Annotated in this window: 56 protein-coding genes and 1 pseudogene (1 of these 57 cut by a window edge); 34 read left to right on the top strand and 23 right to left on the bottom strand. The window is 72.0% G+C overall.

Annotated elements, in window-relative coordinates; all coding sequences use genetic code 11:
* Both ACYVDA_RS12930 and ACYVDA_RS12925 read left to right on the top strand, forming a co-directional pair.
* Positions 1 to 474, top strand: partial view of a sensor histidine kinase gene (locus tag ACYVDA_RS12930; protein WP_460818785.1) — the end only. The gene continues 759 nt to the left of window position 1, outside the view; only the last 474 of its 1,233 coding nucleotides appear in the window; the start codon falls outside the window, past its left edge; the stop codon is at positions 472 to 474.
* A 28-nt stretch (positions 475 to 502) separates the two neighbouring features.
* Positions 503 to 1,600 (top strand): SDR family oxidoreductase, encoded by a 1,098-nt coding sequence (locus ACYVDA_RS12925; protein ID WP_460818784.1) that lies wholly within the window; start codon positions 503 to 505, stop codon positions 1,598 to 1,600.
* Positions 1,601 to 1,649: 49 nt separating this feature from the next.
* Here the strand turns inward: ACYVDA_RS12925 and ACYVDA_RS12920 are convergent, their stop codons facing one another.
* Positions 1,650 to 2,162 (bottom strand): MarR family winged helix-turn-helix transcriptional regulator, encoded by a 513-nt coding sequence (locus ACYVDA_RS12920; protein WP_460818783.1) that lies wholly within the window; start codon positions 2,160 to 2,162, stop codon positions 1,650 to 1,652.
* Between the two features lie 184 nt (positions 2,163 to 2,346).
* Between ACYVDA_RS12920 and ACYVDA_RS12915 the strand changes: the two genes are divergently transcribed.
* From ACYVDA_RS12915 to ACYVDA_RS12875, 9 genes are all read left to right on the top strand, one after another.
* Complete coding sequence (locus ACYVDA_RS12915; RefSeq protein WP_460818782.1) at positions 2,347 to 2,898, top strand: YceI family protein; 552 nt, start codon at positions 2,347 to 2,349, stop codon at positions 2,896 to 2,898.
* Between the two features lie 135 nt (positions 2,899 to 3,033).
* The gene (locus ACYVDA_RS12910) at positions 3,034 to 3,405 is read left to right on the top strand and encodes a YidH family protein (RefSeq protein WP_460818781.1); all 372 of its coding nucleotides are present in this window, start codon (positions 3,034 to 3,036) and stop codon (positions 3,403 to 3,405) included.
* A 3-nt stretch (positions 3,406 to 3,408) separates the two neighbouring features.
* Positions 3,409 to 3,720 carry a DUF202 domain-containing protein gene (locus tag ACYVDA_RS12905; RefSeq protein WP_460818780.1) on the top strand — a complete coding sequence of 104 codons (312 nt, stop codon included), beginning with the start codon at positions 3,409 to 3,411 and terminating at the stop codon, positions 3,718 to 3,720.
* A gap of 33 nt (positions 3,721 to 3,753) precedes the next feature.
* The gene (locus ACYVDA_RS12900) at positions 3,754 to 4,140 is read left to right on the top strand and encodes an antibiotic biosynthesis monooxygenase family protein (RefSeq protein WP_460818779.1); all 387 of its coding nucleotides are present in this window, start codon (positions 3,754 to 3,756) and stop codon (positions 4,138 to 4,140) included.
* A gap of 130 nt (positions 4,141 to 4,270) precedes the next feature.
* Positions 4,271 to 5,230, top strand: a complete 960-nt coding sequence (locus ACYVDA_RS12895; protein ID WP_460818778.1) for a DMT family transporter — start codon at positions 4,271 to 4,273, stop codon at positions 5,228 to 5,230.
* Between the two features lie 54 nt (positions 5,231 to 5,284).
* Positions 5,285 to 5,782, top strand: coding sequence for a thioesterase family protein (locus ACYVDA_RS12890; RefSeq protein ID WP_460818777.1), 498 nt, complete (start codon positions 5,285 to 5,287; stop codon positions 5,780 to 5,782).
* 98 nt (positions 5,783 to 5,880) lie between these two features.
* Positions 5,881 to 6,549 carry a class I SAM-dependent methyltransferase gene (locus tag ACYVDA_RS12885; protein WP_460818776.1) on the top strand — a complete coding sequence of 223 codons (669 nt, stop codon included), beginning with the start codon at positions 5,881 to 5,883 and terminating at the stop codon, positions 6,547 to 6,549.
* 114 nt (positions 6,550 to 6,663) lie between these two features.
* On the top strand, positions 6,664 to 7,458 hold the full coding sequence (locus tag ACYVDA_RS12880) for a DUF1295 domain-containing protein (RefSeq protein WP_460818775.1): 795 nt from the start codon (positions 6,664 to 6,666) through the stop codon (positions 7,456 to 7,458).
* Positions 7,459 to 7,523: 65 nt separating this feature from the next.
* Positions 7,524 to 9,212 carry a SulP family inorganic anion transporter gene (locus ACYVDA_RS12875; protein ID WP_460818774.1) on the top strand — a complete coding sequence of 563 codons (1,689 nt, stop codon included), beginning with the start codon at positions 7,524 to 7,526 and terminating at the stop codon, positions 9,210 to 9,212.
* Positions 9,213 to 9,221: 9 nt separating this feature from the next.
* On the opposite strand, the gene ACYVDA_RS12870 is transcribed toward ACYVDA_RS12875, so the two are convergent.
* Together ACYVDA_RS12870 and ACYVDA_RS12865 are read right to left on the bottom strand one after the other, a co-directional pair.
* A complete protein-coding gene (locus tag ACYVDA_RS12870) occupies positions 9,222 to 10,412 on the bottom strand; it encodes a cysteine--tRNA ligase (RefSeq protein ID WP_460818773.1) in 1,191 nt (396 codons plus the stop codon).
* 66 nt (positions 10,413 to 10,478) lie between these two features.
* On the bottom strand, positions 10,479 to 11,444 hold the full coding sequence (locus ACYVDA_RS12865; RefSeq protein ID WP_460818772.1) for a LysR family transcriptional regulator: 966 nt from the start codon (positions 11,442 to 11,444) through the stop codon (positions 10,479 to 10,481).
* Between the two features lie 34 nt (positions 11,445 to 11,478).
* Here ACYVDA_RS12865 and ACYVDA_RS12860 point away from each other — a divergent pair, with 34 nt between their 5' ends.
* Entirely contained in the window at positions 11,479 to 12,675 is a 1,197-nt protein-coding gene (locus ACYVDA_RS12860) for a TDT family transporter (RefSeq protein ID WP_460818771.1), read from the top strand.
* Between the two features lie 33 nt (positions 12,676 to 12,708).
* Here the strand turns inward: ACYVDA_RS12860 and ctlX are convergent, their stop codons facing one another.
* Positions 12,709 to 13,737, bottom strand: a complete 1,029-nt coding sequence (ctlX, locus tag ACYVDA_RS12855) for a citrulline utilization hydrolase CtlX (RefSeq protein ID WP_460818770.1) — start codon at positions 13,735 to 13,737, stop codon at positions 12,709 to 12,711.
* Between the two features lie 97 nt (positions 13,738 to 13,834).
* On the opposite strand from ctlX, the gene ACYVDA_RS12850 reads away from it, so the two are divergent.
* Positions 13,835 to 14,734 (top strand): alpha/beta fold hydrolase, encoded by a 900-nt coding sequence (locus ACYVDA_RS12850; RefSeq protein WP_460818769.1) that lies wholly within the window; start codon positions 13,835 to 13,837, stop codon positions 14,732 to 14,734.
* Positions 14,735 to 14,750: 16 nt separating this feature from the next.
* On the opposite strand, the gene ACYVDA_RS12845 is transcribed toward ACYVDA_RS12850, so the two are convergent.
* Positions 14,751 to 15,077 carry a hypothetical protein gene (locus tag ACYVDA_RS12845; RefSeq protein ID WP_460818768.1) on the bottom strand — a complete coding sequence of 109 codons (327 nt, stop codon included), beginning with the start codon at positions 15,075 to 15,077 and terminating at the stop codon, positions 14,751 to 14,753.
* Positions 15,078 to 15,089: 12 nt separating this feature from the next.
* Entirely contained in the window at positions 15,090 to 15,221 is a 132-nt protein-coding gene (locus ACYVDA_RS12840; protein ID WP_460818767.1) for a hypothetical protein, read from the bottom strand.
* Positions 15,222 to 15,445: 224 nt separating this feature from the next.
* On the opposite strand from ACYVDA_RS12840, the gene ACYVDA_RS12835 reads away from it, so the two are divergent.
* From ACYVDA_RS12835 to ACYVDA_RS12815, 5 genes are all read left to right on the top strand, one after another.
* Positions 15,446 to 17,536, top strand: a complete 2,091-nt coding sequence (locus tag ACYVDA_RS12835; RefSeq protein ID WP_460818766.1) for a hypothetical protein — start codon at positions 15,446 to 15,448, stop codon at positions 17,534 to 17,536.
* 127 nt (positions 17,537 to 17,663) lie between these two features.
* Entirely contained in the window at positions 17,664 to 18,686 is a 1,023-nt protein-coding gene (locus ACYVDA_RS12830) for an ABC transporter ATP-binding protein (protein ID WP_460818765.1), read from the top strand.
* Positions 18,683 to 20,131: an ABC transporter permease gene (locus ACYVDA_RS12825; RefSeq protein ID WP_460818764.1), complete on the top strand. Its 1,449-nt coding sequence runs from the start codon at positions 18,683 to 18,685 to the stop codon at positions 20,129 to 20,131. Before ACYVDA_RS12830 ends, ACYVDA_RS12825 begins: the two co-directional genes overlap by 4 nt.
* A 53-nt stretch (positions 20,132 to 20,184) precedes the next feature.
* On the top strand, positions 20,185 to 22,953 hold the full coding sequence (locus tag ACYVDA_RS12820; protein WP_460818762.1) for an alkaline phosphatase family protein: 2,769 nt from the start codon (positions 20,185 to 20,187) through the stop codon (positions 22,951 to 22,953).
* Positions 22,954 to 23,061: 108 nt separating this feature from the next.
* Positions 23,062 to 25,443, top strand: coding sequence for an ATP-binding cassette domain-containing protein (locus ACYVDA_RS12815; RefSeq protein WP_460818761.1), 2,382 nt, complete (start codon positions 23,062 to 23,064; stop codon positions 25,441 to 25,443).
* A gap of 10 nt (positions 25,444 to 25,453) precedes the next feature.
* On the opposite strand, the gene ACYVDA_RS12810 is transcribed toward ACYVDA_RS12815, so the two are convergent.
* Genes ACYVDA_RS12810 through ACYVDA_RS12800 form a run of 3 tightly spaced genes read right to left on the bottom strand, consistent with a single transcriptional unit; the run spans position 25,454 to position 26,758 of the window.
* A complete protein-coding gene (locus tag ACYVDA_RS12810) occupies positions 25,454 to 25,966 on the bottom strand; it encodes a MaoC family dehydratase (RefSeq protein WP_460818760.1) in 513 nt (170 codons plus the stop codon).
* Positions 25,963 to 26,475: an SRPBCC family protein gene (locus ACYVDA_RS12805; protein WP_460818759.1), complete on the bottom strand. Its 513-nt coding sequence runs from the start codon at positions 26,473 to 26,475 to the stop codon at positions 25,963 to 25,965. The genes ACYVDA_RS12810 and ACYVDA_RS12805 overlap by 4 nt, the downstream gene beginning before the upstream one ends.
* 46 nt (positions 26,476 to 26,521) lie before the next feature.
* A complete protein-coding gene (locus ACYVDA_RS12800; protein WP_460818757.1) occupies positions 26,522 to 26,758 on the bottom strand; it encodes a DUF3099 domain-containing protein in 237 nt (78 codons plus the stop codon).
* 168 nt (positions 26,759 to 26,926) lie between these two features.
* On the opposite strand from ACYVDA_RS12800, the gene ACYVDA_RS12795 reads away from it, so the two are divergent.
* Both ACYVDA_RS12795 and ACYVDA_RS12790 read left to right on the top strand, forming a co-directional pair.
* Complete coding sequence (locus ACYVDA_RS12795; protein WP_460818756.1) at positions 26,927 to 27,868, top strand: right-handed parallel beta-helix repeat-containing protein; 942 nt, start codon at positions 26,927 to 26,929, stop codon at positions 27,866 to 27,868.
* Positions 27,869 to 28,013: 145 nt separating this feature from the next.
* Positions 28,014 to 28,322, top strand: coding sequence for a hypothetical protein (locus tag ACYVDA_RS12790; protein ID WP_460818755.1), 309 nt, complete (start codon positions 28,014 to 28,016; stop codon positions 28,320 to 28,322).
* 610 nt (positions 28,323 to 28,932) lie between these two features.
* On the opposite strand, the gene ACYVDA_RS12785 is transcribed toward ACYVDA_RS12790, so the two are convergent.
* Positions 28,933 to 29,802 carry a hypothetical protein gene (locus tag ACYVDA_RS12785; protein WP_460818753.1) on the bottom strand — a complete coding sequence of 290 codons (870 nt, stop codon included), beginning with the start codon at positions 29,800 to 29,802 and terminating at the stop codon, positions 28,933 to 28,935.
* Positions 29,803 to 30,568: 766 nt separating this feature from the next.
* Here ACYVDA_RS12785 and budC point away from each other — a divergent pair.
* From budC to ACYVDA_RS12770, 3 genes are all read left to right on the top strand, one after another.
* The gene (gene budC, locus ACYVDA_RS12780; RefSeq protein WP_460818752.1) at positions 30,569 to 31,384 is read left to right on the top strand and encodes a meso-2,3-butanediol dehydrogenase; all 816 of its coding nucleotides are present in this window, start codon (positions 30,569 to 30,571) and stop codon (positions 31,382 to 31,384) included.
* Between the two features lie 443 nt (positions 31,385 to 31,827).
* On the top strand, positions 31,828 to 32,295 hold the full coding sequence (locus ACYVDA_RS12775) for a hypothetical protein (RefSeq protein ID WP_460818751.1): 468 nt from the start codon (positions 31,828 to 31,830) through the stop codon (positions 32,293 to 32,295).
* Positions 32,292 to 33,032: a hypothetical protein gene (locus ACYVDA_RS12770; RefSeq protein ID WP_460818750.1), complete on the top strand. Its 741-nt coding sequence runs from the start codon at positions 32,292 to 32,294 to the stop codon at positions 33,030 to 33,032. Before ACYVDA_RS12775 ends, ACYVDA_RS12770 begins: the two co-directional genes overlap by 4 nt.
* 115 nt (positions 33,033 to 33,147) lie before the next feature.
* Here the strand turns inward: ACYVDA_RS12770 and ACYVDA_RS12765 are convergent, their stop codons facing one another.
* From ACYVDA_RS12765 to ACYVDA_RS12755, 3 genes are all read right to left on the bottom strand, one after another.
* Complete coding sequence (locus ACYVDA_RS12765) at positions 33,148 to 33,339, bottom strand: hypothetical protein (RefSeq protein WP_460818749.1); 192 nt, start codon at positions 33,337 to 33,339, stop codon at positions 33,148 to 33,150.
* A gap of 828 nt (positions 33,340 to 34,167) precedes the next feature.
* The gene (locus ACYVDA_RS12760; protein WP_460818748.1) at positions 34,168 to 34,572 is read right to left on the bottom strand and encodes a YdeI/OmpD-associated family protein; all 405 of its coding nucleotides are present in this window, start codon (positions 34,570 to 34,572) and stop codon (positions 34,168 to 34,170) included.
* Between the two features lie 56 nt (positions 34,573 to 34,628).
* Positions 34,629 to 35,018: a heavy metal-responsive transcriptional regulator gene (locus ACYVDA_RS12755; RefSeq protein WP_460818747.1), complete on the bottom strand. Its 390-nt coding sequence runs from the start codon at positions 35,016 to 35,018 to the stop codon at positions 34,629 to 34,631.
* A 96-nt stretch (positions 35,019 to 35,114) separates the two neighbouring features.
* On the opposite strand from ACYVDA_RS12755, the gene merA reads away from it, so the two are divergent.
* From merA to ACYVDA_RS12735, 4 genes are all read left to right on the top strand, one after another.
* On the top strand, positions 35,115 to 36,566 hold the full coding sequence (gene merA / locus ACYVDA_RS12750) for a mercury(II) reductase (RefSeq protein ID WP_460818746.1): 1,452 nt from the start codon (positions 35,115 to 35,117) through the stop codon (positions 36,564 to 36,566).
* 27 nt (positions 36,567 to 36,593) lie between these two features.
* Positions 36,594 to 37,262, top strand: coding sequence for an organomercurial lyase MerB (merB, locus tag ACYVDA_RS12745; protein ID WP_460818745.1), 669 nt, complete (start codon positions 36,594 to 36,596; stop codon positions 37,260 to 37,262).
* Positions 37,263 to 37,640: 378 nt separating this feature from the next.
* Positions 37,641 to 38,063, top strand: a complete 423-nt coding sequence (locus ACYVDA_RS12740) for a hypothetical protein (RefSeq protein ID WP_460818744.1) — start codon at positions 37,641 to 37,643, stop codon at positions 38,061 to 38,063.
* A 127-nt stretch (positions 38,064 to 38,190) separates the two neighbouring features.
* Positions 38,191 to 39,153 (top strand): cytochrome c biogenesis CcdA family protein, encoded by a 963-nt coding sequence (locus ACYVDA_RS12735; protein WP_460818743.1) that lies wholly within the window; start codon positions 38,191 to 38,193, stop codon positions 39,151 to 39,153.
* 38 nt (positions 39,154 to 39,191) lie between these two features.
* On the opposite strand, the gene ACYVDA_RS12730 is transcribed toward ACYVDA_RS12735, so the two are convergent.
* Positions 39,192 to 40,124 (bottom strand): tyrosine-type recombinase/integrase, encoded by a 933-nt coding sequence (locus ACYVDA_RS12730; RefSeq protein ID WP_460818742.1) that lies wholly within the window; start codon positions 40,122 to 40,124, stop codon positions 39,192 to 39,194.
* Positions 40,125 to 40,547: 423 nt separating this feature from the next.
* Between ACYVDA_RS12730 and ACYVDA_RS12725 the strand changes: the two genes are divergently transcribed.
* The 3 genes from ACYVDA_RS12725 to ACYVDA_RS12715 all read left to right on the top strand — a co-directional run bounded on the left by ACYVDA_RS12725 (position 40,548) and on the right by ACYVDA_RS12715 (position 44,240).
* A complete protein-coding gene (locus ACYVDA_RS12725; RefSeq protein ID WP_460818741.1) occupies positions 40,548 to 41,684 on the top strand; it encodes a tyrosine-type recombinase/integrase in 1,137 nt (378 codons plus the stop codon).
* A gap of 511 nt (positions 41,685 to 42,195) precedes the next feature.
* Positions 42,196 to 43,002: an SDR family NAD(P)-dependent oxidoreductase gene (locus ACYVDA_RS12720; RefSeq protein WP_460818740.1), complete on the top strand. Its 807-nt coding sequence runs from the start codon at positions 42,196 to 42,198 to the stop codon at positions 43,000 to 43,002.
* Positions 43,002 to 44,240, top strand: a complete 1,239-nt coding sequence (locus ACYVDA_RS12715; RefSeq protein WP_460818739.1) for an MFS transporter — start codon at positions 43,002 to 43,004, stop codon at positions 44,238 to 44,240. The genes ACYVDA_RS12720 and ACYVDA_RS12715 overlap by 1 nt, the downstream gene beginning before the upstream one ends.
* Positions 44,241 to 44,753: 513 nt before the next feature.
* On the opposite strand, the pseudogene ACYVDA_RS12710 reads toward ACYVDA_RS12715, so the two are convergent.
* Together ACYVDA_RS12710 and ACYVDA_RS12705 are read right to left on the bottom strand one after the other, a co-directional pair.
* Positions 44,754 to 44,987 (bottom strand): annotated as a pseudogene (locus tag ACYVDA_RS12710) (MFS transporter); the annotation flags it as partial.
* 443 nt (positions 44,988 to 45,430) lie between these two features.
* A complete protein-coding gene (locus ACYVDA_RS12705; RefSeq protein WP_460818738.1) occupies positions 45,431 to 45,832 on the bottom strand; it encodes a heavy metal-responsive transcriptional regulator in 402 nt (133 codons plus the stop codon).
* Positions 45,833 to 45,887: 55 nt separating this feature from the next.
* Here ACYVDA_RS12705 and ACYVDA_RS12700 point away from each other — a divergent pair, with 55 nt between their 5' ends.
* The 3 genes from ACYVDA_RS12700 to ACYVDA_RS12690 are packed head-to-tail and all read left to right on the top strand — an operon-like array spanning position 45,888 to position 47,843.
* Complete coding sequence (locus tag ACYVDA_RS12700) at positions 45,888 to 46,187, top strand: thioredoxin family protein (RefSeq protein ID WP_460818737.1); 300 nt, start codon at positions 45,888 to 45,890, stop codon at positions 46,185 to 46,187.
* A gap of 13 nt (positions 46,188 to 46,200) precedes the next feature.
* Entirely contained in the window at positions 46,201 to 46,491 is a 291-nt protein-coding gene (locus tag ACYVDA_RS12695; RefSeq protein WP_460818736.1) for a hypothetical protein, read from the top strand.
* Positions 46,488 to 47,843 (top strand): dihydrolipoyl dehydrogenase family protein, encoded by a 1,356-nt coding sequence (locus ACYVDA_RS12690; protein ID WP_460818735.1) that lies wholly within the window; start codon positions 46,488 to 46,490, stop codon positions 47,841 to 47,843. The genes ACYVDA_RS12695 and ACYVDA_RS12690 overlap by 4 nt, the downstream gene beginning before the upstream one ends.
* A gap of 131 nt (positions 47,844 to 47,974) precedes the next feature.
* On the opposite strand, the gene ACYVDA_RS12685 is transcribed toward ACYVDA_RS12690, so the two are convergent.
* From ACYVDA_RS12685 to ACYVDA_RS12665, 5 genes are all read right to left on the bottom strand, one after another.
* On the bottom strand, positions 47,975 to 49,642 hold the full coding sequence (locus ACYVDA_RS12685) for a PhnE/PtxC family ABC transporter permease (protein WP_460818734.1): 1,668 nt from the start codon (positions 49,640 to 49,642) through the stop codon (positions 47,975 to 47,977).
* A gap of 107 nt (positions 49,643 to 49,749) precedes the next feature.
* Positions 49,750 to 50,493, bottom strand: coding sequence for a phosphonate ABC transporter ATP-binding protein (locus ACYVDA_RS12680; RefSeq protein ID WP_460818732.1), 744 nt, complete (start codon positions 50,491 to 50,493; stop codon positions 49,750 to 49,752).
* On the bottom strand, positions 50,490 to 51,455 hold the full coding sequence (locus ACYVDA_RS12675; protein ID WP_460818731.1) for a putative selenate ABC transporter substrate-binding protein: 966 nt from the start codon (positions 51,453 to 51,455) through the stop codon (positions 50,490 to 50,492). The genes ACYVDA_RS12680 and ACYVDA_RS12675 overlap by 4 nt, the downstream gene beginning before the upstream one ends.
* Positions 51,452 to 52,402 (bottom strand): Rv1678 family membrane protein, encoded by a 951-nt coding sequence (locus ACYVDA_RS12670; protein WP_460818730.1) that lies wholly within the window; start codon positions 52,400 to 52,402, stop codon positions 51,452 to 51,454. The genes ACYVDA_RS12675 and ACYVDA_RS12670 overlap by 4 nt, the downstream gene beginning before the upstream one ends.
* Entirely contained in the window at positions 52,395 to 53,507 is a 1,113-nt protein-coding gene (locus ACYVDA_RS12665; protein WP_460818729.1) for a radical SAM protein, read from the bottom strand. Before ACYVDA_RS12665 ends, ACYVDA_RS12670 begins: the two co-directional genes overlap by 8 nt.
* A gap of 108 nt (positions 53,508 to 53,615) precedes the next feature.
* Here ACYVDA_RS12665 and ACYVDA_RS12660 point away from each other — a divergent pair, with 108 nt between their 5' ends.
* Positions 53,616 to 54,269: a class I SAM-dependent methyltransferase gene (locus ACYVDA_RS12660; protein ID WP_460818728.1), complete on the top strand. Its 654-nt coding sequence runs from the start codon at positions 53,616 to 53,618 to the stop codon at positions 54,267 to 54,269.
* 117 nt (positions 54,270 to 54,386) lie between these two features.
* Here ACYVDA_RS12660 and ACYVDA_RS12655 read toward each other — a convergent pair whose 3' ends face one another.
* Positions 54,387 to 55,169, bottom strand: a complete 783-nt coding sequence (locus tag ACYVDA_RS12655; protein WP_460818727.1) for an alpha/beta fold hydrolase — start codon at positions 55,167 to 55,169, stop codon at positions 54,387 to 54,389.
* Between the two features lie 192 nt (positions 55,170 to 55,361).
* Positions 55,362 to 55,727: a hypothetical protein gene (locus ACYVDA_RS12650; protein WP_460818726.1), complete on the bottom strand. Its 366-nt coding sequence runs from the start codon at positions 55,725 to 55,727 to the stop codon at positions 55,362 to 55,364.
* Positions 55,728 to 56,191: the final 464 nt, after the last annotated feature.

The following is a 56,191-nucleotide window of genomic DNA, read 5'->3' as shown; positions in this document are numbered from 1 at the left end:
CTGGCCGGGATCGTCGCCGACCTGCGCACCTGGGCCGACCCGCTGGCCCTCCGCGAGGGACTGAGCCTGCGCCACGAGATCGACCCCCGCCTGCCCGAGACCGTGGTGGGCGACGCCATGCGGGTGGCGCAGGTGCTGAGCAACCTGGTCGGCAACGCGCTGAAGTTCACCGAGGACGGCGAGGTCGCGCTCCGGGTGGAGGGGCTCGGCGGACGGCCGGACGGCGTGGTGGCCGTGCGGTTCAGCGTCACCGACACCGGCATCGGGATCGACCCCGCCCGGCTGACCTCGCTGTTCGAGTCCTTCACCCAGGTCGACAGCTCGCGGACCCGTCGCTTCGAGGGCGCCGGCCTGGGGCTGGCGATCTGCAAGGAGCTGGTCGGGCTGATGGGCGGCGAGCTCCAGGCCGAGAGCACCCCGGGGTCCGGGAGCACGTTCGCCTTCGTGCTGCCGATGGCCCCGGTGGGTCGCTGACCAGGCGGGCGCGGCTAGCGTCGTACGCATGTCCTCCGCACCCGCAGACCACTCCTCCACCGCCCTCGTCGTCGGCGCGACCGGGATCGCCGGCGGCGCCCTGTGCGCCCTCCTGGTCGAGCAGGGCTGGACGGTCCTCGGGCTCTCGCGCAGCGGTCGCGAGATCCCCGGCGTCACGGCCGTCCGGGCCGACCTGACCGACGCCGCCTCCCTGCGCGACGCGCTCGCCGAGCACCGGCCCACGCACGTCTTCGTCACCGCGTGGGCGCGGCAGGAGACCGAGGCCGAGAACATCCGCGTCAACGGCGCGATGGTGCGCGACGTGCTCGAGGCCGTGCGGCCCGCCGGGAGCGTGCGCCACGTCGCGCTGCTCACCGGGCTCAAGCACTACCTCGGCCCGTTCGAGGCCTACGGCCAGGGCGACGTGCCCGACACCCCGTTCCACGAGGACGAGGACCGGCTGCCGTACCCGAACTTCTACTACGCCCAGGAGGACGAGCTGTTCGCCGCGGCCGAGCGGGACGGCTTCACCTGGAGCGTGCACCGCGCGCACACGATCATCGGCTACGCGTTGGGCAACGCCATGAACATCGGGCAGACCCTCGCGGCCGCCGCCGCGATCTGCCGCGAGCAGGACCGGCCCTTCGTGTTCCCGGGCTCGCAGACCCAGTGGGACGGGATCACCGACCTCACCGACGCCGGCCTGCTGGCCGAGCAGCTGCACTGGGCCGCCACGACGCCGGCGGCCGCCGACACCGCGTTCAACGTCGCCAACGGTGACGTCTTCCGCTGGCGCTGGCTGTGGCCCCGGATCGCCGAGCGCCTCGGCGTGCGTCCCGAGGGCTTCGACGGCGAGCCGCGCCCGATGGAGGAGCAGATGGCCGGCGTCGCGCCGGTCTGGCGCGAGATCGCCGAGCGCGAGGGCCTGCGCGAGGCCGACCTGGACCGGGTCGCCTCCTGGTGGCACACCGACGGCGACCTCGGCCGCGACATGGAGTGCCTCACCGACCTGGCCCGCAGCCGTCGCGCCGGCTTCACCGGCTCCCGCGTCACCCTCGACGCCTTCCTGGACCTCTTCGACCGCCTCGAAGCCGAGGGCGTGGTCCCGGCGCCGCCCGCCGCCTGAGGGGCAGTCCGAGCAGCCCGGGCAGCCCCGACGCGTACGGCCGCGCGCCCTAGGCCGGCACGCCCCCCAGGGTGGAGGTCGGGCACGCGGCGACGTCGACGCCCTCGGCCTCGACGCGGGTGGAGATCGCCGCCACGACCCGGCCGAACGCCGCGAGGTCGTCGCGGTCGATGCCGTCGAGGAACAGCCGACGCACGGCGGCGACGTGGCCCGGCGCCGCGCGGTCGATGGCGGCGCGGCCCTCCCGGGTGAGGACGACGAAGGCGCCGCGCCGGTCGTCGGGGCACTCCTCGCGCACGACCAGCCCGCGACCGCCCATGCGCGTCACGTGGTGGGACAGCCGGCTGCGCTCCCAGAGCATGTCGCGGGCCAGCTCGCTGACGCGCATCCGGCCGTCCTCGGTGTCGGTGAGCCGCACGAGCACCTCGAAGTCCTGCAGCGACAACCCGGCCTCGGCCTGGAGCTGTCGGTGGAGGGCGGCGGGGAGCGTGGCGTTGAGCGACAGCCAGCCGCGCCAGAGCTCCATCTCGTCGGCGCTGAGCCACGCCGGGGTCTCGTTCATGACCTCATCCTACGGGAATACTTGACACTTCACCTAAGTTCTGGTCGTATGAAGCATGACACGTCACCGACATGACGGTCACCTGGTTCGCAGCACCCGGCACGGCACCCCGTGCCCCGCAGCACGACACCCATCGGCACCCCGCCGGCACACCACCCGCCACCACACCCCAAGGGAGCACCACATGAGCAACGACCTGACCGCCCTCACCGGCACCTGGACCCTCGACCCCGCCCACACCCGCATCGGCTTCGTGGCCCGCCACGCCATGGTCACCAAGGTCCGCGGCTCGTTCAACGAGTTCGAGGGCACCGCCGAGGTCGACGGCAACGACCTGTCCGCCTCGAAGGTCTCCCTGACCATCAAGGCCGCCAGCATCGACACCCGCAACGAGCAGCGCGACGGCCACCTGAAGAGCAACGACTTCCTGGCCATGGACGAGCACCCCGAGATCACCTTCGTCTCCACCTCCGTCGCCACCGGCGGCGAGGGCGACGTCGACATCACCGGCGACCTCACCATCAAGGGCACCACCAAGTCCGTCACCGTCCCCTTCGAGTTCGACGGCGTCGCCACCGACCCCTTCGGCAACCAGCGCGCCGGCTTCGAGGGCAAGACCATCATCAACCGCACCGACTACGGCGTGAACTTCAACGCCGCGCTCGAGACCGGCGGCGTGCTGGTCAGCGAGAAGATCACGCTCGAGTTCGAGATCTCCGCGATCAAGAACGCCTGACCCCGAGGCTCGACCCCGAGGCCGGCCGACGCGCACCGCGTCGGCCGGCCTCGTCGCGTCCCCACCTGCTGTCGCCCGGGCCGCCGCGCCGCTAGGTTGCGCACGGGACGACCCACGACCGGGAGGTGCAGGCAGGTGACGGAGCAACCGGACGCCTCGGCGCCCCACGACCACGACTCGGAGCCGGACCACCGGTTCACCCTGGCCAACGAGCGCACCTTCCTGGCCTGGATGCGCACCGGGCTGGCGCTGCTGGCCGCCGCGGTGGCGCTCTCGCAGTTCGCGACCGACCTGGACCCCACCTGGCTGCGGGAGGCGTGCGCGGTCGCCCTCGGCGTGCTGGCCACCGCCTCCTGCGCGGGCGGGCTGCACCGCTGGGCGGCGACCCAGCGCGACATGCGCGCCGGCCGTCCCCTGCACGCCGGGCCGCTGCCCGCGGTGCTGGCCGTGGGACTGGTCGTCGTCGCCGTCGCCCTGACCGTCGGCCTCGCCCTGGCCGGGGGCTGAGCCGTGGCACCGGCCGGGCTGGCCGAGGAGCGCACGACGCTGGCCTGGCGGCGTACGTCGTTGGCGGTGCTGGTCAACGGCGTCCTCCTCGCCGCACGCCACGAGCGTGCGCTCCCCTGGCCCTGGGCCCTGTCCCTCGGTGCCCTCGCCACGGCGGCGGCCGCGCTGTCGTTCCTGCACGGCGCGCGCCGCGTCCGCGGGCAGGTCCGCGCGACCAGCAGCACCCGAGCCGTCGTGGCGCTGGGGGTGACCCTCACCGCCCTGGCGGGCCTGACCACCGCGGCCCTCGCCCTGGGGGCGACCCGCGGCGGCTGAGCCCCCGTCCGCACCCCTGGCATCCTGGGCGGCATGACCACGATCAAGATCAACGCCATCACCGTCCCGGCCGACTCCGGGGACGAGCTGGCCCACCGCTTCGCCGCCCGGGCGGGCGCCGTCGACGGCGCCGAGGGCTTCGAGGGGTTCGAGCTGCTCAAGCCCACCGACGAGCGCGACCAGTGGCTCGTCGTGACCCGCTGGCGCGACGAGGAGTCCTTCCAGGCGTGGATGGGGTCGGCCGGCTTCGCGCAGGGCCACCGCGGCGGCGGCGCGCCCGCCGGCCACGGCGCCCCGGCCACCGAGGGTGCCCAGGGCGACGCGGGGGCCCAGGGCGACGCGGAGCAGCCCCAGCGCCCGGTGTCGACGCGCAGCGAGCTGTGGAGCTACGAGGTCGCCGGGGGCTCCGCGACCCGCTGAGGACGGTGACCGCGGAGGATCGCACCACCTGGTGCCCGCGATCCTCCGCGGTCGCCGCTCCCGCCACCGGGCCCGGCGTCCCGACCCCCCGCCGTGCCGTCCCGTCGGCGCCGCCCGTCAGGATGCGCGGGTGACCGACGCCCCCGCCAGCGCCCCGACCGGGTCCGAGGCCCACCGGCCGGCCTGGGTCGGGCTGGCGCTGCTCGGCGTCACCGGCGTCGTGTGGGGCACGATCGGCCCGGTCGTCGGCGTCCTGGAGCGACGGTCCGCGCTCTCGGTGCTCGTGGTCGGCGCCCACCGCGGGGCCTGGGCGGTCGCCGCCCTCGCGCTGGTGGTGTCGGTCGGCCGCCGCTGGCCGGCCTGCCGCGAGCTGGCCCGCTCCGAGGGCCGGCGCGTCGTCGCGACCGGCACGCTCACCGCGGCATTCCAGCTGCTCTTCTTCGTGGCCGTCGTCGAGGCCGGCGTGAGCGTGACGACCGTCGTCGCGCTCGGCTTCGCCCCGGTCCTGCTGCTGGTGCTCGCCGCGGTGCGCGACCGTCGGGCGCCGGCGGTGGGCGACGTGCTCACCGTGGCCACCGCGGTCCTCGGGCTGCTCCTGGTCAGCACGGGCGGGGTGGGCTCGGGCAGCGCGCCGCACCCGGCGTGGGGGGTCCTGCTCGCGCTCGGCTCGGGGGCGGCGTACGCCGTGGCGGCCGACGTCGGCGGTCCGCTGGCCCGCGGCCACGACGCCCTGGCCGTGACCACGTGCACGACGGGCGTCGTCGCGGTGGTCCTGGTGGCCGCGGGGCTCCTCGCCGCCGCGACGACCGGCACGCCCCTGACCACCGACGACCCGCTCGCGTGGGGGCTGACGGCCTACCTCGGCGTGGTCACGCTGGCCCTGGCCTACGTGCTGCTGTACGCCGGTCTGCGCAGCACCCCGAGCGGCACCGCGGTCGTGGCGACGCTGCTCGAGCCGGTCACCGCCGTCCTCCTCGCCGTGGCGTTCCTGGGCGAGACCCTCACCGGCCGCGCGGTCGTCGGCTGCCTGCTGATCCTCCTGGCGATCGCGTCCCTGGGACGGCGCACGGAGCCCGCCGCGCCCCAGTGAGCACGACCCGCCGCTCACGCCCCGGCGCTCCCGAGGACCGGTAGGGTCCCGACGGTGAGCTCATCCCACCCCACGTACGACGAGCTGGTCGCCCTCGCGGCGTACACCGAGCAGCCCGTGCCCATCGCCTTCGAGGACGCCAACGGCCACCTCAACGTGCGCCACTACACCGGCATCGCCAGCGAGGGCCTGGACGAGTCGCTGGTCGACCTCGGCATCCCGCCGAACTGGCCGGCCTCGGGGCACGCGTGCTTCTCCGCCGAGCACCACCTGACCTACCTCGCCGAGCTGCGCACCGGCGGTCGGATGTCGGCCCGCGTGCGCCTGCTGGGCCGCTCCGAGCGGGCCGCGCACGCGCTGGTCTACCTGCTCGACGACACCCACCAGCAGCTGAGCTTCGTGATGGAGGAGGTCTTCCTGCACATCGACATGGAGACCCGCCACACCGCTCCCTGGCCCGCCGACGTGGCCGCCGCGCTGGACGAGCGGATCGCCCGCGACGCCGAGCTCGACTTCGCCACCGACACCTCCGGCTGCCTCAGCCTGCGCTGACGACACCCTCTTCTTGCCGGAACGGCAAGGAGAGTTGTCACCGCGGGCACGCACCCCGCACGCTGGGTCGACACCACCCCGTCGGACCAGGAGCAGCCATGCCCGAGCACGACCAGCACCAGCACGACACCGCCGCGGCCGCGGAGGACTTCTTCGAGCCCGCGGGCTGGGAGCAGCGGTACGCCGGCGACGGCGCGATGTGGAGCGGGCGCCCCAACCCCCAGCTGGTCACCGAGGTCACCCCGCTGGCCCCGGAAACGGCGCTCGACGTCGGGTGCGGCGAGGGCGGGGACGTGATCTGGCTGGCGCAGCAGGGCTGGCGCGTCACCGGCGCCGACTTCGCCGCCGCGGGCCTCGAGCGGGCGGCCCGCCACGCCGCCGAGGCCGGGGTCGCCGACCGCACGGACTGGTGGCAGGTCGACGCCCGCGAGATCGCCGCCCAGGGCCGCGAGTTCGACCTGGTGACCACCCACTTCCTGCACCCGCCGGACGGCGGCATGGTCGCGGTGACCCGCCGCCTCGCCGAGCTGGTCGCCCCCGGCGGTCACCTGCTCGTGGTCGGGCACGCCCCGTCCCACGTGCACACCCAGCTCGACGACTCCCACCGCCGGGCGATGTTCGTCGCCGAGGACCTCCTGCCCGCCCTGCCCGACGACTTCGAGGCGCTGGTCGTCGAGCAGCGCCCCCGCCGGGTCGAGCGCGACGGCACGACGTACGACATCGACGACTCCACCCTGCTGGCCCGCCGCGCCCCCGCGGGCGCCTGAGCCCCGGCGGACCGACCAGGCCGACCGGGCCGACCGGGTCGTTTGCGCCGGTCGGATTGGATGGCGGGACGGGCGGCCCGGACGGGCCGCCCGCCGCGCAGCGAGAGGCCCCCCATGAGCGTCGACACCGCGAACCTGAAGCGGGTGGTCACCACCTCGGCCGCCCTCGTGACGGCGATCCAGGCCGGGACCGCGGTCGCCGCGATCCGGCGGGGTCGACGTGACTACGCCGACGGCGCGTGGGGGCCGGGGCTCGCCGCGATCGCGGTGACGGGCGCCGTCGTGGGCAACGGCGACCCCGCGCGCCGGTGGGCGCTGGCCGCGGTGACCACGGCGTGGGCCACCCGGCTGGAGCGGCTGATGCTGGGCCGCCTGCGCGGCAAGGACGAGGAGGACCCCCGCTACACCGAGTTCCTCGAGGGCGACTCGACCGCCGCGGTCGTCGCCAAGGTGTTCGTGACCCAGGCGGTCTCCCAGCTGCTCGTCTCCGCGCCGCTCCAGCTCGCGGCCGCCAGCACCCTGCCGCGCTCGCGTCGTCGCTGGCTCTTCCCCCTCGGCGTGGCGACCATGGTGGGCGGGGCCGTCGTCGAGGCGCTCGCCGACCGGCAGAAGTCGCAGTTCATGGCCCGTGACCGCGACGAGCGGCCCGACGTGCTCGACACCGGGCTGTGGGGCTGGTCGCGGCACCCCAACTACTTCGGCGACTCGGTGGTCTGGGACGGGGCCTGGCTGGCGGCGGCCGCCTCCGCGCCGGCCGGCTGGACGTTGCCCGCGCCCCTCGCGATGAGCTACTTCCTGATCTACGCCACCGGGGCCAAGCGCACCGAGGAGCGGATGCAGGACCGCGAGGCCTACCGCGACTACCAGGACCGGGTCTCGTTCTTCGTGCCGCTGCCCTCCCGCGGCTGACGCCGGTCGGCGGTCCGGGACCCACGACCCGGGCCGGGGACCCGCGCAGGCCCTAGGTTGTGGCCATGCCCCGCCGGCTGCCCGTCCCCGCGTGGGTCGCGGCGTACCACCGCGGCCTGCTGCGCGGCGACGTCGTCGCGGGGGTGACCATCACCGCCTACCTGGTCCCCCAGGTGATGGCGTACGCCGAGGTGGCCGGCCTCCCCGCCGTCGCCGGCCTCTGGGCCTGCACCGGCGCGCTGCTCGCCTACGCCCTGCTCGGCAGCTCCACCCAGCTCTCGGTCGGCCCGGAGTCGACCACCGCGCTGATGACCGCCGCGGCGCTGGGCTCGCTGGCGACGCCCCGCGGCACGGCGTACGCCGACCTCGCCGCGGCGCTGTGCCTGGCCGTCGCCGCGCTCTGCCTCCTCGCGTGGCTGGGCCGGCTCTCCTTCGTGGCCGACCTGCTCTCGCGGCCGGCCCTGGTGGGCTACCTCGCCGGGGTCGCCGCGGTCATGATCGTGTCGCAGCTCGGCCGGATCACCGGGGTCGAGGTGCGCGGCGAGGGCACCGGGCCCGAGCTGGCCTCACTGGCCCGGCAGCTGGACCACGTGCAGCCCGCGACGCTGACCCTGGGCCTGACCACCCTGGCGGCGATGCTCGTGGGCAGCCGCCTGCTCCCCCGCGTGCCGATGTCGCTGGTCGGGATGCTCGGGGCCGCGGCCGTCGTGTGGGCCCTCGACCTCCGCGCCCACGGCATCACGGTCGTCGGGTCGGTGCCGGCCGGGCTGCCCGTGCCCCGGCTGCCGTCGCTGTCCCTGGACGGCACCCTGACGCTGCTGCCGGTCGCGCTCGGGATCACCTTCGTCGGCTACACCGACAACGTCCTGACCGCCCGCGCCTTCGCCGACGAGCGCGGCGAGCGGGTGGACCCCCGCCGCGAGCTGCTGGCCCTGGGGGCCGCCAACCTGGCCGCCGGGCTGATGCACGGGTTCCCGGTGAGCAGCAGCGGCAGCCGCACCGCGATCGGCCACGCCGCCGGCGGACGCACCCAGCTCACCGGTGTCGTCACCCTGCTCAGCCTGGTCGTGGCCCTGCTGACCCTGCGGCCGGTGCTGGCCTCGTTCCCGACCGCGGCGCTCGGCGCCGTCGTGGTGTACGCCGCCCTGCGGCTGATCGAGGTCTCGGAGTTCCGACGCCTGACCGCCTTCCGCCGCACCGAGGGCCTGATCGCCCTGGCCACGGCCCTGGTCGTGCTCGCCGTCGGCGTCCTGCCCGGGGTGCTGGTGGCCATCTCGCTCTCGGTGCTCGACCTGCTCCGCCGCGTGGCCCGGCCCCACGACGCGGTCGAGGGCTTCGTGCCGGGCCTGGCCGGGATGCACGACGTCGACGACTACCCGGGCGCCACCTCGCCCCCGGGCCTGGTCGTCTACCGCTACGACTCCCCGCTGTTCTTCGCCAACACCGAGGACTTCCGACGTCGAGCGCTGGCCGCCGTCGACGGCGCCACGACCCCGACGCGGTGGTTCGTCCTCAACGCCGAGGCGGTGGTCGACGTCGACATCACCGCGCTGGACGCGCTCGAGGCGCTCCGCGCGGAGCTGGTGGACCGCGGGATCGTCTTCGCGATGGCCCGGGTCAAGCACGAGCTCCACGCGGACCTCGCGCGCGCGGGGCTGGTCGCGCGCGTCGGCGAGGACCTGCTGTTCCCGACGCTGCCGACGGCCGTGGCGGCGTACGACGCGTGGCGCGAGGGGCGCGACCGCTCGCCGTGACGTCCGCGCTCAGCCCAGGCGCAGGACCTTGACCAGCAGGCGCGCGGCCGCCCCGCCGGCGTCCTCGGCGACCGCGAGGGCCGTGGGCACGTCGAGGTCGTCGCACAGCGCGCTCAGCACGCGGTCCTGCGCGGCGTCGTCCTGGTCGGCACGCGAGCCGGGCCCGGAGGCGGCGGCGGCGTACAACCGCTCGAGGCGCTGGGTCGCGACCTCCACGCCGGCCCGGTCGAAGTCCCAGGAGTCGCCGTAGCGGCGGTCCAGCAGGAGCAGCCGCAGCGCCGCCGGGCTGCAGTCGGTGAGCACGTCGTCGATCAGGACCAGGTTGCCGGTGGACTTGGCCATCCGCTCGCCGTCGAGCCGCACCGTGCCGACGTGCACCCGGGCCCGGGCGAAGGGGCCCGACGACGCGGCACCCTCGACCATCGCCGCCTGGTAGGCGTGGTGCGGGAAGCTCAGGTCGTCGCCGCCCACGAGCACGTCGAGGCCGGGCCCGAGCACGGCCATCGCCATCGCGGCGCACTCCGCGTGCCACCCCGGCCGACCCCAGCCCCACGGGCTCGGCCAGGCCGGGTCCTCACCGGTCGAGGGCTGCCACAGCGTCACGTCGAAGGGGTCGTCCTTGCGCGCGTCGTCGGGGTCGTCGCCGTACGCCCGGCTGCGGAGCAACGCCTCCTCGCGGTCCAGGCCCGCCCGGCCGGGGACCTCGGCGCCGCGGAAGCGGACCCAGCCGTCGCGCTCGTAGGCGAGGTCGGCGTCGAGCAGCGCCTGGGTGAGCTGCTGGACCGCCGGGACGTAGTGACGGGCGCGCGGCTCGTGGCCCGGGGTGGCGACGCGCAGGGCGTCCATCGAGCGGGTGAACAGGTACTCCTGCGACAGCGCGAACTCGTCGTAGTAGCGGCCCTCGGACTGCGCCGCCCGCAGCAGCACGTCGTCGACGTCGGTGACGTTGCGGCACACCTCGGCGCGCGCGCCGACGGTGTCGAAGACCGAGGCGAGGGTGTCGGCCCAGACGAAGGTCGCGGCGTGCCCCAGGTGGGTGACGTCGTACGGCGTGATGCCGCAGACGTAGATCCGGGCCCGGCCCACCGGGGTCACCCCGACGCCACCGAGCCGCACCTGCCGCGGCGCCGGGACGGCCGGGCCGACCTGGGCGGCGCGACCGAAGACGCCGGAGCTCATGATCAGTCGTTCAGCAGCCATGCCTCATCCTCGCACCGCGCCCGGCCGCCCGGGGTCAGCCGGTGGGTCAGCCGGGGTCAGCCGGGGTCAGCCGGCCGGCTGACCGGTCGACCGGGCCCGACGTCGGGCGTCCTGGCGGGCGAGGCCCACCAGGTCGCGCACCGGTCCCGCCGGCGGGGCGCCGGGGCCCGACCAGACGGCCCGGAACGACCGCACCAGCGCCAGCTCCCGGGTCGGCACCAGCACCAGCTCGCCGGAGGCCAGGTCGCGCTCGACGACCCGTCGGCTGAGGAACGCCGGGGCGCTGCCCGCGACCACGGACTGCCGCTGGGCGGTGGCGGTGGTCAGCTCCGCCACGGGCGCGGCCGCCTCCAGACCGTGCTCGGCCAGCGCCCGCTCCACCACCTCGCGCGTGCCCGACCCGCGCTCCCGGCTGGTCAGGGCGAGCGCCGCCACCTCGGTGGGGTCCAGGGCCCCGCGACGTCGCGCGAGCGCCGTGCCCGGTGCCGCCACCAGGACCAGCTCGTCGGCCGCGACCACCTCGCTCGCGACCCCGACGGGCGGGTCCACCCCCTCGACGAAGCCGACGTGGGCCGACCCGGACCGCACCGCCTCCGTCACCGCCGCGCTGTTGCCGGCCCGCAGGCTCACCGCCACCGGGACCCGCCCCTCCCCGACCTGGCGCTGGCGCAGCAGCACCAGCCAGCGCGGGAGCAGGGTCTCGGCCACGGTCATGCTCGACCAGACCACCACCTCCCGGTCGCGCTCGCCCCGCAGCCCCGCCATCGCGGTCTCGACCTCGTCGGCGAGGTCGAGCAGCCGACCGGCCCACTCGACCACGACCACGCCGTCGGCGGTCAGGCCCGAGCCGCGTGCGCCGCGCTGGAGCAGGTGCAGCCCCTCCCGGGCCTCGAGGGCGCGCAGCCGCTCGGAGGCCGACTGCTGGGTGATCCCGACCGCCCGCGCGGCCGCCCCGATGCTCCCTCGCCGCGCCACCCCCACGAGCAGCCGCAGCGCCTCGAGGTCGGGCAACGGGCCGTCGGTGGTGCTCACAGGCACGACCTTAGCCTGCCCACAGGCAGGACCTGTGGATGAACAGGACGCCGCCGGCTACTGCGGCACGGTCCGGCGCACCACCCTGGAGGACATGGACACCACCGCCACCACCACCGGGACCGCCACCACCACCACCAGCGCCGGCCACGACCGCGTCGCGCACGTGGGCCCGAACTGGTTCGCGACCGTGATGGGCACCGGCATCGTCGCCAACGCCGCGGCCACGCTCCCCGTCCACGTGCCCGGACTCCTGGACGCCGCCCGTGCCGTCTGGGTCCTGGACGTGGTGCTCCTCGTGGTCCTCCTCGCGGCGACGGCGGCGCACTGGCGCCACCACCCCGTCGAGGCGCGCGGCCACCTGGACGACCCCGTCCTGGGCCACTTCTACGGCGCGCCCGCGATGGCGCTGATGACCGTCGGGGCCGGCGCGCTGCTGGTCGGCACTCCCCTGGTCGGCACCGGGGCGGCGGTCGCGCTGGAAGTCGCGCTCTGGACCGCCGGGACGCTGCTGGGGCTCTGGACCGCGGTGGCCCTGCCGGTGCGGACCTTCACGCGCGCCGACGCCGCGCCCGACGCCGCCTCGGGCGCCTGGCTGATGCCGGTCGTGCCCCCGATGGTGAGCGCCGCGACCGGTCCGCTCCTGGTCCCGCACCTCACCCCGGCCTGGGGCCAGGCGGTGCAGCTGCTCTGCACCGCGATGTTCGGGCTCGCCCTGGTCGCGAGCCTGGTGGTCGTCACGCTGGTCTGGAGCCGGCTGGCCCACCACGGTCTCGGCGCCGCCGCCGCGGCGCCCACGGTGTGGATCGTCCTGGGTCCGCTGGGGCAGTCGGTCACCGCCGCGCACGCCCTGGGGGCGACGGCGGGCGGGGTGCTGCCGGCGGCGTACGCCCACGGGTTCGTGGTGCTCGCCCTGGTCTACGGCCTGCCGGTGTGGGGCTTCGCGATGCTGTGGCTCGCCGTCGCGGTCAGCCTGACCGTGCACGTGCTGCGCGAGGGCCTGCCGTTCTCGCTGACCTGGTGGTCCTTCACCTTCCCGCTCGGCACCGTGGTGACCGGCACCTCGGCCCTGGCCGCGGTCACCGGGGCGCCGTTCCTGGTCGTCGTCGCGACCGTGCTGTACGCCGCCCTGGTCGTCGCCTGGCTCGTGGTCGCGGCCCGGACCCTCGCCGCGATCGCCTCGGGGGCACTCCCGGCGGCCTCGCCCACCGCGCCCGCCCGGGTGGCCTGAGGGTCGGTCCGGCCCGGCGGTCCGGCTCCGGGGTCAGGCGTCGCCGGCCACGTCGCGGCCGTCGGCCGTGCGCGGGTCCTCGTCGATCGCCTCGACGGCCGCGGTGGGCTCGATCTCGACGCCGGGGGGACGCCGGTCGAGGTGCACCCCGGCGATCATGCAGCGCACCGACCCGCCGGCCAGCTCGATGGTCGGGATGTCGACCGCGACGATCTCGCAGGACTCCTCGATGACGGCGACCTGGTCGGGGCGCAGGCTGGCCCGGGCCCGGGCCGACATCGCCATGACGTAGCGGCGCCGGCCCTCCGGCGTACGGCCGCACAGCTCGACGGCGTTGCCGGCGAACTCCCGCACCTGCTCCTCGGTCAGCTCCACCACGGTCCGGCCGTTGACGGAGAGCCGCTCGCGGACCTGCTCGCGGCGGGTCTCGTCGGGGATCATCCCGAGGGCGATCAGCGCGACGTCGGTGCCGATGCAGCAGATCACGTTGGTGTGGTAGACGGGCACACCGCGCGAGTCGACCGCGTCGAAGGCCATCGGCTCGTAGCCGAAGTCGGTGCAGAACCGCTCGAGCACGTGGGTGTCGGCCCGGTGGCTGACCGCGGTGTAGGCGACCCGCGAGACGTGGTCGAGCACCATCGCGCCGGTGCCCTCGAGGAAGATGCCGTCGGGCTCGAGGCCGGAGTAGTCGACGATCGTCTGCACGCGGTAGGCCGACTTCAGCGTCTCCAGGACGTCGCCGCGGCGCTCGTGGCGCCGGTTGGAGGCGTACATCGGGTAGACGCCGACCATCCCGCCCGCGTGGGTGGAGAGCCAGTTGTTGGGGAAGACGCTGTCGGGCCGGGTGTGGTCGGGGTCGGCGAAGACGTGCACCCGCACCCCGACCGCGCGCAGCGCGTCGGCCACCCCGTCCATCTCGGCCAGGGCGGTCGCCGAGACCTCCGCGTCCGAGCGCCCCTCGGGCACCTCGGTCTGGAAGGCGTTGTCGGCCGCGGTGGCCGGGTTGGGCAGGAACCTCTCCGCCCTCACGAGGATGACGGCCGACGGTGCTTGGGCGCTCACCCGCGTCAATCTAGGCGACGTGCGAGGCTGCGGGTGGAGCGGCGTCGCCGCCACCTCCGGGGCGTCGACCCCCGTCCACCCAGCACAGGAGGCCCCCGTGGCAGATCGGAGCGGACGCGCGAGCGTCGGCGGTGTCGAGCTTGACTGGGAGGCGTACGGCGACCCGGCCGACCCGCCCCTGCTGCTCGTGATGGGCCTGGCCACCCAGATGCTCGGCTGGGACGACCGCTTCTGCACCCGGCTGGCCGACCTGGGGCTGCACGTGGTCCGGTTCGACAACCGCGACATCGGCGGCTCCACCCACCTCACCGAGCACGGGCTCCCCGACCTCGCGGGGCTGATGGCGGGCGGTCCGGCCGCGCCCGCGCCGGCGTACACCCTGGTGGAGATGGCCGACGACACCGCCGGCCTGCTCGACGCGCTGGGGCTCGACTCCGCCCACGTGGTCGGCGCCTCGATGGGCGGCATGATCGCCCAGCAGCTCGCGATCTCGCACCCCGCGCGGGTGCGCAGCCTGACCTCGATCATGTCGACGCCGTCGCGCGAGATCGGTCGCCCGCGGCCCGAGGCGCAGGCCGCCCTGTTGATCCCGCCGGCCACCGACGTGGAGAGCGCCGTGCAGCGCTCGCTCCAGGTGTACGCCGTGATCGGCTCCCCCGGCTTCCCGATGGACACGGCCCGCCGGTCCGAGGTCGCCCGGCGCTCCTTCGAGCGCGAGGTCGACCCGACCGGCTCCGCCCGGCAGTACGCCGCGATCCTCGCCTCCCCGGACCGGACCCCCGGCCTGCGCGCGCTCGAGGTCCCCACCCTGGTCCTGCACGGCGAGGCCGACCCGCTGGTCCAGCTCGAGGGTGGGCAGGCCACCGCCGACGCCGTCCCGGGCGCCCGGCTCGTGGTGCTGCCCGGGATGGGCCACGACCTGCCCGAGCCGCTGTGGCCGCGGATCGTCGAGGAGGTCGGCGCCCTGGTGCGGGGCGCCGAGCAGCAGCGGGGCTGAGCGACCGCCTGGGTGCCTAGGGCGCCTCGCTGCCGCTGGCCCGGCGCAGGAAGGCGATGATCTCGGGGATCGTCGTGCGGGCGGCGGTGCGGCCGACCAGCAGGCCGACGTGGCCGCCCTCGAGGCGCATCTCGTCCTTGTCCGGCGACCCGACGAGGTCGAGCAGCGGCCCCGCGGACGCCTCCGGGACGATGTGGTCGCGCTTGGCCAGCACGTTCATCAACGGCACCCGCAGGTCGCGCAGGTGCACCCGGTCACCCCCGACGACGAGCTGGTCGGTGGTGAAGGCGTTGTCGCGCACCATCTGCGAGAGCTGGCGGGCCACGCCGCCGGGCAACGGCACGTGGTCGCTGGCCTAGCCGATCATGGCCTGGTGGGCCGCGACGTAGTCGTCGTCCCACAGCTTCTCCCACAGGTCGACGTACTGCGTCACCGTCGCGACCGGCTTGAGCGCCTTGAACCCGGAGTGGACGACGCGCGGCGGCACGTTGCCGTCGCGGTCGAGGATGGTGCCGTTCTCCAGCCCGGTCGTCCGGCCATGCCCTCACCCGTCCTCGCCTCAGCACCGCCCGCGCTCTCCCCACGCGGGACGGGCCGACCCCCGGGGTCGGCCGTGCCCGCCAGGCTAGGTCCGCGGGCAAGCGGCTGCCCGCCAGGCCCCGGTCACCCGACCTTCAGGCCCGGGTCATGTGGGCGGGGCACCCTGGGGACGTGGTGGAGGTCTGGCGGTGGTGGACGGGTCGTGGGCACCGCCACCGCACCACCGGACTGCTCCTCGCGCTCGTGGCCCTCGCGGCCGTCCTGCTCGCCGTCCCGTCGGCCCACGCCGAGCCGGGCGCACCGGTGACCCAGCCCGGTTCGGTCGTGGTGGTCGGCGCCACGCGGCTGGCCTGGGGGTCGGTCGACCCGCAGCACGACCCGGCGCTGTTCTCGCTCGTGCGCCGGGGGGCGGTGGGCACCCTCACCACCCGCGCCTCGACCGACCACAGCTGCACCACCGACACCTGGCTCACCCTGTCCGCGGGCTCGGCCGCGACGACCGGTCACGCGCCCGGTCGCTGCACCGCGCCCCCGGAGGTGGTCGCGGGTGCGCCCCCGGCCTCGGCGGCCCGGGTCGCACCGCCCTGGTCCACCTGGCGGCGGGTCCTGCTGCACGCGCGCCCCCCGGCGTCCCTAGGCTCGGTGGCCTCGCGGCTGGCCGGCACCGGGCAGTGCGTCGCCGCCGCGGGCCCGGCGGCAGCGCTGGGGGCCGCCGCGACCGACGGCACCGTGGCGACCTGGACCCCCGACCCGGCCTCGCTCGACCTGGGTGCGTGCCCGGTCAGCCTGGTCTCGCTGCCCGCGTGGGACGACGCCGTGCTGGGCGGTCTCCTGGCCCGTCTGCCCACCGACGCGACCGTGGTGGTCGCCGGCACCGGTGACGACACGGGCCCGACGACCGTGCACACGCTGGTGGTCGCGGGCCCCGGGGTGCCCCACGGCGTCCTCACCTCGGGGTCGACCCGGCAGCGCGGCCTGGTGACGGTGCCGGACCTCAGCGCCCTCCTGCTGGACCGACTGCCGACGCCCCCGACCTTGCGGATCGGCCGCCTCCCCACGGTGCAGCCCCTGCCGACCGCGGCGGCGGTCGCGTCCGTGCACGACCTCAGCGAGGCCCTCGACGTCGAGCACCCCTTCGTCCCGACCTTCTTCGGACTCTTCCTCGGGGGCAGCCTCGCGGTCCTGCTGGCCGGGGTGCTGCGCTGGCTGGTGCTCGCGCGCCACCCCGACACGCACGGGCGCCGTCACCACCGCCGGCTGCGGCTGTGGTTCGCGCTCGTCGGCGCGATGTGCGCCTCCATGCCCGTGGCGACCTTCCTGGCCGGCACCGTCCCCTGGTGGCGCACGACCCACCCGCGCACCGCCCTGTGCCTGGCCGTCGTGGTGGCCTCCGCCCTCCTCGCCACCCTGGCCCTGGCCGGACCGTGGCGGCGCGAGCCGACCGGCCCCACGACCTTCCTGATCACGGCCACCTGGGTGGTCATCGGCGTCGACGTGCTCCGCGGGTCGGCGCTCCAGCTGGTCTCGGTGATGGGGCTCCAGCCGGCGTACGGCGGTCGCTACTTCGGCATGGGCAACGTCGGCGCCGCCGTGTGGCTGACCGCCTCCCTGCTGATGGCCACGGCGTACGCCCAACGGCTGCTGCTGCGCGGGCACCGGCGCACCGCGGTCGCGACCGTCGTCCTCGTCGGCACGGTGACCCTGGTCGTCGACTCGGTGCCGTGGTGGGGCGCCAAGGCCGGGGCGATGCTCGCCCTCGTGCCGGCGTTCTCGTTCCTGGCCCTGCACGTGGCCGGGGTGCGGCTGCGGGCGCGCGTGCTGGCCGCGGTCGTCGTGCTGACCGGGGTGGTGGCGGTCGGGTTCGGAGCGCTCGACTACCTGCGCCCGGTCGGCGAGCGCACCCACATCGGCACGACCGTCGCCGACGTGCTGAACGGCAACCTCGGCGGTCTGGTCGACGTCGTGCGGCTGAACTGGATCATGCTCACCTCGTCGTGGTGGAACGCCTCGGTCCTCGCGCTGGTCGTCGTCCTGCTGGCGCTCCTGGTGCGGCCCCGGTGGGTCGCGCGGCCGCTGGGCGACCTGCTCGCGGCGTACCCCCTGCTCGGGACGGGCCTGGCCGCGGTCGTGCTCTGCTGGCTGCTGGCCTTCGTGTCCGAGGACTCCGGGACCGGGATCCCACCGACGGGCCTGCTCCTCCTGGCCCCGCTGCTGACCCTGCTGGCCTCGCGCACCCTGCCGCGCCCGCCGGCCGCCGCCTGACGCCGCCTGACGTCGACCGCACCGCCTGCTGCTCGCGCAGCGTTGGTCGGTTGTTCTCCTCAACGATCCCTGACGGCTGGACCCCGTCCCTAGCGTCGCGGCGTCGTCGAGCAGGGAGGAAACGCCCATGCACCGCACCCCGGCCGTCCGAGCCCGCGGGATCACGGTCCACCACGGGGACGTGGTCGCCCTCGACCGCGTCGACCTCGAGGTCGCCGCCGGCGGGGTGCACGGGCTCGTCGGTCCCAACGGGGCCGGCAAGACCACGCTGCTCAGCCTGCTGCTCGGCGTCTCGACCGCCCGCTCCGGGAGCCTGGAGGTCCTCGGCCAGCGCTGCGGCACCGGGACCGCGCGCGGGTGGGGTCGTGGCGTGCCCGACGGCGTCGCGGGGTTCGTGGACGGCCCCGGGCTCTACCCGGCGCTCACGGCCCGGGCCAACCTCGAGGCCGTGGACGCGCTGCGCGGCGTCGCCGGTCGGGAACGGCGCCGCGGACGCGCCGCCCGGGTGGTCGCCGCGCTCGAGGAGGTCGGGCTGGGCGAGGTGGCCGACGCCCGGGTCGGCGGGTTCTCCCTGGGCATGCGCCAGCGGCTCGGGCTGGCCGCGGCCCTGCTGACCCGGCCACGGCTGCTGGTCCTCGACGAACCCGCCAACGGCCTCGACCCCGCCGGCACGCGGCAGGTGGACGCCCTCCTGCGGGGCCTGACCGCCGACGGCGTCGCCGTCGTGCTGTCCAGCCACCGGATGGACGACCTCGCGGCCCTGTGCACCGACGTCACCCTGCTGAGCACCGGTCGGGTCGCCTTCTCCGGCCCGGTCGAGCGGCTGGCCTCGCTCGGCCGCGACGTCGACCACCGGCTCAGCACCACCGACCCCGTCCGGGCGCGACGCCTGGCGGCGCGGACCCGCGGGCTGGAGGTGCTCGACGGCCCCGGGGACGCGCTCGTGCTCCGCGGTGCGGCCGCCGCGCGCGACGTCCTCGTCGCCCGGCTCGTCGACGCCGGCATCGCGGTCCGGGAGCTCACCCCGGTCGTCCCGCCCCTGGAGGCGGCGTTCCTCACGCTGACCGGCGGGCCCGGCACCGAGGGTCTCGGCGGTCCTGCCGGCGCGGCCCCCGGTCCCACCGGCCCGGACGGGCGGGACGCGGCGTGAGCGCCACCCTGGACGGGCTCGGCGGGAGCCGCACCGACACCCCCGGCTCCCCGGCCCGGCACGTCGCGGGCGACGGGGCCGGCCCCGCTCCGACCCAGGCCCCGACCGCGCCCGTCCGCCCCCGGTCCGGCGCGGCGCCGTTCGGGCCGGTGCTGCGCTTCGAGCTGGCCAAGATCCTCGGCCAGTGGCGGGTGCGGGTCGTGCTGGTGGCCTGCCTGGTCCTGCCGGGCGTGCTGGTGGGCGTGGTCTCCCACCAGGCCGGCCTGCCCACCGACACCGTCTTCGGGCGCTGGCTGCCGAGCAGCGGCTGGGCCGGCTCCCTGGTCGTGCTCGCCGTCGCGTGCAGCTGGGGACTCCCGCTGCTGACCTCGCTCGTGGCCGGTGACGTGTTCGCCGTCGAGGACCGGCTCGGCACCTGGCGACACCTCGTCGTCACGGTGCGCTCGCCCCGCAGGGTCTTCGCGGCCAAGGTCCTGGCCGCCCTGCTCGTGGTGCTGCTGCTGGTCACCGCCCTGGCCGTCTCCGGCACGGTCGGCGGACTGGTGGCCTCCGGCGACCACCCGCTGGTGGGTCTCGACGGCCGGTCGATCGGCACCGGCGAGGCGGCCCGCACCGTCGCCCTGGCCTGGGTCTGCGTCCTGGCCCCGACCCTGGCCCTGGCCTGCGTGGGGCTGCTCGGCTCGGTCGCCGCGGGCCGCTCGCCGGTCGGGCTGCTCGCCCCCGCCGTGCTGGCCCTGGTCAGCGGCCTCGTCCTCGTCCTGCCCGTGCCCGTCGGGGTCCGCCTGGCGCTGCCCTCGAACGCGTTCCTGGCCTGGCGCGGGCTGTTCACCTCCCCCGCGCAGACCGGTCAGCTGGTCGTCGGGATCGCCGTCAGCCTGGTGTGGGCCGCGGTCGCGACCGGAGCGGCGTACGCCGTGCTGGTGCGGCGCGACCTCGGCTCGCCCACCGGTCCGGGACCCCGGACCCAGCTCGTGGCCTGGCTGCCCCTGGTCGCGCTCGTGGCCCTGGGCTCGGTGGCCGTCCCGGGCCTGGCCACGCTGGCCGGTCTCACCGGGCCGGGCGGGCCGTCCGGGATCACCCGGGCCCGTCTCGAGCAGTCGACGGCCACCGCCTTCGCGCACCTCTACCGGCTCCAGACCGCTGAGCTGCACCGCCCCGACGTGACCGAGCGGCAGCTCCGGTCGACCGCGAGCTGCGACAAGGGCGGCCCCCGCGTCGCCGACTCCGGCCCGGGTCACGACTGGCGCTGCACCGTCTCGTGGCGGCTGCCGGGGTCCACCGCGGTGGGCTACGCGACGTTCAGCCTCGACGTCGCCGCCGACGGCCGCTGGGTCGCGGACGGCGACGGACCCAAGGAGGTGAACGGCAGCTTCACCGTGCGCACCCCCTGGGGCGACGCACCCAACCCCCTGTGGCAGGTCGACGGCCACGTCGACCTCCTCTGACCCACCGAGCTCCACCCGCACCACTCGTCCACCTGCGAAGGGAACCACCCACCATGCACGCAGTACGCCAGCGCACGCGCCTCCCCCGGACCCGCTCCGGGCTCCTGGGACGCCGACGCACCAGGATCGTCCTCGCCGGGACCTCGGTCCTCGCGGTGATCGGCGGCGGCACCGCCTACGCCACGACCGAGATGTTCGCCGACCACCAGGTCGGCCAGCAGTACGCCGCGGGCCTGCAGATCTCCTCCGACCAGGTCCTCCAGCCGCTCGGCGACCGGCTGTCGACGCCGTACGGCAAGTTCATGGGCAGCACGGTCAGCCCCGACGGCCGCTTCCTGACCGCGACCGCCAACGACCGCTCGATCTCGCTGCAGGTCTTCGACCTGTCCACCTACCGGCTGGTCCAGCGGGCCGGCTCCGCGGCCGACGCCGACCTGAAGCTGACCGACAACACCGTGGGCCAGGAGGGTCCGGCGTACTCCCCGGACGGCGCGTTCCTCTACATGCCCAACGCCACCGGCATCACCCGGTTCGCGGTCGGTCCCGACGGCAAGCTGTCGAGCCCCACGAAGATCGCCCTGCCCACCGTCGGCGGTGCCCAGGCCCTCACCGGCGGCATGACGTTCTCCCCCGACGGCAGGACGCTGTACGCCGCCCTCAACGGCCAGAACAGCGTGGTCGCCATCGACACCACCACCACGCAGGTCACGCGCACCTGGCCCGTCGGGATCGCCCCGCGCCAGGTCGAGCTCGTGGGCGGCAAGCTCTACGTCAGCAACGAGGGCGGGCGTCGCGCCACGTCCGGCGAGGCCACCCAGGACTCCTACGGCACCGCGGTGCCGGCCGACCCCACGCTGGGCACCTCGACCACCGGCACCCTGAGCGTGATCGACCCCGCCGGCACCTCGGTGGGCACGATCGGCACCGGCCTGCACCCCACGTCGATGTACGCCGCCGGCAAGGTGCTGTACGTCGCCAACACCAACGACGACACCGTCTCGGTCGTGGACACCGGTCGCGACAGGGTCGTCCAGACGATCTCGACCCAGCCGTGGCGGGGGTCGGCCGTGGGCTACGAGCCGACCGGCATCACCGTGCAGGGCGGCCGCCTCCTGGTCAGCCTGGGCCGCGCCAACGCCGTCGCGGTCTACCGCCTGGGGCAGGGGGCGCTCGACCCGGTCAGCTACGTCGGGCTGGTCCCGACCGACTACTACCCCGAGGACGTCTTCAGCGTGGGCGGCCAGACGCTCGTGGCGAACCGTCGCGGCATCGACGCCCGCGGCCAGCAGATCACCTCCAAGCAGGGCTTCGGGACGACGCCGGCGACGGCGTACGGGACCCACGGGACGACCGCCTCGCTGACCCGCTTCACCCTCCCGAGCGACCAGGAGATCCGCAGCCGCTGGACCCGTCGGGTCTTCGACCAGAACGGCTGGACCTCCGGTGGCCGCGACGACGAGCGGGCCAAGGGCGGCCGTCGCGGCGCCGTGGCGGTGCCGCGACGCCTCGGCGACCCCTCGAGCATCAAGCACGTCTTCCTGCTCGTGAAGGAGAACCGCACCTACGACCAGGTCTACGGCGACATGCCCGAGGGCAACGGCGACAAGACCCTGGCGCAGTTCGGTCAGCAGACCACGCCCAACCAGCACGCGCTCGCCCGGCAGTTCGGTCTCTACGACAACACCTACGACGTGGGCACCAACTCCGCCGAGGGCCACAACTGGCTGATGCAGGGCGACGACCCGGAGTACACCGAGTCCAGCGCCGGGGAGTACACCCGCTCCTACGACACCGAGGAGGACGTGCTCGGCCACCAGCGCTCCGGGTTCCTCTGGACCGCCGCGCTCGCAGCCGGCGCCTCCTCGCGCAACTACGGCGAGTTCGAGTACACCGAGGGCAAGCCGGCCGGCACCTGGCAGCAGTACTACTGCGCCACCAAGAGCGTGGAGGCCGGCGGTGACCCCGCCCAGCTGACGACCCCGGACCTCAAGGGCAACTACGGCTCGGTGATCCCGTCGCTGAACAAGATCAGCAACCCGACCTCCCCGCCGTTCGACCTCTCGATCCCCGACATCTACCGCGAGCAGATCTGGAAGCAGGAGTTCACCCAGCAGGGGCCCAAGGCCTTCCAGATGCTCTGGCTCTCCAGCGACCACACCGGTGGCCCCTCGACGCCCCGGGCGGCGGTGGCCGACGGTGACCTCGCGGTGGGCCGGGTCGTGGACACGATCTCGCACTCGAAGTGGTGGAAGGACTCGGCGATCTTCGTGGTCGAGGACGACAGCCAGGCCGGCGTCGACCACGTCGACGGCCACCGGGCGCCCATCCAGGTGATCAGCCCGTACGCCGTGCACGGCAAGACCGTGTCGACGTACTACTCCCAGATCTCGATGGTCCGCACCATCGAGCAGATCCTCGGCGCGACCCCGCTGAACCAGAAGGTGGCCGCGGCCAGCCCGATGTTCGACGCCTTCACCAACAAGGCCGACACCCGGCCCTTCACCGCGGTGCCGAACCAGATCCCGCTGACCGAGAACGTCAACCCGGCACCGGCCTGCGGGGCGGACACCCCGGCTGACGCTCCCCCGGCGCCGGTCGTGGCTCCGGCCCAGAAGCCGGTGGCGAACGCCTGGGGCCGGTGGGCCCAGAAGCAGCACTTCACCGGACGCCAGGCCCGGCCCGACTACGCCCACCCCGAGCAGATGAACCGCTACACCTGGTACCAGGCGCACGACTGGAAGACGCCCTACCCCGGCGACGCCAAGGTCTACACGCCCGACCAGGTCCCCGGTGGCGCGATCCCGGCCCCCGAGGGCGACTGACGCTCCACGCCGCACCACCCGCACGAGGGTCCCGGGGTCTCCCCGGGGCCCTCGTCCGCGTCCGGGCGTCCCTGGCCCGGGACCGGTCGACCTGGGACCATCGCTGGCGTGAGCACCTCCGACCCCGCCACCCCACCGGAGCACCCGGCCGACGCCCACGACCTGATCCGCGTGCAGGGCGCGCGGGTGAACAACCTGCGCGACCTCAGCCTCGACCTGCCCAAGCGCCGGCTCACCGCGTTCACCGGCGTCTCCGGCTCGGGCAAGAGCTCCCTGGTCTTCGGCACGATCGCCGCGGAGTCCCAGCGCCTGGTCAACGAGACCTACAGCGCCTTCGTCCAGGGCTTCATGCCCAGCCTGGCCCGGCCCGAGGTCGACCACCTCGAGGGCCTGACCACCGCGATCATCGTCGACCAGGAGCGCATGGGCGCCAACCCGCGGTCCACCGTCGGCACCGCCACCGACGCCCACGCGATGCTGCGGATCCTCTTCAGCCGGCTCGGCGACCCGCACGTCGGCCCACCCACGGCGTTCTCCTTCAACGTGCCGACCCGCACGGCCAGCGGCGTGATGTCGACCGACCGCGGCGGTCGCGTCGAGCGGAGCGTGGTCAAGGACGCGGTCTACCTCGGCGGGATGTGCCCGCGCTGCGAGGGCACCGGCGCGGTCAGCGACGTCGACCTCACCGCGGTGTACGACGAGCAGCGGTCCCTGCGCGACGGAGCGATCCTGGTGCCCGGCTACTCGATGGACGGGTGGTACGGCCGTCTCTTCGAGGGCATGGGCCTCCCGATGGACGTGCCGGTCGCCGACTTCACGACCCGCCAGCGGGACACGATGCTGCACGCGGCCCCCACCAAGATCAAGGTCGAGGGGGTCAACCTCACCTTCGAGGGCATCCTGCCGCGGATGCGGAAGTCGATCCTGTCCAAGGACGTCGAGGCGATGCAGCCGCACGTGCGCCGGTTCGTCGAGCGCGCGGTGACCTTCCAGGCCTGCCCGGAGTGCGGCGGCACCCGCCTGACCGCGGCGGTGCTCGCGTCGCGGATCCGCGGCCGCACCATCGCCGACCTGTGCGCGATGGAGATCAGCGAGCTCGCCGCCTGGACCGGTGACCTCGACGAGCCCGGGGTGGCCCCGCTCCTGGCCGGCCTGCGGCACCTGCTCGACTCCTTCGTCGACATCGGCCTGGGCTACCTCTCGCTCGACCGACCGGCCGGCACGCTCTCGGGCGGCGAGGCCCAGCGCACCAAGATGATCCGCCACCTCGGGTCGCCGCTGACCGATGTCACCTACGTCTTCGACGAGCCGACCATCGGGCTGCACCCGCACGACGTGGAGCGGATGAACGACCTGCTGCTGCGCCTGCGCGACAAGGGCAACACGGTGCTGGTCGTCGAGCACAAGCCGGAGACGATCGCGATCGCCGACCACGTCGTCGACCTCGGGCCCGGCGCCGGCCGCGACGGTGGCGAGGTCGTCTTCCAGGGCACGGTCCAGGACCTGCGACGCAGCGACACCCTGACCGGCCGCCACCTCGACGACCGGGTGGGGGTCAAGACCGAGGTCCGGACCCCCACCGGGCAGCTGGAGGTCCGCGGCGCCGCGACCCACAACCTGCGCGACGTCGACGTCGACCTCCCGCTCGGCGTGCTGTGCGTGGTGACCGGGGTCGCGGGGTCGGGCAAGAGCTCGCTGGTCCACGGCTCGATCGCCGGCCGCGAGGGCGTCGTGGTGGTCGACCAGGGCGCGATCAAGGGGTCGCGCCGCAGCAACCCAGCCACCTACACCGGGCTGCTCGAGCCGGTGCGCAAGGCCTTCGCCAAGGCCAACGGGGTCAAGCCCGCGCTGTTCAGCTCCAACTCCGAGGGCGCCTGCACGACCTGCAACGGCGCCGGCGTCGTGTTCACCGAGCTCGGCGTGATGGCGACCGTCGAGTCGCCGTGCGAGGAGTGCGGCGGCAAGCGGTTCCAGGCCGAGGTCCTCGAGCACACCCTCGCCGGCCTGGACATCGCCCAGGTGCTGGCCCTCTCGGTCGCCGAGGCGCAGGCCTTCTTCGCCGAGGGCGAGGCCCGCACGCCCGCCGCCAGCACGGTGCTCGACCGCCTGGCCGACGTCGGGCTCGGCTACCTCACCCTCGGGCAGCCGCTGACCACGCTCTCGGGCGGTGAGCGCCAGCGGCTCAAGCTCGCCGTCCAGATGGGTGTCGCCGGCGACGTCTACGTCCTCGACGAGCCGACCACCGGCCTGCACCTGGCCGACGTCGAGACCCTGCTCGCCCTGCTCGACCGCCTCGTCGACTCCGGCCGCTCGGTCGTCGTCATCGAGCACCACCAGGCCGTCGTGGCCCACGCCGACTGGGTCGTCGACCTCGGTCCCGGCGCCGGGCACGACGGCGGTCGGGTCGTCTTCGAGGGCACCCCTGCCGACCTCGTCGCCGACGCCTCGACGCTCACCGGCCAGCACCTCGCGGCGTACGCCCGGGGGTGAGGGCCCGTCGCTAGCCGGGGTGACCCTCGCCCGGGCCCAGCGGGCGCACGGCGAAGAAGTTCATGGCCGTGAAGGTCAGCACCGGCTCGTCGGACTGGTTCAGGGCGGTCACCGCCGAGTGCACCAGCCCGCGGTCCGGGCGCGACCGCGACAACCGGGCCTGCGCCACCTCGACCCGGACGTGCAGCCGGTCCCCGGGACGGACGGGTCGGGGCCACCGGAGCTCGTCGAGCCCGGGTGAGGCGAGGCTGGCCACCCGCGAGACGTAGTGGTCGACGTAGAGCCGCATGGACACCGCGACCGTCTGGACCCCGCTGGCGATCAGCCCGCCGAACGGCCCCGTGGCCGACCAGGCCGGGTCGACGTGGATGGCCTGGGGGTCGTAGCGCTGCGCGAACTCCACGATCTCCGCCTCGTCGAGCCCGACGTGGCCGTACTCGCACACGGCGCCCGGGGCGTAGTCCTCGAACCACCGGTCCTCGACCGGCGCGGCGAGGTCGGCGCCGGCCAGCGCTCCGGTCACGCCGGGGCCGACCCGGGTCGCGACGCCTCGGACTCGACGACGCCCTTGACCGCGGCGAGCGTCCGCGGGATGCCGTCGAGGGCGTGTCGGGTGCGGTCGGCGATCTGGGCGGCCGCGTCGTCGCCGTACCGCTCGTGGAACATCGCGATCCCCCCGGGGAGGAAGTCCCAGGTCTCGGTCAGGGTGGTGCCGGTCGCCGTCGGGGTCAGGAGGTAGCCCCAGCGCACGAGGTCGCCGCCCACCTGCCAGGCGAACTCACGGCCCCGGTCGGCCGCGACGACCTGCGACCGGGTCTCCCAGGTGCGGGTCGGCAGCTCGTTGCGCCCCGTGAACCACGAGCCGACCTGGCCCGCCGTGGCCTCGTCGTCCCACCAGCACGACGTGCAGACGGGGCTCCACTCCCCGGTGCGCGTGATGTCCGAGACCACGTCGTAGACGGCCTCGGGCGGGGCCGCCACCTCCACGGAGTCCTGGTGGCTGCGGGGTCCCTGCTCGCTGTCGGCGCTCATCCGCCCACCCTAGGAGAGGGCGGGCGGAAGCTCGCGGCTCGACAGGTCAGCCGTCCCCGTGCCGGTTCGCCACGATCGCGGCGACCGGCGGCAGGACCGCGGCCACCGCCGACATCACCACCGCCGCCGTCACGGAGTAGAGGCGGACCACGTTCCACGCCAGGACGATGAGCACCAGCGCGGGCCCCATGATCGCGAAGTAGAGGCGCTTGCGCTGCGCCTGCCGTGCGCTGAGCCCCGGTCGCGCGTCGGTGAGGCTCACCGGCTTCTCCCGTCGTCCCACGCTCAGGACCGTACGCGGTGCCGGTGGACCAGACCATCGCAGCACCAGTGCGAGATTCGTTGCCAGAGAGCCGCAACGAATGTACTGTCAGCGCACCCGTGGGCCCCACTCGAGCAGTGGGTGCAGGCGCTCGGGCAACCCGTTGACCCCCGGTCCCCTGGAGCACGCATGTCCCGACGTCACCGCCTCGTCGCCCTCGGTCTGGGTGCGGTCCTCGCTCTCGGCACCTCCCCCGTCGCGACGGCGGCTGGCCCCCCGTCCGCCACCCCCGGCAGCTCGGCGGCGGCACGCTCGTGCCAGCAGGACGGCTACCAGCACGTGCGGCGATCCGACCAGACGCCGTTCCGCAACACCGGCGACTGCGTCAGTTACGCAGTGCATGGCGGCACGCTGACGCCCCCCGCGACTCCCATCGCGACCTGCGCCTACGTCATCTCGACGCCGGGCACGTACGCTGTGACGCGCGACCTGAGCTGCGGCCCCGCACCGGCCGTCACGATCGCCGCGAGCAACGTCGCGGTGTCCCTGCAGGGGCACACCGTCACCAGCCTCAGCGACGCCTTCCTGATCGGGCCGGACGTCGCCGCGCCGGTGAGCAACGTCGCCGTCAGCGGACCCGGCACCGCGGTCGGCTACCACGACGCGGGCGTGGTCGTCCGTGCCGCCGACCACTCGACGGTGAGCGGGGTGAACGCGTCGGGAGGCGCGACCGGCATCCTCCTCGGATCGCCTGCCGCCCACGACGACACGCTGGTCGGCAACACCACCAACAGCAACTCCGGCGACGGCATCCACGTGACCCAGGCGATCCGCATCGAGATCGCCTCGAACACCTGCTCCTCCAACGGCGACGCAGGCATCAACCTCGGCGACGTGTACGCCGGCTTCGGCTACATCCACACCGACGACATGAACATCCACGACAACACCTGCAACACCAACGCGAACATCGGCATCTCGGCCGGTCTCGGCGCCTACGACAACGTGATCACCCACAACACCGCTCTCCACAACGCGCGCTACGACCTCGGGGACAACCACGCGAACTGCGGGGACAACATCTGGGCCGACAACACCTACGTCACCAAGACCCCCGACTGCATCCGGTAGCACGAACGGGTGCCCCCTCGTCGCCCGTCGAGCCTGCGGCGTGGTGGCTGCCACGGGCGACAGCGGTGGGACGGAGCAGAGCCGCACGACGTTCCACGCCAAGACGATCACCACCAGGGCCGGCCCCGTGATGGCGAAGTAGCGGGTGCGCCAGCAGCTCACCGCGGGGCACGTGGGGCGAGGGGCGTCGGCGACACCGGCACGGCGTGGTCCGACTCGACCTGGTGGGCGGGCCCGGTGGTCGACCTTCAGCAACCACGCCCCCGACGACTCGGGGGTCAGCACGCGGATCACGGTCAGGTGCCCCCGCGCCGGTCGCACCGCGGCGCCAGCGCTCTTCGACACCGGAGGGCTGCAGGCCGCCGCCCTCCTGGAGTCGGCCGGGCTGCTGCTGATGGGCCTGGCGCGCAACGGCGCCGGGTTCGACCTCGCCCTGGGGGCGAGGGTCGCCTGACAGGGGTCGTCGGGCCGTGACGACTGCATGCGCGGCACGGACCGACAGTGGACCAGACCATGTCCAGCAGGATCGGTGCAGTTGATGGTCAGGCGACTGCACTGGATGCACGTTGAGTGCACTGGCCCCGGTCGATCCGGCGATCTCAGCGTCGTTGAACGGCGGGACGAGCTCGTCTCAGGTCCGCAGGCGGACTGGCCGTCGCGCTGGAGGGCTCGTGCGCACTGCCACCAGGAGCGCGAGCCGCGCCGGCGGCACCGCGGGGCCGGCGACTCGGCCGTGGTCGTCAGCGCCTGGCTCGGGGCTCGACCATCATCCGTGCAGCAGGCGTGTGCCCGCTTCGTCCGCGGGGAGGAGACGTTCGTCGGATCGCGGGCTCGTGTCGGCGTGCATGGTCTCGGCGACGGGCCTGGCGGCCCAGCTCGACCGACGACCTGCGTCCGGGGAGAGGGCGAAGAACCCGCCAGCCTCGGCTGACGGGTTCTTCTCTCTCAGCGTCGACGTACGGCGGTCGAGGCTCCAGGTGGCCGGTCGGTCGATCTCGTCGCCCGGATCGGTCGGTGGGCGGCTGCACGAGCGGCAGCCACCCACCGTCTGCAGCCGTCGGGAACTAGCACTGAGCGTTGGCGTGCGCCCGGATGTATCTTCCGGCCGCGCTCGTCGTGACCACGTCGGCGAATGCGTCGTTGATACCGCAGCGAATCGCGCCGGGGATCGAGACGGTCCCGTCTGCGGCTACCGTCCCGATGTTCGTCGGACCGAGTGTTCCGTCGACCAGCGATTGCCGCGTGAGCATCACGGACGCGCCCGGCTTCAGCAGCGACCCGGTGACCGCCCCCCAGCACGAGCCAGTGCTGCACTTGGACAAGCTCGATGCGAGCACGAGTGACGGCGCCTTGCAGAAGATCGACACCGCGCCGCTCGTCTGGTCGATGCTGACGTCGATCGTCGAGGCCAGTCCCTGGATGGTGCAGGCACTGCCCTGGAGCGTGTTGAGGTCACCGGAGCCGGCGGAGCCGGCCGGGCTGGCCGGGCCCGGAGCGCCAACAGCGCCGGCATCGCCCTTCGGACCGGCATCGCCCTTCGGCCCAGGGGCACCCCTTGCGCCGTCAGCGCCCGGGTCGCCCTTCTGGCCAGCGGCGCCAGTCAGGCCGGTGTCGCCCTTCGGGCCAGGGGCTCCGGTGGGACCGGCGGCACCTGCCGGGCCGGTGTCGCCCTTGTCGCCCTGAGCACCCTTCGCGCCAGCGGCTCCGGCAGGACCCGCGGGTCCGGCCGGACCCACCTTGTTCCACGACATGGCTGTCTCGTTCTTCGTGCAGCTGGCGGGGGACTGCGCGGCTCGCATCACGCCGTTGGCGTTGGAGGAGCAGGCGTAGACCATCGAATCCGATGAGGTGTCGGCGATGGCGACTGTCCCACCGGCAGCCACCGCCGTTATCGCCACAGCAACGATCGCCGCCGGCATGCTGACTCGCTTCACTCAGTCCTCCACAAGGGGTCAATTAACTGCAGCGCGACTGTAGGCAACATGAGTCGATTTCGATGCAGTGGCGAAACGACGGACTAGACCGCGAGGCGGTGGTCAAGACGGACGGCCCACCGGGTCGGCTACCGACCCCCCTGTTGTCGTCGCGCTGAGCGGTCCGATCGTCGCCGTGCGGCGGACCGTGAAGCACGTCCTGCCGACGCTGACCGGCAGACCGCCGACAGACGTGCGGGTCCCGCGATCCGGGCGCCGTGAAGGACAAACCCAGGGAAATCGAAAAACCCGCCAGTCTCGGGCTGACGGGTTCTTCTTCTTGTGGGATAACTACAGAAGGGTTTGACCTGTGCCTTCGGGGAAGGTCGGGACTACCCGTCATGCGTCAGATCGCCCTCCGTCACGTGTGTCTTGACGTCGAGAGACTACGCAATTCCCGCAGGTCAGATGCGTGTCTGCCCTCCCCAACCACAATTCGGCGGGCCCTACCTCCAAGCAGACGGCTGCCTCTTGACAGCGTCTGCCGGCCCCCGTTGGGCCGCTGAAGAGGGCTGCGTCGGCCGATCACCCGCGAGCCCGGGTCAGGTGCGGCAAGCTGCGACATCGACCCGGTTGCCCACCCCGTTCCGAAGACCCTCGTGCTCAAGCGCCTAGCCTCTGGCAGGGTGACCCCAGTGCCGGGCGCCTATTGGTTGCGACGCAGATCTGCGGTGCAAGGACGTTGCTGCCCGGAACAAACTCTGGCCTTCGCTCGGTTGGCACCGACATGGTGACCGAGACGACCGAGAACAGCAGCACCGCAGGCCCAGGAGCCACCGCCAACAGCTACGCCTTCACGGGACGAACCGTGCTCGTCACCGGTGGCGGCACCGGCATCGGCAGGGCCATCGCCGAAGCGTTCCTGGCCAACGGCGCCAACGTGGCTGTCAGCGGCCGACGACGAGCAAAACTCGCCGAGGCCCTGGCCGGCCACCCGGCTGACCGGGTGCTTGCGGTCGAGGCGGACGTCAGCGATGACGACTCCGCCGCCGCCATGGTCCGCGCCGTGGTAGACCGGTTCGGCGCGCTCGACGTTGTCGTCAACAACGCCGCGGCGTACACCAGCGGTGACTTCGACGAGCTCGATCTCGACGGGTGGCGGGCCATCCGGTCGGCCAACGTCGACGGCTTCGTCCACGTCGCCCGCCATGCACTGCCGGAGCTGGAGCGCTCAGGCGGCAACCTGGTGGTCGTGGGCTCGGTGTCAGGGCTGCGCGGCGACTGGGGCCAAGCCGCCTACAACGCGACCAAGGCGGCGATCATGAACTTCGTCCAGTCCCTCGCCCTGGACTACGGCCCCCGTGGGGTGCGGCTCAACGCCGTCGCACCCGCGCTCACCATCACCGACCTCACCCGCGCCGTCGAGGAGGACGAGGACGCACTGGCGAAGTCCGTCGACCGGATCGCCCTGGGGCGCCCGGGACGACCGGCGGACATCGCGCCAGCGGTCCTCTTCCTCGCCAGCGACGACGCCGCGTACATCACCGGCGCGTTCCTCGCCGTCGACGGCGGCACCACCGCCAGTACCGGCCAAGCGCACTAAACTCTGGACCTGCCGCCCGCAATGCCCCGGCCGCTACGCCGCAGCAAGTTGCTGCACCCCTCTCCTGCGCACACGTCCATTCCGGGACCGTAGGCCTGGTACACAAACATCCGGTTAGCGGTAGTGTTGTGTGCATGTTGTTGAGCCTTCCCGCGGTCGCGGAACGTCTGGGTGTCGACGAGCGCCGGATACGTCAGCGCATCGCGGACGGCTCGCTGCGCGCGGAGAAGGTCGGCGGGAGGTGGCTCCTGGACGAGGCCGACCTGATCGGTCTCAGCGAGCGCCGTCGCGGTCGCCCGGTGTCACACGACTCAGCGTGGGCGCTGATCGGTGCAGCGGCAGCTTGGGAGAGCCGAGCGGAGGGTGCGAAGGACCCCGCATCAGCCCTGCTCGACCGAGTCGCTGCCGCGGTCCGCTCCCGCTCGAAGGCGCGCCTGAGGGACGTGCTTGAGCAGGTCCGGGTGAAGCCGGCCGGTCCATCAGCGGAGGAATGGTCTGATCGCGCGGCGACCAACCTGCGGGTCCTGCTGCGCAACCGAGCCGCCCGCCGGGCGTACTCCGCCTCGCCGCGAGACCTGGACGATCTGCGCGCCGACGATCGTCTGGAGCTGTCCGGGCTGTCGCTGCCCGAGTCGGGCATCGCCTCCGGCGTCGTCGTCGAGGGCTACGTCTGTGAGGTCGAGCTGGGGCCACTGGCGGACGACTACCTGCTAGCGGAGGTGAGGGAGTCGGAGGCGAACGTGTTCCTGCACGTCGTACCCAGTGGCGACTCCGAGCACTGGCGGGCAGCCCGCCAGGCGGTCAGCAGTCGACTGGTGCTCGCTGTCGACCTCGCCGAGCACCGGCGCCCTCGCGAGGAGGCCAGGGCGGCTGAGCTCGTTTACCTCCTGGCCAACCTGGACCCAGCGTGAGCACCGCTCCGCTGGAGCCGGTCGTCATGCCCGCGATGTCGGCTGCCCAGGCAGCGTCGTGGTTCGGCCTGATGGATCTCTACGAGCGCCTCCCGGACGGCTGGACCCTCGTCGGCGGTCAGCTCGTGCACCTGCACTGCGCCGAGCGCGGCGCATCCCCCCAGCGGCCGACCGACGATATCGACGCCGTCGTCGACGTGCGCGCCGAGCCGAACATGCTGGTCTCCTTCACCCAGGTGCTTCTCGACCTGGGCTTCGTCCCCGACACCTCCGGCGAGGGACTGCAGCACCGCTGGCGCCGGGCGGACGCACAGATCGACGTCCTGTTGCCCGACGGCGTGGGAGAACGCGCCAGCGACCGGCCTGGCGCCGGAGGCGCGCCGACCCTGCCGACGCCCGGCGGCACCCAGGCCCTGGCCCGCAGCGAGACCGTCACCGTCGTGGTGAACGGCAGGACCGGTGGGGTTCTGCGGCCCAACCTGGTCGGCGCTCTGGTGATGAAGGGTTCGGCGCACACCGCCGGCGGCGACACCGCCCGCGGTCGGCACCGCCTCGACTTCGTCTGCCTGGCCGCCCTGATCGCTGCCCGGGACTTCCGCGAGACCCCCGCGACCAAGAAAGACAGGCAGCGCCTGCGAGCCATGACCCAGGCGTGCCGTGCCGACGTCCGCGCCATGGGACTGCCGGGCGCAGCGGGCGCCCTGGAGAGGCTCGAGCGCGCCGCCGGGCTCACCTGAGGACGGCGCCCGCGCTGCTCCGGGTCAACCTCTCTTCATGCTGACCTTGAGCGTGGTCGCCTACGTCATCACCGTCGATGCCGCCCGCGGTGGACGAGTCGGCGGCCCAACCTGGTTAGGCTGACTTTGGCAGTGCGCCCACCACGTGATCGATCGCCGCGCGCACCTCGGCCAGCAGCTCGGCTCGGGTCCGGTCATCTGCACCGGCGGGCCAGAACGGCTCGAGCTGACGCAGGGCCGCCACGACGAGGCGGGCCTCGGCCGGAGTCAGCTCCAGAAGAATTCGGTCGGTGGCGTTCTCGTCCATCTTCGGAAGGTACGCCCGGCGACTGTCGAGCGCCACACCCCTTGCGCTCCTGCGCTGCTCCGACGCTGGTACCGCTGATCGGGGTTTCGACGACGGGCCTGGCGGCTCTGCTCAACCGACGATCAGGTCGGGCCTGCTCGACTGACGATCCGGCGGCCCTGCTCAAGACGACGCTCGGGAACGGGGTCATGTTCCCGGATCCGTTCCCAGCGCCGCAGAAGCGGACGTTCCCGGGAAAGCAAAGAACCCGCCGACCTAATGTTTCTGCAGGTCAGCGGGTTCTTCTTCTTGTAGCGGGGGCAGGATTTGAACCTGCGACCTCTGGATGCCATCAGGGGCATCGCGAGAGCTACGGAGTCAGACCGAAAACTACCGATTCGCGTTGCGTGGTGAGGGATTCGCCCTCACTTCCAACCTCAGAGTACCCGTTTGCTCCCGAGCCGGACGGAGTCAATCTGGACCGTTTTTGGACCCAGTTCGAATCCCGACTTCGGGCTAGCCAGCGGTGGCGGGCGGCGACCTAGACTTACTGGTGTGAGCCGCACAGTGATCCAGCGCATCCACAACCCTCGCAACCGCGAGTGTGGATGCGACCCCGACTGCTGGTGCCGCGGCACCGCGGTCGGTCGGGCGGTCAAGTGGTGGTTCCCCGCCAGACTGTTCGGAATTCACCACAAGAGTTCAGCCACGGCGGAGTGGAAGCGCGACCAGGACCAGTCCTAGAACTCCGGGCGACGAACGGAAGGTTGCCCTCGCGGCAGGACCGTGAGCCGGGCGTCGAGTTCACGGCGGGGTCGCCGGTTGATGCTCGCCGTGGGCGACTCGGACTCAAGGCCGCTCTTTGAGTCCCTGTTGCAGCAGGCTGATCATTTCTGCGATGCGGACCGGGCGTTGGTCGGGTCGGCGTTTGGTCGAATCGATCCAGCGAAGCCACTTCGTGCGGTAGAACTGAGCAAGCGAGTCGAAGGAAGCTGCCGCTTCGGGCGCGGCATCGAGTGCTTGGGCGATGTCTGGGGCGAGGTCCGCGCGTTGGGGGCCCTCAGGTTCGAGCACGACCTCGACCGTTGCGCCGTCGGGAAGCGCGACTCGGCACCACGCCGGACCCAGCGCGATGACCGGTCCCACCGCCCGCTTCTCGATGACACCGCGCATCCCGCGGCCATCAACAGATCCACTGACCGGGTGGCGGGTCTTCGAGCCCCATACCTCGTCGGGATCGAACGGGATGGGCACGAGGGTGCGACCCCGCGGGTCGACACTCACCGCAGTGCGGAATCGCTCTTGCCGGCTCATAAGTAGCGGCACACCTGGTCGGGCAGGCAGGTGTCGGGCTCGGCCACTGAGGCATTCTCGTGGAGCTCGGCGATCACACGGCGGAGATCGACCAACTGGGCGATCTGGGCATCAAGGTCGCCGAGGCGTTCGGCGAGCAGATCGCTGACGTGTCCGCACGGTGGCGTGCCACTGTCACGGATGCCGAGGATCTGTTTGATCTGTGCCAGCGTCAGGCCCGCAACTTGCCCGCGGTGGATGAAGTCGAGCCGGCCCAGCATGTCTGCGGTGTAGTCACGGTAGCCCGACGAAGTTCGGTCGGCGGCGGGGAGCAGCCCCTGATCCTCGTAAAACCGCAGCGTCTTGGTCGTCGTGCCGGACGCCTCAGCGAGTTCACCGATCCTCATGGACGTTGGTTCCTCATTCGGCTTGACCTTCCCCTGTACTGGAAGGTCCAGTATGGCCGGGTACCCAATCCGAACCAAGCCTCGGGAGGCGTTGGTATGCCCAACATGCAGGTCGATCTCGCGATCGTGGGGTCCGGCGGCGCCGCCTTCGCCGCCGCGATCCACGCCACGAAACTGGGCAAGTCCGTGGTCATGATCGAGCGGGCCACCCTGGGTGGCACGTGCGTGAACACGGGGTGCGTTCCGTCCAAGGCCTTGCTCGCTGCGGCCGAGGTCCGGCACATCGCGAGTGATGCCGGCCGGTTCCCGGGGATCGCCGCCTCGGCGGCGGCCGTGGACATGCCCGCCCTCATCGCCGGCAAGCAGGCCCTGGTCGAATCGATGCGCGCGGAGAAGTACGCCGACGTTGCCGCGTCCTACGGCTGGCCGATCGTGCAGGGTGACGCGACCTTTGCCGGCACCGGCGACGCCCCGGTCCTGGACGTCACACGGACCGACGGCACCACCGAGACCGTGGAGGCCGGCCACTATCTGGTCGCCACCGGGTCGCGGCCCTGGATTCCGCCCATCGCTGGTCTTGCCGGACCAGAGGACCCCAGCGGTATCGAGTACCTGACGTCCACCACAGCGATGGAGCTCGATGAGGTACCCGAGTCGCTGCTGGTGCTCGGCGGCGGGTACGTGGCGCTGGAGCAGGCGCAGCTGTTCGCCCGACTCGGTTCGAAGGTGACCATGCTGGTGCGGTCGCGGCTGGCCTCCCGCGAGGAACCGGAGGCGTCCAAGGCGCTGATCGGGGTGTTCGCCGACGAGGGGATCCGGGTAGTCCGCCGCGCCACGGTCACCGCGGTACATCGTGATGAGACCACCGGCGAGGTGGTCGCCAACGCCACAGTTTCGGGCGGGACCCAGGAGTTCCGGGCTTCCCGGCTGCTGGTTGCACTGGGGCGGCGCCCGGTCACCGATGGCCTGAACCTGGAGGCGGTCGACGTCAAGACCGGTGACCTGGGCGAGATCGTGGTCGATGACCGGCTGGCCAGCTCCAACCCGCGGATCTGGGCCGCCGGGGATGTCACCGGTCACCGCGAGTTCGTCTACGTCGCCGCATCCCACGGCACGATGGTTGTCGACAACGCTTTCGCCGGCGCCGACCGGGAGGTCGACTACAGACACCTGCCTCACGTCACGTTCACCAGTCCCGCACTCGGTTCGGTCGGGATGACCGAGGCCGAGGTCTTGGCCGCCGGTATCGAGTGTGACTGCCGTGTGCTGCCGCTGGAGTACGTGCCCCGGGCCCTGGTCAACCGCGACACCCGCGGTTTCATCAAGGTTGTCGCAGACGCCGCCACCGGGCAGATCCTGGGTCTGACCGCGGTCGCCAAGGACGCCGGCGAGCTCGCCGCCGCGGGGGTCTACCTCCTCGAGGCGGGCATGACAGTCGATCAGGTCGCGCACCAATGGGCGCCCTATCTGACCATGGCCGAGGGCATCAAGATCGCCTGCCAGTCCTTCACCACGGACGTCTCCATGCTCTCCTGCTGCGCCTCCTAACGACCCGAAACTCCCGGAAGGATCCTGATGACCTCTCTCAGCGACGACCTCAACAACCGCTTGGTCTCCCCGAACGAGTCCGGGCTCGACCCGGCCTTGCTCGTGCCGCTGCTGCGCCTGCTCGCGGCCGGCGAGCCGGTCGCGGTAACCGACCTGGCTGACGCTGCCGGGCGCAGCGAGGACGCCACCCGCACGGCGTTGGCGGCGACGCCGGAGACCGAGTACGACGACGAGGGCCACATCGTGGGCCAGGGCCTGACGCTGCGGCCGACCCGCCACCGGTTCACTGTGGGCGGGGAAGAGCTCTACACCTGGTGCGCCCTGGACACGTTGATCTTCCCTGTCGTCATCGACCGGGTTGCGACGATCGAGTCGACCTCCCCGACCAGCGGCGGGACGATCCGAGTGACCGCCACCCCGACCGGCGTGACCGCGGTCGAGCCGGCCACCGCAGTTGTGTCCCTGGTCAACCCCGAGGACCTGAGCTCGATCCGCTCGTCGTTCTGCAACCAGGTCCACTACTTCACCTCTGTGGAGGATGCCCAGCCGTGGCTGGAGGCCAACCCGGGAGGCGAAGTCCTTCCGGTCGCCGATGCTTACCGCCTGGCCACCGATCTCACCGCCACGATGCTCGGCCGCGTCGCCTCCGGAACCGCATCCACCCCGGACGCGACCGGGAAGCACCACTGCTGCTGACCTCCGCCACCCCAGACTCCACCAACCAGAGACGACCATCCAGCAAGGGACTGACCATGACGAACAACGACAGGTCCGACTCGCCGGGCCAGCCCGAGGGGTCGGGACCTTCCGGGTTGCTGCTCGGATCCGGGGTGGCTCTGTTCGCGGTGGTCTGCTGCGCCGGGCCCGGACTGATCGCGGCGGGCGCCCTGGGGGTTATCGGAGGCTGGCTGGGTAGCCCCTGGGTGATCGGCGCCGCGGTTGCCCTGCTCGTCGCGGCTGTCGTCTGGACCGTGAGCAGGCGCCGCCACGGCACTTCAGATTCCATGGACTGCTGCAACCCCCCTCAAAGCCGCGAAACCGGCCTCCCCCAGTCCAGCCGAGAGGACCACTGACGTGCTTCGCCCCGTCGACCCCCGCACCCCACGCAAGCGCCCTGCCCTCCTCATCGCTACCGTCGGGGCGCTGCTGCTGGCGGTGACGCTGTCCGGCTGCTCCCTGTCGAAGGACCAGCAGCCCGCGTCCGGATCCCAAGCCGACTCGGGAGCCGGTACCGGTTTCACCGCCCGCACCACGGCCGGGCAAGCGATCAAGGTCCCTGGCGGGCGGCCCACGGTGCTCCTGTTCTTCTCCGTCGAATGCGGCACATGCGGCCCCGCGGCCAAAGCCCTGGCCCAGGCGCGAGCCGATGACCATGCGGCGGCAAACTTCGTTGTCGTCGACGTGGCGGCGTACGAACCGAAGGTGACATCAGGGGGTTCCTCGACGCCCATGGCGCCGGGGGGCTCGGCTATACCAGCGATGCCGATGGCCGGCTGATCGCGTATTACAAAGTCACCCAGTTGAGCACGGTGCTGATTCTCGACGCCGACAACAACGTGGCTTTCCGGGCGATCGAACCTTCAGCCGACACGATCCGCTCCGAACTAGCCAAAGTGACCGCGTCGTGAACGGACTGCTCGCCCTGGCGTTCGCTGCTGGCATGCTCGCGCCGGTCAATCCGTGCGGATTCGCGCTGCTGCCTGCGTGGTTCACCTACACGATCGGCGACACCGACGACGCGCCCACGCCGGTCCGGCTGGCACGTTCCTTGAGGGGCGGCGTCGCCCTGACCCTCGGTTTCGCCGGCACCTTGTCGGTGGTGGGAATCGCGGTCAGCGCCGGGGCCCACGCGATCATCGGGGCCGCGCCCTGGATCGGGCTGGCCATCGGCGTCGCCCTGGTCCTGCTCGGCGTCCTCATGCTCGCCGGACGGAGCTTCGGGATTCGCCTCCCCGCCAGCCGCCGCCCGGCCCGGCGCGGTGCTCCGGGCACCGGGCGAATGGTTGCCTTCGGCGCCGGCTACGCGGCCGCTTCGCTGTCGTGCACGTTTGGCGTCCTGCTCGCGGTGATCGCCCAGGCCCAGGCCACCGCGACATTTGTGGGCCTGCTCGCGGTTTTCGCCGCCTATGCGCTGGGGTCGGCCGTGATTCTGCTTCTGGTCGCGGTCGGTACAGCGGTAGCCGGCGCGGTCCTGATCCGCCGGATCGCCATGGTTGCCCGCTACGGCAACCGGATCACCGCCGTGGTGCTGCTGGTCACCGGCGCCTACCTGGCCTGGTACTGGCTCCCCGCCGCCACCGGCGACGGAAGTCGCAGCACCGGCGTGACCCGGCTCTCCACCACCGCCGCCGATTGGCTCCAGGAACACACCGCCGCGGTGGCTTGGCTGAGCGTCACCGCGGTGGTGACCGTGGTCGTGGTTGGAGTCCTCCACCGATATCGTTCGCGCGGCAGGAACGTTGCGAACGGCACCGCCATCATGGAGACGCCGGGCTCGGACGCCACGGCCGAGAACTGCTGCACGCCAGAAGCGGGCCGAGACGACCCCGCAGGTCAGGCCTCTGCGTCCAGTACCAGTCATCGCTGAGTCAGAAGGGACTGTGCGGCCGGTCTCGACGGGTCGTGTCAGATGGCGCCGAGATTGAGCCTCCGGGCTTCTTCGACGGCGCGCTCAGCTGCTCGGGCGCGGGTGTAGCGGATGAGCATGTCGCTTCGGGTCCACCCGGCCATCGCCATAAGCCCGGACTCGGAGCCGCCGGCCGCCAACCAACGGTGGGCCGCGGTGTGCCGGAGTCGGTGTGGCCGGAAGCCCTGGACGCCGGCACGCTTGGCGCGGCGCCGGAGGGCGCGGCTGAGGCCTTCGCGACCGAACTGCTGTCCACGATTGCCGAGCCACAGGTCAGGACTTGGGGCGAGCGGATGCTGCTCGCGATGGTCGAGGTAGATCAGCAGGGCTTCGGTGGTGGCCGGGCCGATGGGGATCACGCGGCCGCGGCCGCCTTTGCCTCGCCGGATCGTGATCAGCCGCGCGATGAGGTCGACGTCGTCGAACCGGAGGTCGACGAGCTCGCCGGAACGGATTGCGGTTTCGAACATGAGCCGGATGATGGCTTCGTCGCGACGGTGGTTCAGCGTGTCCTCGGGCCGTGCGTGGTCGTCGGAGACAGCGCAGGTGGCGATGAGCGCCCGGAGCTCGGCGTCGGTGAGCGGCTCGACCAGCGGTGGTTCGTAGCGGGGTGCCTTGACGCCGGGGAACGGGTCGGCGTCGATCTCCCCGCCGGCGGTGAGCCAGGACGCGAACCGGCGTACGGCGAGTTGGCGGATGCGGGCGGTTCCTGGCGAGGATCCACCGTCGAGGAGCCCGGCGATCCAGGAGTTGAGCGCGGCGCGGCTCATTGGCAGGTGGTCGGCCTCGGAGCACCAGCGCAGGTAACGGGTGGCTCCGTCGGCGTAGAGGAAGATCGTGCCGGGGCTCTTGTTCTCGGCTCGCAGGGCGGTCCGCCAGTCGGCCACGCGGTCGAGGGCGTGCCCGGCGGTCATCGTCATGAGGTGGGTCATGTCCGACCCACATAGCCAGCCGCCGTCGGGCGTCGATCCGCGGGCCGGTCCCGATGTGGTCGCGGTGTATGTCACCCGGGGGCGCACTACGCCCGCCGGCTAGAACGTTGTCCGGGAAACCCGTCACTAAGTGGACACTTGATCAAGTTCGTAAATGCTTTCAGGCTCGGAATCCGTAGACTCCGAGCCTGAAATTCGTAGCGGGGGCAGGATTTGAACCTGCGACCTCTGGGTTATGAGTGCCGTATTCGGCTCACCAACTGCCTCACAGTCGGCTCGACTGTGAGCCACTGTGAGCGTAAATTCGCAGGTCAGACACATATTGAGTTTTCGCCGACCTTCGCCGCCGTTCGCTGGCTTTCGGGGCAACATCTGCGGACACTGTGCGGACATCGGCATTCTCGAGCGGCTCGTGGAGGCGCCATGGCGTGGATCAAGACCCGGACCACCGACGACGGCGACACCCGCTACGTCGCCTGCTACCGCGACCCCGAAGGACGACAACGCTCCGCCGGCACCTACTCCTCGCGCCGTGCCGCCGAACGTGCCGCCCACCGCGAAGAGGCCAAGGTCAGGGACGGTGCCTGGCATGACCACTCCCGGGGCCAGGTCACCTTCGCTGAGTACGTCGAGACCATCTGGCTGCCCTCCAAGCAGGTCGAGACCTCCACCCTGGCGGCCTACCGGTCCTACCTCGACAAGCACTTCATCCCCACCTTCGGGCGCAGGCCGATGGGCAAGATCCTGCCCTCGGAGATCCAGCGCTGGGTCACCACTGCAGTCGAGGGCGGCCTCTCAGCTGCGTCGGTGCGGAAGTACCACACCATGCTGAGTTCGGTCTTCGAACGTGCCCAGCGCGATCAGGTCGTCACCTTCAACCCGTGTGCCCACACCGAGCTCCCGAAGGTCATCAAGAAGAGGGCTCGGACGCTGACGCCCGTCGAGTACGAGACCATCCTGACCGCCCTTCCTGCCCAGCATCGGTTGATGGTGGAGACCGCGATCAACACCGGCCTGCGGTGGGGGGAGCTGATCGCGCTCAAGTCCCGCCACCTCGACCTCATCAAGCGCACGCTCACGGTCGAAGAGACAGTCGTGGAGGTCTCGATCAAGAACTCCCCCACCGGGCAGCGGATGCTGACCAAGCCCTACCCCAAGGACAACGAGCCCCGGACGATGGAGCTCCCACTGGACCTACTCGACCAGCTCACCGCGCACATCATTGACCGCCGGCTCGGGCCTGACGACCTGCTGTTCGCCACCCGGGAGGGCACCCCGATCTCCCGAAACACCTTCCGTACCCGGATCTGGCTGCCGGCCGTCCATGCCTCGGGGGTGGACTTCGCTGTCCGCGTGCACGACCTGCGCCACGCCCACGCCTCCTGGCTCCTCGCCGGCGGGTCCGACCTCAAGTCCGTGATGGACCGCATGGGACATGCTCAGATCACCACCACCCAGAAGTACCTCCACCCAATGCCCGGCGCCGACGCCAAGAACCTCACCGCCCTCGACCGGATCCGCAGACCCCACCCAGGCCCGGCCCAGGACCCCATCGAGTAGCCGGACCCGGCTCCTTCTTCAAGCGCGGACGGGCCGCGAATGGACGCAACAGTCATGGGAGACCCCGCCAGCTCAATTCCGCCACGGCCGCCTACCTCACCTCCGGTCCGACCTGGGCCTGATGCTTGAGCGGTAAGGCGCCGACGGGGACGACAGCAGCGAACAACTCCGAATCGGTCGTCGCACCCACGTGGTGGTGCAGCGATGGCCAACGGCACCTGAAGCGCCGGCGCTCCGGCACACCCGGCGGAGTAGCAGCAGCGCAGTACAGCCGCCAACAGGTCATCCGACCCCGCTGACGCGACACTGGTGCGGTGGCGGCAGCGACCACGCGCGGATGGCGCCACGCGTTCAGAGCAGACCGGTCGTGAACGATGGCTGAGGAATAGGAGCAGCAGCCTCACGTTGTGAGGGTGAGTGCCTCGAAACGGCCAACAGATCGCGGTTCGCGGTCGCCCCCGTTCCCCCGTTCCCCCGTTCCCCCGTTCACCCGTTCACCCAAGGAGACCTCATGGACCTGAAGAACGCCTCGATCCTGATCACCGGCGCCGGCAGCGGGATCGGAGAGGCCCTTGCGGTGAGGCTCGCCGAGCACGCCCCTCGGCTCACGCTCGTAGGTCGCCGTCGGGGGCCCCTCGACGACCTGGCGGACCGGGTCCGCCAGCTGGGCGGCGAGGCCCATGTGGTGACCGCGGACCTCACCGAGACCGGCGCCCCCGCACGGGTGGTCGCCGCTGCGCGCGCCGAGTTCGGTGGGATCGACGTGCTGGTCAACAACGCGGGCAATGTCCGCGCCGGCCGGCTCGAGGCCATCGAGGAGTCCGAGGTCGTGGCCCAGATCGCGCTCAACTTGACGGCACCGATCTTGCTCACCCGCGCTGCCCTGTCCAGCATGCCGGAATCCGAGGGCGGACTGATCGTCAACATCTCATCCGGGATCGGGCTGGTCGCGATGCCGTTCTACTCGACCTATGCGGCAACCAAGGCCGGCATCGCACACTTCGGGGAGGCGCTGCGTCGGGAGCTGTACGGCGAGGGCGTGCACGTCTTGAACGTCTACCCCGGGGCGACCAGCACCCCGATGATGGAGTCCTCGAAGGCCGGTGCCGCCGAGGGCTTCGAGTACGAGTCGCCGGAGGCGGTCGCTGAGGCGACCGTCGAGGCCATCCTGGACGGCAGCCTCACCGTCCTGCGGGGCGGTCAGCGTCGCCGCGACATGATCGCGTTGAACCGCGAGGACCCGGCGGCGGTCGACCGGATGCTCGCCGAGCGCAAGCCACTGCTCGAGAAGGCCGTGGAAGAACATTCCAGCATCTGATGCCCTCCTCCGGGCAGTGGCGCTGGCCCGCGCTGACCATGTTCACCGTGGGCTATGGGGCGAACCAGTTCGTCCCGCTGCTCGCCGTCTACCGACGTACCCTGGGCCTGACTGACACCCAGGCCACCGCGGTCTTCGGCGTCTACGCGTTGGGGCTCATCCCGGGGCTGCTGGTGGGCGGACGGGCCAGTGACCGGATCGGCCGCCGTGGGTTGATGATCGCTTTCGGCACTCTTTCGCTGGTGGCCACGGCCGTGCTGGCCGGCGGCCAGTGGGGCGTGGGATGGCTCTACGCCGGCCGACTGCTCACCGGCGTGGTCTCCGGCACCGTGTTCACCATCGGCACCGCCTGGGTCAAGGAGCTGTCCGACGACTCAGCCCCCGGGACGGGGGCTCGCCGAGCGGGCGTGGCGTTGACCGCCGGGTTCGGCGTCGGTCCATTGGTTGCGGGTCTCCTGGCTCAGTGGGCGCCGGCGCCTGTCCTGCTGCCCTACCTGATCCACCTGCTGCTGACCGTGATGGCCCTCGCGGTGCTCCCCCGGGCGCGGGAGACCCGCCCGCGGGAGCCTGGACCGAGAGGGCCGCGGGCTCCGCTGCTTCCGGTCTCGGCCCGCACCACCCGGTTCCGCGGCATCACACTGCCGCTCGCGCCGTGGGTCTTTGGCAGCGTGACCCTGGCGTTCACCACACTCCCGGCCCACGGCATCGGTGCCGTCGCCGGGCTGCGGGTAGCTGTCCCCGGCCTGCTCGCCGCTCTCGCCCTGGCCGCCGGGTACGGCGTGCAGTCCGCCGGTCGCCGGCTCCATGCCGCGACCACGGTGCGTCACGGCGACGGGCGCCTCGCCGCGGTGGTCGGACTGGCCGTGGTCGTGCTCGGCTGCCTGGCATCGGCGTACACCACGGCCCGACCCGGTCTGCTCACCGCCGCCCTCGCTGCCGCCCTGTTGGGCGCCGGGTACGGCCTCTGCCTGAGCACCGGCCTGCGCGAGGTCGAGGACACCGCAGCACCCGACGAGCTCGGCGCGGTGGTCTCGATCTTCTACAGCCTCGCCTACGCCGGACTCCTCGTGCCATACCTGCTCACGTTCCTCGCGCCACGAGTCGGGTACCCCTCGGCCCTCACGGCAGCCGCCGCCGCGGCAGCGCTCTCCACAGTGCTCGTCCTCATGGCGCGGCCCGGCCCGCACCCCGCCCGAGACGCCCTCCCCACCCAGGAGCACCGCTCACCGGGAATCTGACAGCGGGCTCAACTCTCCATCGAAGCCGTTGAAGGTCGGCCCCCGGTCGAGACCAGTCCCGCGGTCGCGGCGACGAGAGGAGGAAGGCGCCTCCGAGGTAGTAGACCGTGTCGATGCCGTACACATCGGCCACGACGCCGCCCAGTCCGAGTGAGACCAGGCGGCCGCTCTGCCAGAGGACGTCCGTGCCCCCGTACCCGCAGCCCCCGCAGCAGCAGTGCGCTCACGGCATAGGACGCCGCGTTGACCGCGAACGCGGGACCGTAGCCGAGGGAGACGACCAGCAGGCCGGCGATCGGCGCCAGGACGATCTAGGAAAGCACGGCGGCGGTCCAGATGCCGGTGTTGGCCGCGACCAGCGCCGGCTTGGGCACCAGGGCCGGGAGCACGGAGGCGGCGGCCGGGTTGAAGAAGACGCCCGCAAGAGACATGGCGAACGCGACGGCCTACACCACGGCGGCGCGTCGTGCCACGCCGCCAGATCGCCGCAAGCACCAGGCGGGACACGTCCGACCCGATCATCACCCGGACTCGTGGCCACCGGTCCCCCAACGGGCCGGCCACCGGCGCCAGGAGCAGGACCGGGACGATCTCGGCGACCACGACGCCGCTGACACCGAGTCCGGACCCGGTCAGGTCGTAGACCAGAAGCGCGAGCGCGACGACGTTGACCGTGTGGTCCCACTGCGACACCGTCCGTGCTGCCCACAGCTGTCCGAAGCCGGGTTGCGCGAACACCTCTCGCATCCCGGTGGGGCCTTAGAGTCGTGGCCGCTCAGGTCGCACCTCTGGGTCATCTCGAGGCCGCGTTATCGGTGGATCAGCATCGCCATGCCAGCCCCGGAACCGTCCTGGTGATCTCGACAAACGCGACCACGACTGCCCCCGCGACCACCGTCACGATCATCAGTCGCGCCGCGATCACCGGTTGCCCGGCGGACAGTGCTCGGGCCTCACAGTCGCATCCTGGCCCGTTGCACTACCTGTGTCCCACAGGGGCCACCCTCGAAACGCGCTGAGGACTGGCCCGTGACACCAGCGAGGGGAGGAGCAGTGGCAACTCCGCATCCCGGCCGCCTCCACGGGGCGTGTCCCGATCGCCGCGCCGAGGGAGGACGTGATCGTGATGACTGCGCTGCGCCTCATCTCATCGAAGATACTCGCCTGAGATGACCGGACGACGCCACGAGCTACGCGACCGGGGCGATGATGTGACAGATCTGAACGTCGGTGCAGTCCGCCGGATCGAGTCGGTTGCTGCGAGTGATGAGGCCTTCGAGCTCCGCCTCGAGTACGGCGAGCTCACGTTGTCGCGCGCGGACATCATTCAGTTTGGTCATGAGCAGGGAGTTGACGTGGGTGCACGGGACGGCTCCGTCGCGGCGAAGGTCGAGGATGCTGGACACCTCGACCAGGGTGAGACCCGCAGCCTGTCCGCTGCGGATGAACGCGAGCCGCGTGAGGATCGAGGCGTCGTACTCGCGGTATCCATTGGGGCCCCGTGACGGCGGGGGAAGCAGACCCCGGCGCTCGTAGAAGCGGATGGTCTGGGTCGGCACGTCAGCCGCGGCGGCTACCTCTCCGATGCGCATGACGTCACTCTAGGACTTGACCTTGCACCGCAGATCAAGGTTTAGCGTCGTCGGCATGGACATCACGCTGCTGTACTTCCAGGACTGCCCGAACTGGAAAGTCGCCGACCAGCGGCTTGCTGCCCTTGCCGCTGAGCGCCCGGACATCCGTGTGACGCGTCATCTGGTCGACACTCCGGCGGAGGCTGAACGCACCCGGTTCCACGGCTCACCCAGCATCCTGGTCGAGGGGGTGGACGTCTTCGCCGAGCCAGGCGCCGAAGTCGGGCTCTCCTGTCGCAGGTACCTGACACCGGACGGGTACGAGGGCGCACCCACGCTCGAGCAGCTGCGGGCGGTGCTGGCCGATGCGTGACCGGATCGCGACCATGTGGCCGATCGCAGCGTTCGCCGGCATGCTCGGCCTCTGCTGCGGCCTGCCGATCCTGCTGTCGCTAGGAGTCGCCGGCGCGATCGCCGGCTGGTCGCTGCAGAGCTGGGCCCTGATGGGGCTCGGACTCGTGCTGGCCGCTCTCGGGTACGCACGGATCTCCCGAGGCCGGCGTCATGACAAGTCCTGCCACCGACCAGAAGCAACTGTGCCCGGGGCGGCAGCGACCGCCCACACCACAGACAGCACCACCGACGCCTCCGCCACGAAGAAGGAGAGCCCCCTGTGAGCCGGCACTTCGACCTGATCGTGATCGGCGCCGGCATGGCCGGCGGGGCCGCCGCGAACAAGTGCGCCGCTCAGGGCTGGCGGGTGGCCATCGTCGATGCGCTCCCCTACGGCGGCACCTGTGCGTTGCGGGGGTGTGACCCGAAGAAGATCCTGCGTCGCGCCGCCGAGATCGTCGACAGTGCCCGGCTGATGCGCGGCAAGGGCATCGACGACGCGGATCTGTCGATCAACTGGGCGGACCTGATGAAGCACAAGCACGGCTTCACCGACCCGGTCCCCCAGGGCATGGAGGACGGCCTGACCGGCAACGGTGTGGTCACGCTGCACGGCCACGCGAGGTTCACCGGTCCTCGCGGGATGGAGATCGACGGGGTTTCCTACGAGGCCGACCGTTTCCTGGTCGCCACGGGTGCCCGACCCCGCCCCCTGGGCTTCCCGGGCCACGAGCACCTGATCGACAGCACCGACTTCCTGGACCTCGAGGAGGTCCCTGCCCGGATCCTGTTCGTCGGGGGCGGGTTCATCTCCTTCGAGTTCGCCCACATCGCCGCCCGAGCCGGCAGCACACCGGTCATCGTCGACCGCGGCGAGCGGCCACTGAAGGGCTTCGACCCCGACCTCGTCGAGCTCCTGGTCGACCGCGGCCATCAGGTCGGTGTCGAGCTGCGACGCACCACCACCATCGTCGACGTGCAGCCCTCCGATGGTGGCGGCTACCAGGTCACCCTGGAGAACGCCGGCGCCCGGGAGACCATCGAGACCGACCTCGTGGTCCACGGCGCGGGACGGGTCGCGGAGCTGGCCGACCTGGGTCTGGACGCCGCTGGCGTCGAGTGGGGCGAGCGCGGCATCGCGGTCGCCGACCACCTGCAGAGCACCACCAACCCCGCGATCTGGGCCGCCGGAGACTCCGCCGACACCGCAGGCATGCCACTGACCCCGGTCGCGGTCTCCGAGGCCAAGGTCGCCGCCTCCAACATGATCAAGGGCACCACCACGACCCCGGACTACACCGGGATCCCCACCGCGGTCTTCACCATCCCCGAGCTCACCCGCGTCGGCCTGCTCGAGGCCGAAGCCCGCGCAGCCGGGATCGACCTCGCCGTCCGCTACTCAGACACCAGCGGGTGGTACTCCAACTACCGGATCGGGGAGACGACCGCCGCGGCGAAGATCCTCATCGACCAGTCGAACGACAAGATCGTCGGCGCCCACCTCCTCGGCCCCGAGTACGGCGAACTGATCAACACCCTCGGTCTGGCCATCAAGCTCGGCCTCACCACCCGTCAGCTCAAGTCCGCCACCGCGGCGTACCCCACCGTCGGGTCCGACCTCGGCTCCATGCTCTAGCAGCCCCCCTCCCCCGCTCCCAGATCGGTACGGTACGTGTCACCACCGCAGCCCCGTTCACCGATTCCTGCACGGTCACGGCGCAACCCACCAGTGGCATGAGACGCACATCGACGGCCCGGCCCGCCTCGTCAGGCCCGGATCGCGTGGCGGAGTCGGCGGCTGATGACCTCGCTGGCGAGGCTCACCGCGAACGATGCGATCAGCAGTGTCGTCACGACGGGGAAGCGGAAGAAATTGAGGTTCTCCGCGAGCAGGCGGCCAAGGCCGGCTGCGCCGACGATGCCGACAACGGCGGTCTCGCGGACGCAGATCTCGAAGCGGTAGAGCGTGTAGGTCACCAGCTGCTGCGCCGAGGCCGGCACCACGGCCGCGACTGTCGCGATTGCGCCGGGCACACCGGCGCGCCTGAGCGCCTCGCGAGGGGCGGGGCTCACGCTCTCCCAGGACTCCGCGACGAGCCGCCCGAGCACTCCGCCCGTGTAGACCCCGAGGGCCAGGGCCCCCGGCAGCACGCCCGGGAACAGGGCAAGCAGGGCGATCACTGCCCAGACCGTCGGTGGCACCGATCGCAGCACGAGCAGCACGAGCCGTGCGACCGCCCAGGCGAGCCACCTCGCGGATCGTACCGGGAGCGGGGCGGGCGGGCCTCCGCCCCGTCGGGCCGTCACCGCCCATGGGGACACGACGACGGTGATGAGCACGGCGATGGCCATGGCCAGCACCGCCATGGCCAGCGTGTCGAGCACGGCAGTGATCACCTCGCCGGCACCGCCGCGGGGCAGCGCCGGCGGGATCAGGTCATCGAGGAGCCGACCGGTCAGCATCCGGGTTCGGTCACTGGTCAGTCCCGAGAGCGAGACCCCTGATGCGACCCACGCGATGATGAGCCCGGGGACGACGGCGATCGTCGACCATCGAGCCCATCTGGAGCGCGAGCGGCGTCTGCCCGCAGCGCCGACGTCGCCGGTGCTGTCGCCGGCCGACCACTCCGAGCAGCTCGCGACAGCCATGTCAGTGCGCAGTCGTCCGCTCCAGGCGTCGACGAGTGCCGAGAGGACGATGACTGCCGCGATGAGGGTCCAGACCTCGTCCCAGTTACGCGAGCTGAGGCTGACCACCAGCTCCTGACCGAGTCCACCGACGCCGACCGCACCCAGCAGCACGGTGGAGCGCACCGCGCACTCGAAGCGGTAGAAGGAGTACGAGAGCATCAAGGGCCCGGCCGGGGGTAGCAGCGCGAACACGACCGCCGGCAGCGCCGGGGCGCCCGCGTCTCGCAAGGCGCGAAGGGCGCGGGTCGGTAGGGCATCGAAGGTGTCCCCGAAGACCTGGGCGGTCTGGGCACCGAACGGCAGCGCGATCGCGAGGACCGCCACCAGTGGGTCGAGGCCGAGCACGCTGACGAGCAGCAGCGCCCAGACCAGCTCGTGGATCGAGCGGACCGCGACCAGGAGTCCGCGCAGACCGGCACGCAGCGGGCGTAGGGGCCACGGGGGACGTCGCGACCAGGCCACGTCGCTGAGCACCAACCCGCCCATCAGGCCGATCGCGAGTGCTCCGGCCGTGCCCAGTGCCGCGAAGGCGAGGGTGGTGCCTGTGGCCTGGAGAACGACGTGCAGGAACTCGCCGTCCAGGCGGGGGCTCAGTGCCTTGCTCAGCAGGTCGCCGATGAGCGGGACCCCACCGTTGTTGAGGATCGTGCCGTCGGGCAGCGCGCGCCGCAGCGACCACACGAGGGGCAGGAGAACGGCCAGCGTCCCGACACCCCGGCGCAGGGCCACCTGCCGGCCGGACACGCGGCGCGCTGGTGCGGAGTGGTCGCCCACCGGGCGCGGCCCCGATGACGGGTCCGGCGCGGGACGGTCGACGTCGAGAAGGTCAGTCAAGGCAGCCCATATCGTGTTCAGGCCCGTGCGTAGAGGTCGTCGAGTAGCTCGGGGGCGAGATCGCCGATCGGGGTGTCGAAGACCAGTCGCCCCTCGCGCAGCCCGATCGCACGGGTGCAGTGCTCGCGTGCCAGCTGAGGTTGGTGCAGGGTCACCAGCACGGTGCGCGACTGGTCGGTCACTCGAGCCAGCAGGTCGAGGATCTCGGCCGCCCGGGTCGGGTCGAGGCTGGCGACCGGCTCGTCGGCGAGCACCAGTTCGGGCCTCTGGATGAGCAGGCGCGCGATGGCGACGCGCTGACGTTCGCCCCCGGAGAGACGCTCCGTGCGCTCGTGCACGGCCCAGTCGAGTCCGACCGCCTCGAGCGCGGCGGTCGCCTGCGCGTCGGGGCGGGGCCACAGGAGCGAGGCCAGCGATCGCGGCGTCCCCCACTCGGCGAGGCGGCCCGCGTTGACGTTGTGTAGGACCCGCACCTGCTCGATGAGGTCGAGCCCCTGGGAAATCGTGCCCACGCGGCGCTGCAGCTTCCGGCGATCTCCCGGGGAGAGTCCCGCGGCGGAGGCGCCGAACAGCTCCACGCTTCCCTCCGAGGGCTCCAGCGAACCGTTGAGCAGTGCCAGCAGCGTGCTCTTGCCGGCTCCACTCGCCCCCAGGACGGCCACCCGCTCGCCCGCCCGGATGACCAGGTCGACACCGGTTAGTGCCCGCATGCCGCCGAAGCTGCGACCGGCACCGGTGAGGCGTACGACGGTCTCAGTCACGCGAGCAGACCCAGCTCCTCGGCGACGTCACGGATCTGGTCGTAGTTGCCGTTCTCGGTCGGGATGAAGGACGTGGCGCCGAAGAGGTCGAGCAGAGCCGCGTCCTTTGCCACCGTGGGGTCGAGACCGAAGAGCAGGTCCTTGACCGAGTCGAGCGTGCCGGCACCGTAGACCTTGTCGATGTCGGGGCGGGCCAGCCAGTGGTAGTCGTAGTAGGAAGGGGTGCGGAAGAGCACCACGACGTCGGACAGGTCCACCTTGCCTGCCTCGACAGTGGCTTTCCAGACCTGTTCGTTGACCGCTCCCACCTCGAAGCTGCCGGACGCGACGGCCTCGATGGTCGCGTCGTGGGAGCCGGAGAAGCCCGGCTGCCCGGCCAGGTCGTCGAGCGAGAGCCCTGCCTGGTCCATGAAGTACTGCGGCATCAGTCGCCCGGACGTCGAGGTCTCGGAGCCGAAGGTGAACGAGTGGCCGGCCAGCTCGCTCAACCCGTCGACGTTCTTGAACGCCGCCAGACCGGACTTCTTGGTCGCGATGAAGAGGCTGGTGAACTTGGCGTCGATGTCGCGCTGGGCGAACGCCGTGGCGCCCTTGACGCGCTGCGCGGCCTGGACGCCGGTGAGGCCGCCCATCCAGGCGATGGCGATGTCGCCGACCTCGAAGCCCCGCACGACTGCGGGGTACTCCGTGACCGGTGTGTAGGTGACTTCCAGACCGGTGGCCTTGGCGAAGCGCGCGGCCACGTCGCCGTACAGCCGGTTGAGCACCTCCGGGTCCTGGTCGGGGATCGCCGAGATCGGGAGCGGTCCGGCACCCGAGGTAGTCCCGCCCGCTCTCTTGCTCGACGACTGGTCGTCGTTGCCGCAGGCGGCGAGGAGCACCAGACCCGAGGCACCCATGAACAGGCCACGCCGACTGGTCGCGAAGCTCGGGATCGGGTACGGCGGACGGGTCGCGCTCATGGCTGGGTGCTCTCTGTTCGGGCGGAAGAGGGGGTGTGGGCGATCGAACCGGGCGATGGTGCCCGCCCCACGAGGAAGGCGACCAGGGCGAGGGAGAAGAAGACAGCGGCCGACGTGGGGTTGCCGCCGAGGACCGGGTCGCTGAAGCCCAGCTGGGCATGGAGCAAGAGGCCGGCGAGCAGCCCGAGGGCGGCCGCAGCCTGAAGGGCCCAGGGCACCGTGAGACGTACACCGACCAGCAGCAGCACGCCGACGGTGACGAGCACCAGGGAGCCGATGAGGTTGTAGGAGCCCAGCGACAGCGACGGGTCGCTGTTGCCCAGGTCCGGGCCGCGGGCTGCGAACGGGTCGCCGAAGGACCGGACGAGCGAGATCGCGCCGGCGACGAGCGCCACCCCGGCCCAGACGTGGCCCAGGGTGCGTGCCGACGTGGTGCCCGCGCGGAGTCCGTCGGTGCCCAGGACGCGACCTGCGGCGGCGAAGACCAGCACGAGGTGGGCGCCGATCATCAGGAAGTAGGACCAAGGCCACTCGTGGGGCGCATAGGCGACCGACAGCCCGATCGCCAGCGACTGGGCGACCCCGATGAGCGCCGCGAGGCGGACGAGGGTCCCGGTCAGCAACAGCACGGCCAGGGCCGTCTCCGCGATCAGCACGACCCAGCCGAAGACCGGGAACACCGGGAGGATCAGGTGGTCGGTCACCCAGGCGTACGGCGCCAGCACGGGATAGTCAACCGCGTAGGTGGTGAACTTGTAGAGCCCGTTCCCGGCGTCCTTGCCGAAGTCCGGTGCGCGCTTCCACGACACGTTGTAGAGCCACATCAGGCCCAGCAGGATCCGCAGCACGGTGAAGGCGATCGACTGAGCACGGGGATTGTCGGCAGGAGCCGGATCGAGCGCCCAACCCAGTCGGGCCCTGGCGTTGGTCATCAGCGACTCACGCACAGCGGAACACCTCCCGACCGGCGGCCGAGGCAGCATCCTGCACCTGCAACGTGTCACGAACGACCCCGAAGATCTCTTCGAGGTCCAGGGGTGCGTCGGCGATCCTCATGTTCGGGTTCGTGATCGCGACCGGGTGCCACCACGCGCCGTTGGCGGTGATGACCGGCTCAGGCTCGAGCGAGTCGATGGACACGTGAATGCCGCCCTCAGCAAAACCCTCGGCTGCGACCGGGCGGATGACCCTGTCCTCCTGAGCAATGCCCTCCTGGTCGAGACGCTCGTGCAACTCCCTCACCCCTTCCGGGTCCTCGTCGAACCGCGTGGCTGCGATCTTGACCCGGAAACCCAGTGAGTGGGCCAGACCAATCCCGTCGAGGGCGCGGGCCCACGACCCGGCTCCGCGCATCTTGTCGTGGATCTCGGGGCTCGCGGAGTCGAGGCTGACCTGCATCACCACGTCCCGATCGATCGACTCGAGCAGCTCGCGACGGCGGCCCCGGCCGAAGATCATCGCGTTGGTCAGGATGGTGCGTTCGAGGCCGGCTGCGGCATCGACGAGCTCACCGAGCTGCGGGTGCATGAACGGCTCGCCACCGGTGAGCAGCAGCTCCCTGCCACCCTGCTCGCGAAACTGAGCGAAGAGCGGCCCGACGACGTCGGGATCCAGACGCCGGGGCGAGGCTTTCGGAGAGGACTCCGCGCAGCAGTAGAGGCAGGCCAGGTTGCAGTCGAAGTTGGTGTAGGCCCACAGCCGGTGACCCACCGGTGTACGGCTCCCGGTGCTGAAGACGGTCCCCGCGTCCGGTCGGACCACCCCGTCCGCGCTGGCCCCGTCCTTGCGCACGGTGAACCACCAGGGCCCCGTCCCGGTCTCGGCCAACTCGCCGACGATCTCATGCCCGACGAGCTCGGCCCAGACGGGCAGATCGGTGACGACGCTGGACTCGGCACTTCGGATGGCGAGCAGATCTCCGCCGTCGAGTCGTCGCATCGCGCGAGTAATGAGGAGCAGCAGTCCGCTGCCGCAATCCATGTCGCCCCCGTCGATGAGTCGGGCTACATCACCCAGCGGGGTGCTGGTCGGGGCCGTACCGGTGGAGACCATTGGCGCAATCTACGCGATGAGCAGGCCCGCGCTCCCGGATGGACATGCAACGAAACAATGACGGATCTCGTCGGCCCTGGAAGAGACCACCGGAGCTAGTGTCGCCCCATGGAACCTGCACCCGCCACCCCGCTCCGACCGTCGGATGCGGTCGCCCGCTCCGACTACTGGGAGAACGTCCACGACGGCAAGGACGAGGACGGCGTCTCGTGGTGGCAGTCCGTGCCGGAGCTGTCCTTGGGGCTGGTCGACGAGACCGGCCTGGGGGTCGACCGCTCGGTGATCGACGTGGGTGCCGGCTGGTCGACGTTGGTCGACCATCTCGTCGAGCGCGGCTACACCGACCTGACCGCGATCGACCTGTCACAGACCGCGCTCACCACGGTGCGAGAAAGAGTCGGCGAGGTTCCCGGACGCCTCGACCTCGGCGTCGCCGACGTCCTCGACTTCCGTCCGCCGCGTCAGTTCGCGCTGTGGCACGACCGCGCCGTCTTCCATTTCCTGACCGAGGAGGACGAGCGCGACGACTACCGGCGCTCTCTGGAGCACTGTCTGGAGCCCGGAGGGTTCGTCGTGGTCGCGACCTTCGGTCCCGACGGTCCGCTGACCTGCAGCGGACTGCCGATCGTGCGCTACACCCACGCAGAGCTTGCTGCGGAGTTTCCCGGTTACGAGTTGCTGTCGACCAGCGGCGAGGACCACGTCACGCCCTGGGGCACGCGCCAGCAGTTCACCGCGATCCTGCTCAAGCGCGAAGCCTGAGTGTCCTCAACCAAACCGCGAGCTGTCGCCTGTGCCGATCGCATCCCGCTGGTCACGCGTCGCGTACCGGGGCGGCAGGCAACGGAGTGCAGCCGTCGTGTGGCCGGGCCGCGAACGTCAGTCGGTGCTGTCCAGGATCAGCCGGACGGCTTCGCTCGGTGCGTCCCACTGTGGAAAATGACCGCACTTCTCGAACCAGTGCAACACCGCGTCGGGGAACAGCTCCGTGGCACGTGCGGCCTGTCTCGGCACGGTCACCAGGTCACGACGACCCCAGCCGATCGTGACCCGTCCAGGTGCTGTGCCAGCCGGGGCTCCCTGTTGCTTGGGTCCCTTGGTCAGGGCGTCCAGGGCGGCGCCAGTCGCCGGGGAGTCGGCCAGCCCTCGCACGTCTGGGAGTACGGTCTCGCGCGAGAGCGCCCAGGGTCGCGCCGACAGCTGAGCGAGCAGCAGCGTCCGTCCCACAGCGCTGCCGAGCAGGGCTGGCAGCATGCCGCGCAGCGCTCGGACCAGAGCGATCGACGGCCGCAGCGTGGCGCCGAAGACGACGAGCTCGCGGTCGCTCCAGAAGCCGCCCGGGTCCAACGCCACGGTGTCGCCGCCGACGCCTCGCCGGGCGAGCTCGAGCACCATTCGGCCGCCCATCGACTGGCCGACGGTCGAGACCCCGTCCAAGCCCTGTTCGCGGATGAACTCCGCGACGGAGTCGGTCAGGGTGGCGATCGAGACCTCACCGGTCAACGGCGGCGTATCGCCGAACCCCGGGAGGTCGACGGCGATCACCTCACGCCGCTCGGCCAGTTCGTCAAGGATCGGGGACCAAGACCGCCACCCCGCGCCCAGACCATGCACCAGCAACAGCGGTCTGCCGCTCCCTCGCCTTACATGATTCAACGTCACACCGGGAACGCTAGCTCGACGGCTTGCACGGCGCCGCCACCGGTGCGGCTGTCGGTGGATTACTGGTCGGACGACCGGGTGCAGTTCTCGTCGGTCACGATGGCGGCGGTCGTTCCTTCATCGACAGCTCGTCGAAGGCGTGGAGACCGTCGCTCAATGAACGGCAGCATCACTCGGCTCGACCGAGGACGGTTAGCGGGGCGGTCCGGCACGGGCGACGGCGCCGGCGATCCGCCGGCGAAGATCTAGCATCCGCTGGCGGAGCCCCGAGATGTCGGCGTCAGGGAGCATCGCCGGGCGGTCGGTAAACTCCGACGCACCCTGCTGCAACAGCGTCAACACCCATGTCTGCGGTGTCAGGGGAGACCGCGCACCTTCGTCGGCCCGGGCCCAGACCTCCGCATAGGTGGTGACCATGAGCTGCGAGGCGCGGTCGCCGTCTCCGACAAGGCACAGCGCGAGCCTCCAGGCCGGTCCACAGGACGCGTCGTACACCGATCCCATCGCCTGCGGGTCACCAGCTGCCGCCGCACACAGTGCGGCCTCGAGTGTCGGCACGTGCCGACGATAGTCCGCGGAGCCTGCCGCATCGCGGCATGCGCGGTCGACGAAGTGGCAGTTCGGTCACACGAGACCGAGCCCGTACCTAGACAGCGGAGGCTTCATACCCCACCGTCGAGGTACGCCTCCATCATTCGAGCGCTGCCAACACCCCGATCGCCTGAGGCAACGTTCCACCGAAGCGGGATCCGCGCGCGACGGGCTCCGCGTGCCGATCCGTGCGCGAAAAGACGGCGGTGCCTTGTCCAGACTGAGGTCAGCTGATCCTCCGACGGCTCTCGGCAGGAACCTGAACGCTCCGGCTACCCAATGACACCCCGCAAAGACACCCGCCTGTCGACGACGCTTGAAAACGAGGCCATAGCGACGGTCGAAAACGAGGCCACCCAGACAGATTGGATGGGTGATCTCAGTGGAGGATTGGGCTTTGATTCGGCGGCTGGTTGCGGATGGTGTTCCGC

The sequence above is a fragment of the Nocardioides korecus genome, from assembly GCF_054778395.1.
Note: the sequence above shows the minus strand (reverse complement) of the source record. Positions and strands in the feature narration are given on the sequence as shown.

Excerpts from the sequence above, each read along its gene's own strand:
- ACYVDA_RS12925 (WP_460818784.1), top strand. The coding sequence starts at position 503 with ATGTCCTCCGCACCCGCAGACCACTCCTCCACCGCCCTCGTCGTCGGC.
- ACYVDA_RS12720 (WP_460818740.1), top strand. The coding sequence starts at position 42,196 with ATGGACCTGAAGAACGCCTCGATCCTGATCACCGGCGCCGGCAGCGGG.
- ACYVDA_RS12660 (WP_460818728.1), top strand. The coding sequence starts at position 53,616 with ATGGAACCTGCACCCGCCACCCCGCTCCGACCGTCGGATGCGGTCGCC.
- ACYVDA_RS12730 (WP_460818742.1), bottom strand. The coding sequence starts at position 40,124 with ATGACCCACCTCATGACGATGACCGCCGGGCACGCCCTCGACCGCGTG.
- ACYVDA_RS12705 (WP_460818738.1), bottom strand. The coding sequence starts at position 45,832 with ATGCGCATCGGAGAGGTAGCCGCCGCGGCTGACGTGCCGACCCAGACC.
- ACYVDA_RS12870 (WP_460818773.1), bottom strand. The coding sequence starts at position 10,412 with ATGGCTGCTGAACGACTGATCATGAGCTCCGGCGTCTTCGGTCGCGCC.
- ACYVDA_RS12715 (WP_460818739.1), top strand. The coding sequence starts at position 43,002 with ATGCCCTCCTCCGGGCAGTGGCGCTGGCCCGCGCTGACCATGTTCACC.
- ACYVDA_RS12875 (WP_460818774.1), top strand. The coding sequence starts at position 7,524 with ATGCCCCGCCGGCTGCCCGTCCCCGCGTGGGTCGCGGCGTACCACCGC.
- ACYVDA_RS12700 (WP_460818737.1), top strand. The coding sequence starts at position 45,888 with ATGGACATCACGCTGCTGTACTTCCAGGACTGCCCGAACTGGAAAGTC.
- ACYVDA_RS12725 (WP_460818741.1), top strand. The coding sequence starts at position 40,548 with ATGGCGTGGATCAAGACCCGGACCACCGACGACGGCGACACCCGCTAC.
- ACYVDA_RS12765 (WP_460818749.1), bottom strand. The coding sequence starts at position 33,339 with ATGGACGAGAACGCCACCGACCGAATTCTTCTGGAGCTGACTCCGGCC.
- ACYVDA_RS12820 (WP_460818762.1), top strand. The coding sequence starts at position 20,185 with ATGCACGCAGTACGCCAGCGCACGCGCCTCCCCCGGACCCGCTCCGGG.
- ACYVDA_RS12755 (WP_460818747.1), bottom strand. The coding sequence starts at position 35,018 with ATGAGGATCGGTGAACTCGCTGAGGCGTCCGGCACGACGACCAAGACG.
- ACYVDA_RS12675 (WP_460818731.1), bottom strand. The coding sequence starts at position 51,455 with ATGAGCGCGACCCGTCCGCCGTACCCGATCCCGAGCTTCGCGACCAGT.
- ACYVDA_RS12665 (WP_460818729.1), bottom strand. The coding sequence starts at position 53,507 with ATGGTCTCCACCGGTACGGCCCCGACCAGCACCCCGCTGGGTGATGTA.
- ACYVDA_RS12915 (WP_460818782.1), top strand. The coding sequence starts at position 2,347 with ATGAGCAACGACCTGACCGCCCTCACCGGCACCTGGACCCTCGACCCC.
- ACYVDA_RS12830 (WP_460818765.1), top strand. The coding sequence starts at position 17,664 with ATGCACCGCACCCCGGCCGTCCGAGCCCGCGGGATCACGGTCCACCAC.
- ACYVDA_RS12695 (WP_460818736.1), top strand. The coding sequence starts at position 46,201 with ATGTGGCCGATCGCAGCGTTCGCCGGCATGCTCGGCCTCTGCTGCGGC.
- budC (WP_460818752.1), top strand. The coding sequence starts at position 30,569 with ATGGTGACCGAGACGACCGAGAACAGCAGCACCGCAGGCCCAGGAGCC.
- ACYVDA_RS12920 (WP_460818783.1), bottom strand. The coding sequence starts at position 2,162 with ATGAACGAGACCCCGGCGTGGCTCAGCGCCGACGAGATGGAGCTCTGG.
- merA (WP_460818746.1), top strand. The coding sequence starts at position 35,115 with ATGCCCAACATGCAGGTCGATCTCGCGATCGTGGGGTCCGGCGGCGCC.
- ACYVDA_RS12795 (WP_460818756.1), top strand. The coding sequence starts at position 26,927 with ATGTCCCGACGTCACCGCCTCGTCGCCCTCGGTCTGGGTGCGGTCCTC.
- ACYVDA_RS12805 (WP_460818759.1), bottom strand. The coding sequence starts at position 26,475 with ATGAGCGCCGACAGCGAGCAGGGACCCCGCAGCCACCAGGACTCCGTG.
- ACYVDA_RS12900 (WP_460818779.1), top strand. The coding sequence starts at position 3,754 with ATGACCACGATCAAGATCAACGCCATCACCGTCCCGGCCGACTCCGGG.
- ACYVDA_RS12885 (WP_460818776.1), top strand. The coding sequence starts at position 5,881 with ATGCCCGAGCACGACCAGCACCAGCACGACACCGCCGCGGCCGCGGAG.
- ACYVDA_RS12880 (WP_460818775.1), top strand. The coding sequence starts at position 6,664 with ATGAGCGTCGACACCGCGAACCTGAAGCGGGTGGTCACCACCTCGGCC.
- merB (WP_460818745.1), top strand. The coding sequence starts at position 36,594 with ATGACCTCTCTCAGCGACGACCTCAACAACCGCTTGGTCTCCCCGAAC.